A 57,671-nucleotide genomic window follows, 5' to 3' on the forward strand; every position below is an offset into this window, starting at 1 on the left:
TTGGTGGTTTTAACTTAATCTCTAACGGTAAATATTTAGAATATATTGATGAAACAGGCTCTGTTGCTGAGTTGATCAGACAGCCAGCAAACCGTTACTTAGCTACAGTTGATGCCTTAACAAATAGCAAAGCAACCACAGCCTTTGCTTTAGACCCAACTGGAGGCTCAATTTTAAGCCTGCTTGTACAAGCACCCGATACCCGTGAGCGTGTCGACCAAGGTGGTGTTGTAGGTTATATCATTTTAGGTATTGGCGCTGTAGGTTTACTTATTGCTTTAGTACGCTTTATCAACTTAGTGTCTGTTGGCTCGAAAGTTAACCGCCAACTTAAATCTGATGAAGCTTCAAGTGATAATCCGCTTGGCCGTGTTATGCAGGTTAAAGATGAAAATCCAAACCTTGATACTGAAACTTTAGAGCTTAAATTATCTGAAGCAATTTTACGTGAGTTACCTAAGTTATCTAGCATGCTAACGCTGATTAAAATTATCTCAGTAGTGGCACCACTCATTGGTTTATTAGGGACGGTAACCGGTATGATCAATACCTTCCAAGCGATTACCTTATTCGGTACTGGCGACCCTAAATTAATGGCGGGTGGTATTTCACAAGCACTTGTTACCACAGTACTTGGCTTAGTTGTCGCTATACCAATGGTATTCCTATTCGCTTATTTAAACAGTCGTAGCAAAAACATCATTAATGTTTTACAGCAAGAAAGCACAGGTATTATCGCACAACGCTCTGAAAATGCTGAATTAGCAGGGCAAGGAGCGTAATCCGTGATTGCCTTAACAGAAATGTTCAACGCCATTGTTGAGTTTATGGACACTGGCGGGCAGGTATTAACAGTAATTGGTGTCGTTATCTTCATTATGTGGTTGATGATATTTGAACGCTTTGTATTTATTTCGATTAGTTATAAAAGCGTTCGAGATCATTTACTTCACACATGGAAAAGTAGAGCAGAGCACACTTCTTGGAACAGCGAGCAAATTAGAAATAAACTAATTTCTCGCGGCGCCACTAAGCTCAACCGTAATATTACCTTGATACAGTCTTTGGTCGTGCTTTGTCCGTTATTAGGTTTATTAGGCACAGTGACGGGCATGATAGAAGTATTCGATGTCATGGCAATCTCAGGTAGTGGTAATGCCCGATCTATGGCCTCTGGTGTGTCAAGAGCAACTATCCCAACCATGGCCGGTATGGTGGGATCATTATCTGGTGTTTTTACTGTTGCTTGGATTAAACGTAACGCCAAAAAAGAAACAGAATTGTTAGCTGATGCGTTAATGGCGAAACACTAAAGCAAAACACTCAGCAGAGCACACAACTAATAATGTCATCGTTAGCGATAGTGTTCACGATGACTGTTTAACAACATAGTAGGAAAAATCATGCGTCACTTAAATAAAATGCTACAAGCGCAGGAAGAAAAAGAAGATATTGATATGACCCCCATGCTTGATGTGGTTTTCATCCTTTTAATTTTCTTTATTGTTACCGCTTCATTTGTCAAAGAGGCTGGTATTGATGTTAACCGCCCAGAAGCTGCTACCGCGGTGAAAAAAGAACGTGCAAATATTTTAGTTGCCATCAGCGACAAAGGCGATATTTGGATTAACAAACGAAAAGTTGATATTCGTAGTGTTCAAGCCAATATTGAGCGCTTAAAAGCTGAAAACCCTCAAGGTACCGTTGTCATACAAGCTGATAAAAAAGCGACGACAGATACCTTGATTAAAGTGATGGACTCAGCACGTGCTGCGGGTGTTTTTGATGTGTCTATTGCTGCGCAAGAAGCATAGTAAGAGTTGGAGGAAATAGCGTGGCTACAGTAATAGTTCGTAGTGGTGCTCGATATGTAATAGCGGGCGCATTGGCATTAAGTATGACTTTTGTGTTGTTTTGGGGCATGCAAAAACTAATTGCTGGTGGTAATGATGTCATGTCTGAGCCGGTAAAAGGTAATGTGCTTGATTTTATCCGTTTAAAGAAAGAAGAAACGGTGGTGAAAAAAGATCGACAAGTGCAAAAACCCGCTAAGCCTAAAGAGCCTCCACCACAAATGACAGCACCACCAATGCAGCAAAGCAACCCAAATGCTAATGCCGCTAAAAGTAGTTTTGCAGCCGATATTCAAGCAGATACTAGTCTTTCTGGCGGCTTAAGCCTGGACAGTAGTGACGGTGATTATTTACCTATCGTTAAAGTGGCTGCAGTGTATCCCCGCCGAGCTCAGTCTCGAGGGATAGAAGGTTTTGTAGTGGTGGAATTTACCGTCACGAAAACGGGCGCGGTAACTAACCCAGCAGTGGTTCATGCAGAGCCAGCAGGTGTGTTTGATAGAGCCGCTCTTGATGCCGTTGTAAAGTTTAAATATAAGCCTCGAGTCGTTGATGGTGTCGCCATGGCGGTAGGCGGTGTACAAAATAAAATTAGCTTTGAAATTGATGGCTAAGTAATTGATAGCCGGTTATTAGCTATCAATCATTTAATAATAATTAAGGAGACAATCATGAAACTCACTTCTTCTTTGGTATTCGCGACAGTGATAAGTGCGATAGCTTTGTTATCTTCACAAACCGTTGTGGCGCAAGATGATAATTCAAAAGCGCATAAGAGTTATAAATCAAGTAAAAAAGTACCCGCTATGCGTAATCGTGTTTATACGCAATTAGCAAGAGCACAAGGTTTGGCTGATGAAGGCAAAAAAGTGGAAGGTTTTGCGGCATTAGACGATGTTAAAGACCGTTTAGACAGCTTGAATGCATACGAGCAAGCAATGCTCTTTAACTTTTATGGCTTTATGTATTATGCCGATGACAATGTTGAGCAAGCCATTGCAAGTTTCACTAAAGTGATCAGTGATGAGGCTTCAATCCCCGATAGTTTAGTGATTTCAACGCGTTATTCTCTTGCACAGCTGTCTATGCAACAACAAGACTTCACTGGTGCGTTAGCGCATTTAATGGCTTGGAAAAAAGTTAATCCTAAACCGCTTAGTGCCAATCAAGAAATGTTATTTGCTCAAGTTTATTATCAAGATAAACAATTTATTGATAGCTTAATACATATTGAAAATGCGATTCAACAGGTCACTTCACAGAACAAGTTACCTAAAGAAAACTGGCTCATTTTAAAACGTGCTACTCATTATGAATTAGCCCAACCAGAAAAAGTCACCCAGGTAATGGAACAACTCGTTCGCTTGTATGACAAACCTCAATACTGGCTACAATTGGCTGGTATGTATGGCGAAATTGGCGAAGAAGAAAAGCAAGTTGCCGTGATGGAAGCTGCCTTTCAAGCGGGTTATGTGACTAAATCTAGCGATATTATTACCCTAGTGCAGTTATATCAATTTCATGGCGCACCTTATAAAGCAGCCAAATTACTCAGTGAAGCCATTGACGATGGGACGGTTATCGCCAAAGAGAAGAACTTAGAGATCTTATCTCGTGCTTATATGAATGCCAAAGAGCCGAAAAAAGCGATTGTAGTATTGACCAAACTTACTGAGTTATCTGAAAGTGGTCAAAATGAAGCTTTATTAGCACAAATCTATTTAAATGATGAGAAGTGGCAGTTGGCGATTGAATTTGCTGACAAAGCTATTGAAAAAAGTGTTGCTGATGAAGACACTAGTTACCTTGGCAACATGTATTTAGCCAAGGGGATGGCAAACTTTAATTTGCATCATTTTGACCAGTCTCTACTTGCCTTTACCAAGGCGCAGCAGTTGCCAAAAATTAAGAAGACTGCACAACAATGGCTAAAATATGTTGAAAGAGAGCAAGATGCTTATCAAAGGCAACAACAAATGCGCTTAGCAATGCTGACAGCCCAGCCGGTAAATTAGTCAATCCGTTTGGTATCATTTAGCCAAAAGAAACTTTCTTGTTGATAACCGATAGAGAGTTTCTCCAACAAACGCTTAACTCATCTGACCTGTAAGTGTCTATATTATATAAGATATTTGACTTTGCAAATAATGAAATAAGATGTGTATAATTCACCTTTAATGTAAATAAGTTGTAACTTCTGTAAGGGATTTTAATAACCTGTTAACGATTATTATTCTCTTATTAATATTTTTCAAGCTTTTGCTAGGTGATTTTTATAGAGCCTATTCTTGTCGTCGGTTATTGATAATGAAAAAGCAAATGTTTTTGGTATTACTTTTGTTAGGACTTTCTAATTAATTTCAATTAATTACTTTACCTATATGGATAGCATTGCAGTATTAGCTCGGAAAACGGACTAATACTTATCATGGATGATGAAAAGCAATCTTTTATTTCATTACCTATCAAGAAGTCGTTATGCTTAAACAGTTAAAAATCGCTCACAAAATTTATTTATTAGGTGCTATTCAGTTATCGTTAATGCATATTATGGGGGGAATAGCAATTTCCCAAATGTCTAAAATAGGCATTGAACTTATCGATATAGCAGAAAAGGATATTCCACTTACCAACAATATTACCGAATTAACTAGTTATCAGTTAGAGCAAAGTATATTAATTGAACGCGCGTTATATAATGTTGCCTTAATGAAGCAAGGTATTGCAGGAAGCGATGAAAAATTTATTATACTAAAGCAAGATATTGAAAAGTTATCCCACACTATTACTAAGCAGTTAAGTGAAATCGATACTTTTATTTTGGAGTCTATAAATTCGTTACATTCAGAGGAGGCTAAAAAAGAATTTAAACACCTCTCTGCTACAGTAAAAACAATCAATTCTCATATATTAACGTTTGAAGCTGAACTTACACACTTTTTAGATTTTATCGAGACGGCAGCACTTATTGATATTGCGGTAAAGTCAAAAAATCTTGAACATCAAGAAGATGAAATAAAACATGAAGTGGTTGAATTATTAAAAGAGGTTCAACGTTTTACTCTTCAAGCTTCATTACAGGCCGAAAAAGATGAACAAGAGGGCATTTTCTGGATTATCCTTGCTTTCATTATTGCAATAATTATTGGGCTGGTGCTCCCTTTCGTTATAGGTCGAGCAATCGCTAATCCCATCGTTGAACTAGCCGATAGGCTAAATGAAGTTGCCAACGGTGACGGAGACTTAAATGTTTCATTAAGTGAAAAATCAATAGATGAAACAGGTGATGTTGCTCGAGCTTTTAATCAATTTTTAGTCATGTTGAGAGCTTTGATTGGTAATACTGCGACACAAACTAGAGTGTTAGATGAATCATCGAAAGTAGCGTTAACTAATATGACCCTTACTGTTGAAAATGTTGATAAACAGCGTATTGAAACAGAGTTAGTTGCTAGTGCTGTTAACCAAATGAGCGCTACTACTCAAGTTGTCGCTAGTAATGCTGCTAGTTCATCTGAGGCAACAGAAGTGGTTAAAAATATGATGTTAAATAGTAATCGTGATGCGCTAGAAAGCCAGGCAATTATTGAGCAGCTTTCAGAAGAGGTGACTGAAACATCAAGGGTGATTCAAAACTTAGTCAATGAAACTAATAATATAGGCACTGTACTTGAAGCTATTCAAGGCATAGCTTCGCAAACAAATTTATTGGCACTAAATGCTGCTATAGAAGCGGCTAGAGCGGGTGAACAAGGAAGAGGGTTTGCGGTAGTAGCCGACGAGGTACGAACACTTGCACAACGAACACAAACCTCTACTATTGATATTCAAGAGTTATTAGAAAGATTAAAAGAAGAAGCGAATAATGCGGTATTAAGCATGAATAAAGGTACAGAAAGTGCCAATGAATGTATCGATAAAAGTAAACACGCAAGCCATACCCTTAAAGAAGCTACTGAATCGGTAATGGTCATTTCCGACTTAAATACGCAGATTGTGCAAGCGACTAATGAGCAAACTTGTGTTGTAGAAGAAATAAATCAAAACTTGTCTAATATAAGTCAAATGGCTGACAGTAATTATCAGGGAGCAAAAGAAACCTCTGATGCAAACTATACTATCGCTAATGAAGTGGAGCTGCTGCAAGATAACCTGAAAAAGTTTAAAATGTAACAATAGTTCAATCGCTTTTTATAAAACGCCTACGGGCGTTTTTTTATGCATCATTTTTGATAAGATAGGGAAAAATACCAATACATTTAATGGAGGTTAACTTGGCGTTAACGAACAACTTTTCAATGATGGCTTTGTATAATTCACGTATTAATCAGCAATTATTAGCGTGTTGTCATGCATTACCTGCAGAAGGTTTAGTGCGGGATACGCAATCATTTTTTCCTAATATTATTTCGTATTGGAACCATATACTTTTTGGTGATCTGATTATGCTAGGACGACTCGCCCGTAATGGAGTCTCTTCATTAACGCCAACGGACTTGGATAACTTACCAACACCAGTATCCACAACGGATATATATTTTACCGACTTTACTGAACTAAGTGAGGCAAGGGCACAAGTAGATGCTTTGCTGATAAAATATTGTCAAAACTTAACAGAAAGTGCTTGTGAGCAGGTGATCCATTATCAAAATACTGAAGGTGCAAACATCAGTATTAAAGTCGCTGATATGACGCAGCATCTATTTAATCACCAAACACATCATCGTGGTCAATTAACCTGCATTTTAAGTCAAATGGCTGTTGATTATGGTTGTATGGATTTACCCATGATTGTTAGTGAAGGAAGCCAGTGAGATGGATCGAGTAGATAAAATGAAGTGTCGCTTAGATAAGGTTGTTATTGTTACTGGCGGTGGTCGGGGAATTGGCGCAGCCACTGCAATACTATTAGCCGAGCAAGGTTATCGTGTTTGTGTTAACTATTTGAATCGACATGATGAAGCAGCACAAGTGGTTGACAAAATTACTAGTGCAGGCGGACAAGCATTTGCTTTTGCCGCTAATGTCGCTGAAGAAGCAGAAGTAATCAAACTATTTGAAGCGACAGAGCATCATTTTGGTACTGTCACCCATTTAGTTAATAATGCCGGCATTTTATTTACCCAATCAAGGCTAAGCGAAATTAGTTTAGAGCGTTTTAATCAAGTGCTCACCACGAATGTTAGTAGCTGCTTTTTATGTTGTAAAGAGGCAATAAAGCGAATGAACTCTGGTGGTGCTATTGTCAATGTCTCTTCGGGGGCATCGAGATCTGGCTCACCCAATGAGTATATTGATTATGCTGCATCAAAAGGTGCTATCGATACATTAACCATAGGGCTTTCAAAAGAAGTGGCTAAACAAAATATTCGTGTTAATTGCGTGCGACCAGGTTTGATTTATACCGACATGCATGCCGATGGCGGTGAGCCAGCAAGGGTAGATAGATTAAGTAGTATTATTCCTTTACAGCGTGGTGGTAGTCCAAATGAAGTGGCTAATGCCATCGCTTGGCTTTTATCGAGTGAAGCGTCCTTTGTTACAGGCACTTTTGTTGATGTAACAGGTGGGCTCTAACATTAACACTTCAAAATAGGGTCTAAACAGACACTTTTAATGATTTACTTATAAAATATTTTACTTAAGCCATGATGAAAACGCGGCAAATGTTTCATCATGGACAATTTTACTGTATAACGGCGATATGAAAATTCCAAAACGAATACAACCATTGGTTGATGATGGTTTAGTTGATGAAGTGCTTAGTCAACTAATGAGCGGCAAAGAAGCGACGGTATACACTGTTCGATGTGGTGATGAAGTTCGCTGCGCTAAAGTGTATAAAGAAGCGAGTAAACGCAGCTTTAAAAAAGCAGCTCAATACCAAGAAGGCAGAAAAAGCCGTAATAGCCGCCGCGCTAGAGCAATGGAAAAGGGCTCTAAGTATGGTCGAAGTCAGCAAGAAGAGGCTTGGCAAAATGCGGAAGTAGACGCGTTATATACACTGGCAGAAGTGGGTGTACGTGTACCTCAACCTTTTGGCTGTTTCGATGGCGTATTATTGATGGAGTTAGTCACTGATGATGCGGGTGATGTTGCACCGCGCTTAAATGATGTAGTGATGTCAAAAGAGCAAGCTATTGAAGATCATCAATTAGTGATGATTTATGTGATGCGCATGTTATGTGCGGGCGTTGTTCATGGTGATTTATCTGAATTTAATGTATTGGTTGATGACTACGGCCCAGTAATTATTGACCTACCTCAAGCGGTAGATGCTTCGGCGAATAATAATGCTAAAGCTATGTTAATTCGCGATGTTGAAAACATGACTAATTATTATGGGCAATTTGCCCCTGAATTATTATTAAGTAAGTATGCTCATGAAATGTGGGCACTCTATGAAAGCGGTGAGCTAACGTTAAAAACAAAACTAACGGGGCAGTTTGCTGAAAATAATCAGTCAGCTAATGTGGATACCGTAATAGAAGAAATCAAAGCAGCTTTTGCTGAGGAGCAGGAGCGATTACAACGTATTGCAGAAGCTAATGCGGTTGATGAGTAGGTAATAAAACGCAAAACTATTGGTGTTTATACATGAAATGGTGCTCTTGGTTTAATACTATGAGCACCATTTTTTTTGTTTAGCTATTTCATGAGCGTTGCTGTTAAGAAGTTGCCATGAATGTATATCTTTTAGCGATATTTAACTTAGCTGCTAAGTTCGGATTTTGAGATACCACCATACCAAAGGTATTAAAATAATGATCTCAATCCCGACATATATCCATTGTTTAACCACTGAGCCGTCTAACATTATCCCGATTAATCGTGCAATCAGTAAACCAAAAATTAACGAAGCGCTGGTGGCTGCCAACGTAATTATCCATGGTTGTAATTGATGGTGAAAAATAAGTAAAGATCCGAAGCCTATCAGTAAGCCCCACCAAATTCTGCGCTCGACTGCTTCAAATGTATCTTCAGGGATCGGCTTATTACTTATTAGTTCAGGGTTTGCCGTTAATATAATGCCAATAATGATTAATGCTATAGCAATACATCTTAATATTAAGCTAGATTCTATCAAAATTTATATCCTTATTTTTATCGAACAATCAAGGCTTTAATCTCAGCCATTGCTTGTTTGGTGGCAAGGTACCCCAGTTCAATGGCTTGGGCTTTTTCATCAAAGGCTGCTGTGCTAGTTGGCTCATTATTAATGGTAATAACGACATCTGCACTATTCAGCTCTTCTTTTGATAGCCGGCAACTTTGCATCCTAAAAGCAGCGAGCGTTACTTTGCCAATGCCTAGCTCAGGTTTAGCTTGGTTGTGGCAATAGATATCGACGGCAATGACTTTTTTCGCGCCTAATTTTCTAGCGGTATAAACAGGTACAACACTGAATATTCCCCCATCAACAAGAATATCCCCCTGACTTTCTACGGGGACAAATGCGCCAGGAATGGTCGATGAGGTTTGAACGGCATGACCGGGATTTCCCGAACGGATCATAACCGTTTTTTGAGTTGTTAAGTTAGTCGCGGTGACGGCTACCGGTATTGGGAATTGCAATAGGTCATCATATTCAACTTGGCTATTCACCCATGATGACAACTTTTTACCGTTGATGATTCCTGCTGAAGAAAATACATAATCGGCTATGTCAGATATACCGACACTATTTATTGCCGACTCCATTTCTTTGTAGTGCATTCCTGAAGCATATAAAACAGCAGCAATTGAGCCTGCGGATGTGCCACTGACGACATCAAGTTTGATGCCTTCTTCTTCTAACGCCTTGATGACACCTAAATGCATAAAACCACGAACCCCACCACCACCAAAGGCAATACCAAGCCCGTACTCTCCATTTTTCACAGGCTTTGACACATTTAAATCGTTATAGATATTAGCGGTTGAACAGCCGATTAAAAACAAAGTGCTAAGTGTGATGACTAACTTTTTAAACATAATTTTTCCTAAATAAATACATTTACAGCGACCAATCAAAAATGACCGTTCCAAATTGCTCTGGAAGTTTATTTGCATGCCGTTATCTGCTGTAGTAGTGTTGTGGTAAATGTATTATAAGTATCATTTTTATGTGTAAATAGGCGTAATAATCTTAAATATTTGCCTATTTGTATCTGTAGTGGTTTTTAAGGCTGGCGTATGATTAAAAATAAGATAAAACAAATTATTGAAAGTCGTATCAGTGAAGATGGCATCATTGAAACGGGTATAAAGGGAGTAAACCTATTTAGGGTTACTACCTCTATTCCTTGTGCTCCTGCTGTCTATGAGCCGACTATTGTTATCATAGTAAGTGGCAAGAAGGAGGCTATTCTTAATGGCAGTCGCCATATTTACGATAATAGCCAGTATTTATGCTGCACCATGTCAATGCCTGTTGAAGCGGGAACGCCGGAAGCTTCTTTAGATGATCCTTTACTTGGTGTGTATATTTCTCTTGATACAAAAGTAATGACCGAGTTAGCCATAGAAATGGAAAGCGCAAGAGGTGCAATAAAACGCCCTAAAAGTAGCTCATTACCGCAAGGGATTTCTTTATGTCATTGGGATGACACATTTAGTGATGCTTTATTACGATTACTTCAATTAGAAGAAAACACCACTGATATGTCAATTCTTGGACAAAGTCGGTTGCGTGAGTTGTATTACTCGGTTTTAAAAGGCGAGGCAGGTATTTCTGCAAGACGAGCCTTTGGTGTCGGGAACGAAATCGCTCGCTCTATTGAGTACCTTTCTTCCAAACTTAAGGAAAGTGTTACTATCGAGGACTTAGCTTCTGAAGTCGGCATGAGTCGCGCCGTTTTTCATCGTAAATTCAAACAAGCTACTATGATGTCACCTATTCAGTTTATTAAATCGATGCGTTTGAATAATGCTGCAATGAAAATTTCTGCAGGCATGAATGTAAGTAAGGCTGCCATGGATGTAGGTTATGTCAGTTCATCTCAATTTAGCCGTGAATTTAAGCGGATGTATGGTCAGTCGCCTAAGCAATGGAGTCAACCTAAAGAGTTAATTGACAGTGCTGCGTTATAGCTCCTTTGTGCAAATGCCTTTAAAGAGTTAGTGAAGATAATCAGAGCCTTTTATTAACCGTTATTTCTTAATGTTGACTAAGCCTTCGTCGAGCAACTTTATCGCATTTTTAGTATCTTTTGACTTGCTAAAGGCTACATAGATATCGCTTTTATGGTTAATTTTTCCTTTTTTTATATGGCTAAGATTTAGCCCCATTTTATCTAATTTACTTTTAGCAACTTCATCAAACATTATGGCGACATCGACCCTTTTTTTTATTAAAAGCTGAATAAGCTGTGTTTGGTTGCTTACTCTAACTTCATTAAATCGATTTTTATTCTTTTCGTAGTTATCGCCATATTCGTAACCAATGATCACACCTACGGATGTCGATTCAGGTATTTCATTAACCGAGTTGAAGTTCATTGTTGAATCATTGTGATAATAAAATGAAGCAGTGGCCTGTAAGATAGGTGTTTTACCAAAATCAAATATTTCAATTGTGCTTTGTTGCTTGGTGACATTAAAGGCACCGTCAACTTGTCCAAGTTTAGTCATCTTTAATGCTCTGGCGTAGGGCACGGCAATAAATTCAACTTCAACATTGACTGAGTTATACGCAGCTTGAATAATTTCTTTGGAAATCCCGTTACCGTTTTCATCCGAAAAGGGAGGCCAGCTAGTTTCAGCTGCAAGTGTTATTGACTCCATAGCAGCAGAGTTTTGACCTAAAGTAAAAATAGTAATGATAAATAAGGTTCGAAGAAACATCACAAATTTTAAGTCTTTCTAAGGTATGGGTATCATGTATTATACGAGAAAAACCTTACATTGTTAAAATTTGAAAAAGGAAGCCAACTCCTTTAATACATGCCTATAAGTACTTCTCTATTGGCAATAATTGTAAAAGCCTTGATGTTATTCGCTCTGTCAAATCGGTTTCGGGCTCTTTATCCCAGTTTTCCTCACCTGAATACCAGTGCACTTTTCCATCCGTTAAGTCCAATCGCCAGCTATTTTCTTCGCTCATCGCTTGCTTTATCTCATGTTTAAGTTGAGTAGCTACACTTTGGTTTTCAATAATCAGTAATGATTCGGTATTGAGGTAAGTTGAGCGTAAATTAAAATTAAATGAGCCGATAACCGCGATATTCTCATCAAAAACGACAGACTTAGCATGAAGGCCATAAGGGGCTATGGGCGCGCATTTTTTTGCGTTTTTTGTCGAGTCTTTACATAGGCTTGTATCAGGTTTTAACTCGAACAACTGTATGCCTTCTTTGAGCATATCTTTACGTCGACCCGCATACCCTGAATGATTGGTCACTAAATCATTTGAAGCCATAGAGTTGGTTAAAGCACTTATCTTTACGCCATTGTTGGTTAAAGTATTTAATGACTTTAATTGGCGATCATCAAAGATTAAGTAAGCTGACTCAATGACCATTTCGTGTGTCGATTGCTGTGCTAATTCCGTTAACAATTTGGCGGTAGCTTTAGGAACATCGGTGTTGCTGGCGTCATCAGGTACCGCTTGATCAGAAATAAAGCGAGCTTGAACCCATGTCATTTCAGGTAATAGCGCTTTTAAGAAAGTGTTCGCTTGTTTATTACCCGCGGGTAGTGGAGGGTAATGCTGATATATAGGTGCTTCTAGGTTTTCTAATATCGAAATATCAGGTGAAACGTTTTCGGTTAGTAAATTAACAGGGTAAGACCAGCGACTGCTCCAATATTGAGTAAAGCTTGTCTGGATATCTGAAACGACTGAGCCCATTACTAGTACATCACGGTCACGAAAATTTATTTCATCCGAAAGATCAAAATACTCATCACCTATATTACGACCTCCAACAATAGCCAAAGTGCCGTCAACGGTAAATGATTTGTTATGCATACGACGGTTAAGCCTAGAGAAGTCACTGAGCACATTAACCCATTTAATAAACCCGTGGCGACTTGGAATAGGGTTAAATATACGGATTTCAATTTTAGGGTGAAGATCAAGGGCTGCTAATAGGCTTTCACGTTCATTTAAGTTGATATCATCTAACATGACACGAACTTGAACGCCTCGGTTTGCTGCTGCTAATAAACGGCTTGCTAAGTAACTGCCCGAAGAGTCAGAGTTCCAAATATAGTATTGAATATCTATACTTTGCTCTGCTGATTCGATAAGTGCCAGTCGCTGAGACAAAGCATCCCAGCCAGTATTTTGTATTAAGACAGCGCTTGTTGCATCTTTTGGCTCATAACTCGCTGTTAACTGGGTCAAGCTAGTGAGTCTTTGTGATGGTGATGGTTCAATAGGATGCATCATTTCCTCTGGAAGTGATGCGCAGCCAGTGATTGTGGCAATTAAAAGTAAAATTGAAATGTAATGTTTAAACACAGGCACGGGTTATATTTCCTTGTTAACACTAACTAAGCCAAGACGTAATGTTTTATGGGCTAAACTGTTAATTTTTTCGAACAGATTTTTTTGAAGGTTTAGATAACTCAAAATCAAACTCATCAGGAAAAAGTACCAAACCCTCTTCTGCTTGATTGGGAAAAACTACGATAGCTAAGTCATCATCTGCTAAGCCGTTGGTCCAACTGTTTTGCCATTTGCTTAGCGAAATTGCTTCAGCTTTACAGTCTTGCCAGTCGTCAGTAATCCATTCTTGTGCAAATTCTTTGTTGGGCCATACCGGCACGCAATCTTCGTCTTCGGTGTTTAACATCATACAGCCGTGTTCATCCACTAAAACCCAAATCTGCTGAGATTCGAGGACAGTATCTACAAAATACTTAAAACGTTTTTGCTCGTTATACTGCTCAATGGTGTTTATTAAATCAGGCGTTAAGGTCATCACAAAAGTTACTCTTGGGGGAAAGCGTTATAGTACAAAGTTATCCGCAGCGGAACAAATGATATTTGCGAGCAACTGACCTAAGGTTTGTTGGATAAACTGAGTAAACTATTGGTTTGATCAATATGAAAATCAAACAGTCGTAAAAAGTTCATACCTAATAATCCATCATTATTTGAGGTCATGTATGGGTTTACTGCAAACTTAAAGTTATCTACGCGATAACCGTGTAATTCAAAATGTTCCACTTGATAAATGCTGCTAGATATTTCACCTCCAGCGGTCATTAATACAATATCGCTTATATAGCTCAGCTGGCGAGTTGACGCTAAATTATCAAAAAATTCTTGTGATAAAACCGAAATACTAGCCCCGGTATCTATCAGCAAGTTAACTTTGTCGTGGTTGTTAATTACCCCTTCAACAACAAAGTGAACTCCTTGACGTACAAGTGGGATCATAGCGGGTTGTTGCAAGGCCATTTCGATAAGTTTTACTAGCTCATGGGCTTTAACTTGATAGTTTGGCTCAATAAGTAAAGAGTCAACACTTTCTCTCGCTAATTGGTACTCACCTTGATGAAATTGTGCTTGAGCTAATGCCCATAAAGCTTCACTACTTTGTGGCGTGATAACAAGCACTTCACTAGAGAAGTTAGCTAACTCAAACCATAATTCATTTTGTAAAAGGCGAGAGATTTCTTGGCGTACTAGCTGGTTAGCATACTCATTACTTTGTTTTTGTAAGTTAAAGTCTTGCGTATGGTATTGAAGTTCGAAGGCACTTTTTATCGCCATGAGTATTTGTTGTTTGGCTATGTGTAGCTCAACAAAAAGAAATAGAAAATCAAGATCGTCAGGGGAGTAGGCCAAGTAGGCATCTAAAGACTCTGCTACAATTTGATACTGCTTAGTGTTCAATAATTGTTGGCTATCATTAAGCCAATAGCTTTTAACCGTGCTTAATTGGTTGGTGCCTTCTTGGGGGAGTTCATAAAGTAAATTAGCCGCTTCAAAAAACTGTTTAGCTTGGATGTTTTTTTTAATTTCATCAACGACATTCGTCTGTTGATTGTTATTAAAGTTAGAATGTTTTGTCGCTTTTTCAGTGCTGCGAGAGCTATCAAAAGAGTCATTCTTCAACGTTTTAGTTGTAGATAGTGTTGTTGGCACCTCTTCTTGTAGGTACCCCATCGCTTCCTCAACTAAATTGAAGGCTTTTATTTGAACGAAGAAGTAAATATTTAAACATAGTGAAGCTATAAATATTGAAACAAATAATAATCGCAACATAATAAGCATTAACAAGGGGAGTTAAGCTAGTGTCGCCAAAATTTGTCGAAAAAGCTATTGTTTATAGTTAAATTGTTTTTGCTGTTTATAATAATGAAATTTGTAATAAGCCAGTATTTTACTAGTTAACTATTGAGATATTTAATGATAAAGTTTTATTTGTCCTTACCACTACTAGATAAAATAAACATGAAATTACTTCCATCAAAAGTTATTACCGCTTGTGCACTTATGTTAGTCACTAATATTGCTGCAGCAGAGCCAGCCAAATCAGAAAAACACGCAAAAGGTGCTAATAAAGTACGTCATGCCGTTTTTACAATGCTTGGCGCTAATATGGGGCCATTAGGTGGTATGGCAAAAGGTAAAATTCCACTTAATGCCAAAGTAGTCGAGAAGAACGCCATTAGAATTAACCAACTGTCTTATATGATTGCTGACTATACACGAACAGATACTAGCGGTTATAAGGTTAAATCAGATGCGTTAAAAGACGTTTGGACTAAACGTGAGGCTTTTGAAAAAAGAATTGATGATTTAACGAAAGCTTCGGCAAAACTGATTGAAGTTTCTACCTCTGGCGATGAAGGCGCAATCAAAGCGGCAATTGGCGGCGTAGGTAAAACGTGTGGCGGTTGTCACGATGACTTTAAAAAAGATTAAGCAATTTCTTAATCTTAAGTCAGTTTAAGTTACGATAAGGTCTGTATTATCTCTAGATAACGTCAGACCTTATTTTTTAGATTTCTATTAATAATAAAACTCTTCTTCTACAGGTATGTTCAATACCAAGAGCCAATACAAAAACACAATAATCATCAATATTATGACCAGTGCTAATAAAAGCTTCGATGATTTTATATCACTAGTTGTTTCATCAATATTTGCTTTGTAGCCGGTAATCATAGGCAATATCAAATTTATTTTTCGAGCAAATAAATAATAAAATACCGCAATTATATGGACAGCCGAAACCAAAATAATGCCATCAAAAGCGTAATGATGAATTTGAGCGAGATATTTTTGTGCTGAGTTACTGACACTGTCGTAATATGGGCCTGTGGTAAAAACATCATCATTCATAAATAAACCGCTGACGGCTTGCGATAAAAGCAAGGTTAGCATCACTACCACCATCAAGCCGCCAAGAGGATTATGGCCAGTAGTACTGTAACTTTTATTACTTTTAACCTTTTCAAGGTAGTTTTTTATCGATTGCATGCTAGGAATGAATTGTGAAAACTTGGCATGTGTTGTCCCAAATATACCCCATAGCAGGCGAAATATTATCAAGCCTAAAATAAAGTAACCAATTTTAAGATGGTAATCTATTAAGCCTTTTTCGCCATCTGAGGTATACCATGCCGCAAATATTGATATCACCAGCAACCAATGAAATAACCTGACGGGCAGATCCCAAATGAGTCGTTTTTTTGTCATTATTTTTTCGTTCGTGTTGTGCTTTCCTGTCAAAAAGAGGAAAGCCAGTTTATATAATTTAGTTACTATATTATATAAATTAACGCATGGGTTAATAAACAGCTAAAGCTTGTTTAAGGCACATATTAATTTGCCGATTTTGTTTTATAAAGGCACTTTTATATGAAGTATTGGAGAGGTTGGCGTTTATAGGATTATAAACGCCTCATTTATTAGCGAAAGTTTAACGATCTATTTGTTCTTTAATTTGTTCCATGCTGGCATGACGAACATCTTTACCCTCTACTAAATAGACTATGTATTCGCATAAATTAGTGGTGTGATCGCCAATACGCTCTAATGCACGGGCACACCAAGTTACTCGTAAAGCGTTTTTAATTTCTCTAGGGTTCTCCATCATTTTAGTGACGAGAAGGCGAGAGATATTGTCAAACTCTTCATCAATAATATTATCATTTTTAATAATGTTTAACGCGCTTTCTACATCCATTTCAGCGTATGCTTTTAAAGCACAACTTAACGTTTCGCTGACATGTTTACCTAAGTGTCTAAGCTCAACTAAAGGGCGAGAGCCTTCTTCTTCGGCAAAGTTACCTTTAGCAAGTTTAATGGCATTTTTGCCAAACTTAACCGCTTCATCACCCATACGCTCAAGATCGGTAATGCTTTTAATGACACTGACCAATAAACGAAGGTCACTAGCGGCAGGTTGACGTCTGGCTAATATTTGCGTGCAATACTCATCAATTTCTAACTCCATAGTATTGACTTTTTGGTCACGCTCAATCACTTTTGACGCTAAGGTTGAGTCAGCATTTAGCACTGAATTTAAACCGTCGTTAACTTGTTGCTCTACTAACGCACCCATATCCATCACTAGGTTTCGTACTTGTTCAAGCTCTTCATTAAAACGACGTGAAATATGCTTGTCTAAATGTAATTTTGTGGTGAAACCAGATTGGGTTTCTGTCTCTTTTGATGTAGTCATGTGATTCTCCATTTAACCAAAGCGGCCAGTGATATAGTTCTCAGTTAACTTGTGACTTGGTCGAGTAAAAATATCTTCTGTTTTACCCATTTCGACCAATTTACCCATATGAAAATAAGCAGTGTGCTGTGAAACACGTGCCGCTTGTTGCATTGAGTGGGTCACAATAGCAATAGTGTATTTTTCCTTTAATTCATCTATTAGCTCTTCAATAATCGCTGTAGCAATTGGGTCAAGTGCTGATGCTGGCTCATCCATTAGGATCACCTCAGGACTTACCGCAATGGTTCTAGCAATACATAAACGTTGTTGTTGTCCGCCTGACAAACCAGTGCCGGGATCTTTTAGTCGGTCTTTAACTTCGTTAAATAATCCCGCTTTTTGCAAACTTGTTTCAACAATTTCATCTAATTCTGCTTTAGAGTTGGTTAAGCCGTGAATACGAGGGCCGTAAGCAACATTGTCATAGATAGATTTAGGAAAAGGGTTTGGCTTTTGGAATACCATACCGACACGGGCTCTTAGTAGCACAGGATCAAGATCTTTAGCATAAATATCTTCATCATCGAGTAGAAGTTGACCTGTAATACGACAAATGTCGATAGTGTCATTCATACGATTTAAACAACGTAAGAAGGTTGATTTACCACAGCCTGACGGGCCAATTAGCGCGGTTACTTGGTTTTTTGCCAAATCTAGGCTGACATCGTGAATGGCTTGTTTTTCACCATAATAAACATTGGCGCCTCTGATCTTCATCTTGGCATTATCAGCATAGATATTGCCAACAGTTTCTGTCAGCTCTATGTCAGCTAACTGGTCTTGGTTAATTTCTGTATTATTCATGATTTCGTCTCAAACCTATTTCTTTTCAAACTTAGAGCGCAACACGGTTGCTGTTACATTAATAACTAACAATAGTGTTAATAGCACTAATATAGCGGCGGATGTTTTGGCTAAGAAAGCTCTTTCTGGACTATCTGCCCATAAGTATATCTGTACGGGTAATACGGTTGCTGAATCTACGATGCTGGTAGGAACATCAACAATAAATGCTACCATGCCGATCATTAGTAATGGCGCTGTTTCACCTAACGCTTGTGCAATTCCTATAATAGCACCGGTAATAATACCTGGCATCGCTTGTGGCAGTACATGCGAGAAGGTGACTTGCATTTTTGATGCACCTAAACCCAATGCGGCTTCTCTAATTGAAGGTGGTACCGCTTTAATGGCTGCACGACTGGCAATAATAATTGTGGGTAAAGTCATTAACGTTAAAACAATACCACCAACTAATGGCGCAGAGCGAGGGAGACCAAACAGGTTAATAATTACCGCCAGACCCAGCAAACCAAACACAATAGAAGGTACAGCAGCTAAATTATTGATGTTAATTTCTATTAAATCAGTAATTTTATTCTTAGGTGCGAACTCTTCTAAGTATAAAGCGCCGGCGACACCCAGTGGAAAAGACAGCATTAAGGTAACAAACATAGTAAGCAAGGTGCCCATTAATGCGCCTTTAATACCGGCTAGTTCAGGCTCTCTTGAGTCACTGGAAGTGAAGAAGCTCACATTGAAACGACTTTCTATACGCTCTTCATTGTTAAGCTTAGCTAACCATTTAGCTTGTTGCTCATTGATACGCAAGCCAGCTTCTCCAGAGGCAAAGTCTTCTTTTAGATAACTATCAACATCATCATCAAGCCTAACCCATATAGTGACGGTTTCATTAAAGTCTTCAGGTGATGATATAAGCTCATCTTTTATCGTGAACTCAGCATTGGTAGAGAATAACTTAAAGATTGCTCGTTTCTCTTTTCTTGATAACTTGGTGGTTTCTTCATCCATAAACATCGGATAAATAGAGTTTCTAAGCACTTTACGGTAATCAGCCGTTTTTAACTGCTCAGTTAATTCATAACCACTTAACTCATCAGCTACGTTTAACCAATTACTTTTATAATTTACATCAAGTTTTACCCAATGTTGATGAAAGGCGGGTAAGGCTTTGTTAGTGATATCACTAATCAAAGTTACCACAAGTAAAAAACCAAACAGTACCGCAAATAAACCTATGCTCTTAAAACGCCTTTCTTTTCTATGACGCTTTTTAAGGCTTAAAGCAACCTTCTCTGTGGTGGATAATGCTCTAGAAAGCTCGTTATTAGCAGGCACAATATTCTCCATTTCGCTGTTTTCTTTTGAATTAGTCATACTGCTCTCGATATTTCTGTACGACTTTCAACGCTAAAATATTTAAGCCGAGTGTGGTAATAAATAACATTAGCCCTAATGCAAATGCTGCTAGTGTTTTCGGGCTATCGAATTCTTGATCACCGGTTAGCAAGGTAACTATTTGCACGGTCACTGTGGTGACTGAATCCAATGGATTAGCGGTTAAGTTGGCTGCCATACCAGCGGCCATTACCACTATCATGGTTTCACCAATTGCACGGGAAATAGCAAGTAAAATTGCACCGACAATACCGGGTAGGGCAGCTGGAATAAGCACTTTTATCACAGTTTCACTCTTGGTTGCTCCCATGCCAAACGACGCTTCTTTCAATGCTTTAGGCACAGCGCTGATTGCATCTTCAGATAAAGAAGAAACAAAAGGAATAATCATGGTGCCCATAACTAAGCCTGCTGCTAATGCACTTTCTGAAGCGACACTTAAACCAAAGTATTCACCAACACTTCTAATAACAGGCGCTACGGTTAATGCTGCAAAAAATCCGTAAACAACCGTTGGGATACCCGCAAGTACTTCAAGCATAGGCTTAGCAAAACTACGTAACTTTGCACTGGCATATTGGGATAAATAAATAGCGATCATTAAACCAACAGGCACAGCTAGCATCATAGCGATGAATGTAATTAGCATAGTACCGGCAAATAAAGGTACCGCACCAAAAGCGCCTGAGCCACCGACTTGATCTTCACGCATCGCTGTTTGTGGACTCCACTGAGTACCAAACATAAACTCTACTGGCGAAACGCTTTTAAAGAATTGTATTGATTCAAATAATACCGAAACGACAATACCTACAGTAGTAAGTATGGCAATAGCAGATGAAGCAATTAAAATACCACGAATAATGGTTTCTGATTTTTGTCTGGCGGCATAGGTTAAGCTAAATTTTCTTACTAAAACGATAACACTGACCACGGCTATGATAAGCACTAATGCTGTTCTTAACCAACTCGCTTGTTCATTAAGATTTTGTAGCTGTATGGCGGCTTGATACTGACTTTGTACCGCAATTTCACTTGAATCTTTTATGGATTGTATTAAAACGCTAGCTGATTCAGATGATGCTAAAGAGCGGATATTATTTAGGTAAAGACCTAAATCAATTTTTGAAAGGGATTGGATATTTTCAGGCAATGTACTAGTAAGTAATTGCTCAATCACAACCTGCTCTGCACTGTTAAATATTAATAATGCAATTAATGCCGGTAAACCACAGACCATAGCCGTTAACAAGCCAAACTGCTCAGGTAAACAAGTTAAATCCTTTTTATGCTCAGCGCCACCAACAACGTTTAAAGAACGTTGAATACCAAACCAGTAACTAAATAAAGTTAGACCCAGTAGCACTAAAAAAAGTAAAGATGAATTCATATTATAAAACCAAATATTACAAGATTATTTAAAACTTTCTAAACGAATAAACGCGCAGCGCTAATAACTTGTTAAAGCTACTAACGATGCGCGACAATTTTTAATGTATTCGCTCTTAATTTAATGCAAGAGGAGTTAACGATAAGACGTTTTTACGAACTGTAGCCAGCTTGTCTTCACCTAAAGGAATTAGGCCTCGGTCTGTTAAGTAACCTTCTTCACCCATAGCGGCTTCTGAGGTGTATTCTTTTAAGAATTCTAAGATGCCAGGTACTTTGCCAACGTGAGCGTTTTTCACGTAAAAGTAAAGTGGGCGTGATACTGGGTAAGACCCATCAGCAATAGCGTCGAATGAAGGAGCTTGGCCATCAATGATAGAGCCTTGTAACATATCGCTGTTTTGATCTAGGAAACTAAAACCAAAAATACCAAATGCTTTCGGGTTAGCCGTTAGCTTTTGTACGATTAAGTTATCGTTTTCACCTGCTTCAATATAAGCATGGTCTTCACGAACACTGTGACAAACTTCTTTGTAGTGTGATTTGTTTTTCTTTTTCATGGCTTTAATCCATGGGAAAGTTTTACAACCACCTTCAAGTACTAATTCAGCAAAGGCATCGCGGGTACCTGATGTTGGTGGTGGACCTAACACTTCAATTTTATTAGCTGGAAGAGTAGGGTTAATGTCGCTCCATAATTTATAAGGGTTAGCCACTAATGTTTCACTACTGTCTTTAGCTGGAACTTCTTTAGCAAGCGCTAAAAACAACTCTTTACGAGTTACTTTCATTGCCTTGGCAGCATTTGAGTTAGCTACTACGATACCGTCATAACCTAATAAAACTTCAGTAATGCTGGTAACACCATTTTTAGCACACATATCAAATTCACTTTTTTTCATACGACGTGAAGCATTTGATAAGTCAGGCGTGTCAATAGCATTGCTAGCACAGAATAACTTCATGCCGCCGCCAGTACCTGTTGATTCAATTTTTGGTGTTTTAAAGTTAGTGCTTTTGCCAAAACGTTCAGCGACTACAGTTGAAAATGGATAAACCGTTGAAGAGCCAACAGCAGTAATCATGTCACGGCTATTAGCGTTAGCAACGTTACTCATTAATGCACTTGTTGCGAGTGATAAGCCGATTACTGTTGTTAATGTGTTTTTCAATACATTGTTCATATTATTTCTCACTTGTTAAGTTTTGAGAGTTATAAAAATTAATTTATGAAGTTTTAAAAGTTGCGTGCAGTTTAAAAATTTAATGTGACAGTTACATGAACGAAATATTACAGTTGTGTGACAGTGTTATTTTCATTTAATAAATCTTTAAAAAGATGCTGTACTCTGTGAAAATTATGTGTAAAAATATTCTTACAAATCGCGTAATTAAAACTTTACGATTTTGTGTTTTTATTTTTGGTTGAGCTGTATCCCTTTAAAAGTGCACTTTGATCTTTTCAATATCTTCTGCAAATCTTATTTTTATCCCGCGCATTAATGTTTTTGTTATACAGAATAAATAATTAGGAATAAGCCATGACCACCGCAACAGCTGAAAATGCAACTCATACCAGTACATTAAATGATATTCATGTTAATGAAGAACATGTGCTAATGACCCCAGAACAACTTAAAGAAGAGTTGCCGTTAAAAGAGCCAGGTCGCGAGTTTGTTAAATCGTCACGTAAAATTATTGCTGACATAATTCACAAGCGTGATCCTCGTTTATTAGTCATTAGTGGACCATGTTCAGTTCATGACGTGGAAGCTGCTAAAGAATACGCGAGAGCCTTAAAAAAACTTCATGACAAACATCAAGACTCTCTTTATGTGGTCATGCGTGTCTATTTTGAAAAGCCACGTACAACGGTTGGTTGGAAGGGCATGATTAATGATCCACATATGGATGGTTCATTTGACGTTGAAGCAGGCCTTAGAAAAGCACGTGAATTACTGATTTATTTAACAGAGCTAGGTTTACCTCTAGCAACAGAAGCGCTCGACCCTATTAGCCCACAATATTTAGCTGAATTATTTAGCTGGTCGGCAATCGGTGCGCGTACGACAGAATCACAAACCCATAGAGAAATGGCTAGTGGTTTGTCTATGCCGATAGGTTTTAAAAATGGTACAAATGGTAGCTTAGATGTGGCCATTAATGCCTTACAATCGGCGGCTTCGTCACATCGTTTCATGGGTATTAACCGTCAAGGGCAAGTGGCTTTAATCAAAACCTCGGGTAACCCTGATGGTCATGTAATTTTACGAGGTGGTAAACAGCCTAATTATGACAGTGTAAATATCAGCGAATGTGAAGCAGTACTGGCTAAGCATAAATTAGAGCCAGGTATCGTTGTGGATTGTAGTCATGGTAATTCAAATAAAGATTACCGACGTCAGCCTCTGGTTGCGACAAATGTTTTTAATCAAATAATTGAAGGTAATAAGTCAATTATTGGTATCATGTTAGAAAGCAACATTAAGGCTGGTAATCAAAGTAGCGAATTAGCGATTGCGGATATGGAATATGGCGTTTCAGTTACCGATGCTTGTATCGATTTAGACACCACCATTACCTTATTAAGTGAAGCAGAAGATATGCTTAGTGATGCGTTGAAAAAACGAGTTGTAAGATAAATTCGACTTAAGTCTTTAAAGAGAAAAATGAGAAAATATGAGTAATTTTGACGAAAGCCTTAAAGCTTTACGTGATGAAATAGATGATATTGATAGCCAGTTAGTGGCTTTACTAGCGAAGCGCTTGTCGGTAACAACGAAAGTCGGCGCGCTCAAAAGTGCTGAAGGTCGTCCTATTTTTGCACCTGAACGTGAAGCTTGTTTAATTGAAAAGCGCAGAAATCAAGCTGAAGAAGCAGGGTTAAGCGGCGATTTGATTGAAGATATTCTACGTCGATTAATGCGTGACTCATATGTCAGCCAAGATGCCAGTGGCTATCAATGTATCAACCCTGATTGTAAAAAGGTCGTTGTAGTTGGCGGTAAAGGGCAGCTTGGTAGTATCTTTGTGGACTTATTCCAACGCTCTCACTATCAAGTAGCTATTATTGAACAAGAAGATTGGCCAAATAGTGATGCCATATTGGCTGAAGCAAGTTTGGTGATAGTTGCTGTACCTATTCGATTAACGGCGATGGTTATTCATCACCTAAACAATTTACCAGAAGATTGTATTTTGGCTGACTTTACCAGTGTTAAAGAGCAGCCTTTATATGAAATGATGAAGGTACATTCAGGACCTGTGGTAGGTTTACACCCTATGTTTGGTCCAGATGTCACGGGATTAATTAAACAAACTATTATTGTTTGTGATGGCCGTGAGCAAACACAGTATCAATGGCTACTCGAGCAATTTAGAGTGTGGGGTGCTAAAACGTTTCAAGTGACAGCTCACGAGCATGATCAAGCTATGTCTATGGTGCAAGTGATGCGACATTTCTCCACCATTGCTTATGGCTACCATCTAATGGCTGAAGGGGCGGATATTGAAAACTTAGTCAATATGAGCTCGCCCATTTATCGGTTAGAGTTGATCATGGTAGGGCGCTTATTTGCACAAGATCCAATTTTATATTCAGATATCATCTTTTCTAATCCTGATAATATCACCATGATGAAACGCTTTGCTTATCGATTCTTAGAATTGTTAGAAGATGTAGAGCTAGGTGATAAAGAAGCATTTGTCACTATGTTTGAGCAAGTTTCTACATGGTTTGGTGATTATGCCAATGACTTCTTAGCTGAAAGTAAATCAATGCTATTAAAGGCTAATGAGTTGAAAAAACATTAACCTTATTTTGGTTAATGTTTAGATTAAAAACGATAAGCTAAGCCAATTGAAATTTGGCTGTCTAGCCAGATGGCATCGTCAAAGTGGGCATAACAAGTGTCACTTTGACAAAACAAATTCTCATCGTCTTGAATTAACGTTGCATATATTCTCAGCTCAGTGATCAAGGCTAGGCTGTCAGAAAACTCATAACGAGTCCCAACAGATGCGGTAATCGACGGATAAATATCATTATCAAAGTCACTATCAAAGTAGGTGGCACCAACACCTATTCCAACAGACGTTGTATAGCTTCTGTCTCTGAATAACGCAACGCCATTAAAGTGTGCATAAAGCGTATCAAATGAATGCGTAGACTGAGCTATGTTATCGGTGAAATCTCGAGAAACATAATTAATAAGTACCTGACCTTGCCCATTTGGGGAGTCTTGCCAAGAAAAAGCGAGACCAAAATTTGGCTCGTCAGTTGTAGGTAATGTAGCAGTATTGTCACCGCTATCTAATTTGGGACTGAAGGTATAGCCTACAAGTGGCATTATTTCCAAACCAGTTGCCATAGTTAAGGTGGGTAATGTTAAAAAGCCAAACGCTATACATCCATATGTATAACGCTGAAGAAGCTTCAATGGGGGCATGATTGAATGTTCCTTAGTAGTTAATTTTTAGTATTGTTATATCTTTAGCTTACTCTGCTTTAAGTGAAATACAAGTAACAAACAAGCAAGTTTATTATTGGATATTTTGTGTTGGCAAAGCTAGCAATGTGAGTAATAACTCACCGCCTAGTTGATTAGCAATTAGGCCTTGCTCATCACCAAGCGGAGATAGCTGAAGGTTATTAAATGTTTTTGTCTGCTTTACGCCATTTTCAATATTGCTCAACTCAAGGGTATTGATATTTATCGCTTGTATTTTTAATTGATTTTGTGGTTTACCTCGCTTCTTACCCCCTTGTTTATGTTCAATAATGGGACCTGCTTGAGGGTGACTTTTGGCATAGGCTAGCGCATCTAATTCAGGATGTTCTTGTGCATAACGTTGAGCACTTATTTCAGGGTAGAGCTTAGGATAGTCTTGAGCAAGTTGCTCTTTTATTTGTGCCGTTATTACTTGAATGTTGCTTTGCTTGTTTGCCTTTATTTCGCCTGAAAGTATTTCAGAATTGATGATTAATTTATTGATTGATAACTGTTTGATGTTGGTGACAAAAACGTTGTTTTTATTTACTGTTGGCGCATTCTTAAAAGGGGAGGTACTGATTGTTGATTGGGCTGGGTCTATTAACGCTAATTCTACTTTCACCTCATCAATTGTCATTAGGTATTTTTCACTATAACCTGCCATGTTTTCTAATGTGATGTCAGTAAAGGTACCTACACCTTCATTCGCTGAAAAATCGACTAACGCGAGCGCTGTTGGTTGCTTGGTGTAATATTGTCCTTGTAATTGAATTTGGCTTTTTAAAAATTCATTGAGTGAGCCATTGGCTAAATACCAGAGCATGGTGCTAAAAAAAACTAATAAGGTGAAGGCAAGTATGGCTAATTTATTCAAAGTACTATCTCTTGATGACGGATTGACTTAACAAGCGAATTTAGCTGTTAACAATTAAAAGTCGAATTGTAGGTAAATGGTGTTGTAATTACTACCACCTTTTATCCGCCCAAACTGAGAGGCAGATTCAAAAATAGCAGATCTATGATGAATACTGTAACCGAGCCATGTTTCGTTCAGGGCGTTGACCCTAAATATATCCCCTAGATTAATATCAATACTGAAATCTAAAGCATTCATCAACTCACTTGGGCGGTAACCTTTTCGCTCCATCTCATCACGTTCAATATAAGTAACATCAGAGACGTAGGATAATCCTTCAGCTAATCCTAAACGCCAACGAACGGGCCAATCAATAGTATAAAAAGCTTTTATCGCTAGCACATACTCTTGTTCTGAGTCTTGCACTTCAGAGTCCCAATGCCAAACAAAGCCTGTGGTTAAATAGATATCTAATGGCAGAGAAAAAAGCTCATCAGTTAAAGGTAAGCCATAATAAAGAGAAGTTAATTGGTTGTTATATTCGTCTTTTACGGTATCACCAGCTAAGATGTCGCCAATGTTAGAAGGGGTTGCCCAGCCGTGAGCAATACGTAAATAACCATGGTTGGTCAGACTTGATTTTGCAGGTTTGGTGATATCATTGAAAAAGGCAAAACCTAAATAAATTTCTGATTCCCAACGTTTATCAGTCGCATCTGCTTGGTAAGCATTATCATCAAGTACCGTCGCACCAAATGAGCCTAATAAATAAAAGTTACTGGTTACATGATAGCGACTTTCTAGCTTGGCGTTTAATTGAATACCTGCGCCAATCCGTTGCTGATTAATTTCTTCTAAAGAATAATATCGGCTGTTAAAGCTCGCGCTTTTATATCGAGCGCTCACCTTAGGCATAAACTCCCAACTATTATGTTGAAAATACCAAGACTGGCTAATATTAGCATACGGATTTCCTTCTAGATCACTAAATAATTCTATATCTAAAAAGGTGTTTTTATCAGATGTTTTTCGCCATTGGATACCTAAATCTATAGTATCCCCCTGTACTTGGTTTTGAAATTCTGCGGGGATATCGAAAAAGCGCATTCTTGCTATGGCATTAAATTGCCAGCTATCTTGTTCATATATATGTGCTCCACCTTCGATACCGCGGATAAAAAAAGTATCACCTTGGTAAAACATCATGGGCACAAAACTAGTTACTTTGTCAGCTTCTGTATCAAAAGGAATAGTCGCAGTACGCATTAATGCCCCTATGCCCCATGATTTTTCTTGAAAGTTTTTCTCTTGGGCAACCACATTAGCAGACAATAAAGAACTGGTGATCATTATGAATAAAATTATATGGAAGCGCATGATATCCTTAAATAAATTACACTCTTCATGAATGGTACATTTTCTAGGTAGACATTATAGCCTAATGGCGGTTATCTTATACTTAACAAAACTTAAATGGAAATTGATCTTATGAAGAAGTCGTTAATATTGAGTACTTTTATTACCTTACTATGCTCTTCAAATATTGTTATAGCCGATGTACTTAAATTAAAAGATGGTCAGACATTAACAGGCACTTTAGTATCACGAGATGCTAACGGGGTCGTCTTTGAAATAGCAGGGCAACAATTAACGTTTAAAAGTGAAAACGTTGCCGGAATATCTTTTGGTGATGTTGAACCAAGCCAAGCGGCTATAAAGACACCTCAACCTGAGCCATCAGTGGCAACAGAGCCTACAAGCGAAAGTAGTAAAGCTGCTGCGGTTGCTCCTGTTGGTACTCGAGTTGTGGTGAGTACAAATACTTCCATTAACAGTAAACAGCATGCGCAAGGTCATAAATTTACCGCACGCCTTGAGGCTGATATGGTTGTCGAAGGTGTGGTTATCGCACCAAGAGGAGCCACTTTATACGGTGTCGTTAGCGCAGCAAAAAAATCAGGCCGATTGGTGGGGAAAGCTGAAATGCAATTAGCGTTTACGGATATGATGCTAGAGAGTCAAATGTATCCTATCTCAACATCAGCAGTGAGTGCTGTTACTGAAGGCACCGGAAAAAATACTGTTGGCACTACGGCTAGAACGGCGGCAATTGGCGGTTTGATCAATGGCTCGAAGGGAGCTAAAGATGGTGCGAAAGTTGGTATTGGCTTGTCAGTGTTAAGTAGTGGCAACTCAATAAATATACCTGCTGGTACCTTGTTAGAGTTTCAATTAACAGCGCCTTTTTCTGCTAAATAGCTCTGTAATTTAGTAGTAACAAAAAAGCCACTACCTGACACGTAATAAGTGCTCAGTAATGGCTTTTTAGTTTGTGAATTCCTATTCGCTTAAATTAAATCTCGCTGCTAGGTACACTTGTTGGGCTAATATGCTCTATAGGGTAGCAACCTAGCACCTTTATAAAGTTTGTGTGCTCGGTTATTTCATTAATAGCTTCTTGTAAGGCAAAGCTCTTTAAGTTTGCTTCAACATCAATGTAAAACATCTCTTCCCACGGACGACCTTGAATAGGGCGAGATTCAAGTTTACACATATTAATGCCTTTTTCTTTTAGTACCAGTAAGCATTCAACTAAGGCACCTGCTTTTTGGCCTGTGGCAAGGATAATAGCTGTTTTAGCTGGTATTTGCTCTGCAACATCAACAGCTTTTCTGGCTACTAAAATAAAGCGAGAGTGGTTTTCGTTTTGATTAGCGATGGACTTTTCCAGTGCTTGTAGTTGATAAAGTTGTCCACCTTCTTCACTACCAATCACGGCGATGGTTTCATCTTGTAATTCAGAAACTTGCACCATTGCATCGGCAGTACTATCACAATACTCAATGCGAATATTATTTTGTTTATCCAAAAAGTTACTGCATTGAGCAAAAGGTTGACCATGAGCATAAATCGTTTTGATTTTATCTAAACTGGTGTTTACTGCGGTCAGTAAACAATGTTCTATAGGTTGCGTTATCTCACCTACGATGGATAAATTAGTGTGCTGTAATAAATCATAAACCTGATTGATACTACCTGAGCTGGTATTTTCAATAGGTAACATGCCATAGTCGACTTGGCCCGATTCAACTTGCTGTAAAATATCGCTGAAGTTTTGGCAACCTGATTCAATAATGCGCTCGGCACGTCTTGAAAAGTAACGATGACTTGCTAAATAACTGTATGAGCCTTTGTCACCTAAAAAAGCAACACTCACGGCTGGTGTTTGAATATCTGGATTCGCTAAGCTTTGTAAATAAGCTTGTTGATTTAATACCGAGTCTTCAATAATCGTTTGAAAAACACTGGTGACATAATGAGCGTCAAGGCCTAATTCTTTGCCTTGTTTTATTAAACGTATTAGTAACTCTTGTTCACGTTGTTGATCACGAATAGGGCGAACTTGTTGTACTTTACTTTTAGCAACATTAAGGGTGAGTGCACGACGCTTGGCAAACAGACCTAACAGCTCTTTGTCCAAAGTTGTTATTTCTTTGCGTATCTCATTTAAATCTAATTTATCGCTCACTTTTATGTCCTGTATTACTGTTTTTTTGCTCAAAAAAAACCTTCCAGAGGGAAGGCTTTTCAATTTAATTCTTCACTAAAGCGCTTACTCTATCGAGCTTGACCAAATTATGTCAACACTTTATTTAGACCATTTTATGCCAACAATGTTAATTAAGGGATACATTGGAAAATAATAGTAAAACTACAGGTAATGCCGACCGCCCAAACTAAACTCCTAAGTTTATCAAAGTTTAATAAATACAACATGTTATAAGCTACTCTGGCGCAAACATGTACGATAGCTAGTAGTATGATATTTTCATCGGTATTTTGTGTGGCAATTGCTAATAATACCGCTGGAGCAAAAACAATCAATGACTCAAAAGCATTTTGATGGGCAGCGACAGCTCTAGCGCCAAAGCCGGTGAGTTGACTTTGTTGTTCGCGTGGATGGTTATTGTTGTAGCCGCCTAGTTTATTCATAGCATAGGCAACAGGCCCTTTTGCTATAAAGGGTAAAAGGGCAGCGATAAATAAACACCAGATTAGTATTTCCATTAATTTTCCTTGTTATAATTTTAGATAGATTTTTTAGTTTGAGCACACTTATATAAGCGCGCTAATTCAATATTAATAACTGAGTAATGTTAAGGTATATTTTGTTGCACCAGGTAAAAATGGTGAAGGCTTGCCTTGCTCCCAGTCGCTATGCCCTTTTTGATAATATGGACTCCAAGGATGACTTGCTTGACTGGTGGGCATATGAAATATTGCCGTTTCTTCATGTCCAGGTGAAACCACCATACGCTCAGAGGCACCAAAGGCTTTGCCTTGTACTTTAGGCATGTAACTATCACCTGATAAAGGGGTGGCTGGCATATCTAGCCATTTACCGATGAAAGGCACACCTTTACTGAGAGGATGTCTAATTGCCGTGGTATTATGTTGTCCCCAAGTTGCTTCATTAAGCGCTTGTTGTTCACCTTCGTTATTAACTTTCATTTCATCAATAGTGGTTTGTAAAGCTTGATTAAATACGGCTGACCAAGAAGGTAAGGGGCGCATCATAAAGTTGTCAGGTTGTTGATTAACGAGTTGCCATAGAGGCGTTTCTATTTGGTGACGAATACTGCGAAATTTATATCCCTCATCTAACTGATTTAGGCTTGTGTTTAATTCACTAAAGATAAGATCGCGAACATTAAACCGAAAGTTTCTCACTAATCGATAACTCACTGAGTCAACACTGGCTGTTAATTGCTCAGGTGCTGATAATAATGTTTTTACTTCAATAAAGTCGCTATGGTTCGCTATGGCTTGCTCAGTCAATACTTGTTTAAGTAAAAAGTTTTGCCAGCGCGTTAAAAACAATGCTTTATCATCGAGCCCTATGGCTAATAACGCTATTTCATCAAACTGCTCTAGAGCAAATAAATCATCGCGTATTTGCTTAGATCTAGCACCTAAAGCATAACCACCATTGCCGAGCTTGTTATACATTTCACCGCCAACAACTCGCGAATTTGCCGTCCATAATCTATCAGTCGTTGGATTAAGCACTTTAGGGTATTGCTCAGGGGATAAGTAACCTTGCCAACCGGCACTGCCTTCGTGCCAAGGTAAAGGTGTTTCACCAGTATTACCTATTTTATTCGGAATTGGCCCCATGATAGTCCAGCCGATATTTCCGGCTTTATCTCCAACCATCATATTTTGTGAAGGAATACCGCTACGGGCAGCAATATGAAATGCTTGCTCAACAGTTTCGGCTAGTTCTAATTCAGTCCCAGTTAGGTTTACTGCTTGTTTATCGTGCGCTACCCAGCGATAAGCCAGTAATTCACCAAGGTGATTTTCACCAATAACAGGCCCCCAAATCGTTTCTTTAATGGTTATTTCAACAGGTTGTTCATCTTTTACAGCAATTATTTGTGTATGGTAAGTGAACGCGACTTCACCTTCAGGAGTTTGGTATTTACTCCCATCTTCATTAGTGGCTAAAACAATAACATCGCTGTAATCACCATAACTATTGGTAAATCCCCAAGCGATGCTGCCATTACTTCCAATAACCATATTGGGTGTACCGGGTAAGGTTGCCCCTGTTATTTCCACTTGTTGGCTATCTTGTGAATACTCAAACCGAGCACGAAACCAAGTATTAGGCACACGAATATTCAAGTGCATATCATTGGCGACCATAGCACTGCCTGTGGTGCTTAAGTTACCTGATATAGCCCAGTTATTTGAACCTGGGAAATAATCATTTTGATCATTGTTTTTGCTTAACAGGTTGTCTTTTTTAGTGTTATTTATGCTGTTATTAAAAGCGGAATTGTTAGCTGCAGGCCATGCGTCAGTAGGCATAGGAGCAGGCGCGTATTGACTATTATCAATGGCAGCATCCCAAATACTTCCTTTGGGATCTAGAAAAGCAAAAACATCTGCCTGTAGAACCGCCTTCATTAAACCAAGAGAGCGCTCACGTTGACCATCATGATATTGCAAATCTATATACATGCTATAAATAGCTAAGATGGAGTCTTCTTCACGCCATTGTACCGGTGCTTGTTGTAGTAATAAGTATTCAAAAGGTGCTGAAGCTAGGTAAAGTAAGCCTTGATTAACACCTCGGGTATAAGCGGTAAGTAATTCTGATTGTTCTTTAGATAATGAATTGACTATATCTCTGGCTCTATCTCTGAACCGATGTCTTCTTATTGATTCATCATAATTCAACGCTCTAACGCCGAACAAACTCGATAACTCACCCGCAGAATTACGTCTTAATAAATCCATTTGAAAGAAGCGCTCTTGAGCATGCACAAACCCGGTGGTTACGGCAATATCAAGACGGTTTTTGGCTTTTATCGTAACAATGCCTTGTTCATCACGCTCAAGAATAGCGGTATCTTTTAAGCCAAAGACGGTTTTTTTTCCATCGAGAATAGGTAAAGCACTATCAACTTTGCTGTATAACCAGGTAGCCCCTGAAGCTATAACTAAGGAACTAACCAATAAAATAGCGATCAATATTCTTTTTATCATCTTGTTTACAAAGTTGAAATAATCTTGTTAGTAGAGTAACCGATTAATATGAAAGTGAAAAAGATTTTGTTGTAATAATTGTAAATAACCTTAATTCACTTTAGCCATTAAAGAATATAAAAGGGTAATGAAATCTAGAATTAATGACTCTATTTTTGTCTATAAGCTCCCCGCTTAAAAGTTAACCGTTTGTTTTCACTTGATAAAGAAAATTGCTCAGATTTATTTAGATTTTAAGGTTAACGAGATGTTATAATGAATACTGGTTACGTTTATTCAGCTCTTCGGTTATTGAGGTTTCAAAGTGACAGATTCAATGTCAAAACATGTAAAAATTGGAGAATGGATTTTCGAAGTAAAAATGGTAAGGGCATTAAAAGTTGATGAGTATGGTAAGCCTTACTCAGCTATCGCTAATTGTAATATTAATGGTGATGCTATGTATGTTGATGGCTTATTAACTAAAGAGCAGCAAACATTCACTAAAGAAGATTTCGATGCTTTTACTCAATTTAGTCAACTGATGGATTTGAAAAAATTCTCTTATCACAGATATCAAAATGGTAAATCAATAACCAAGGATGTTGCTGTTGAGCCTAACTCAATTGACGAGCCTGCTGTTATTGATAGCGCTATTCGTTTGGTTAAGTAATTAGTTTACTGAAAAATAGATATTATTTTACTGTCTTGTGGATTCATTCGTCCCTTGTTAATGTACGCCAATAAGATCATTTGACTGTTATTAATTCAGGAACTAAGCATGCTAACCTCTGCTTCAGAAAAAGTTACCTTGATGCTAATGGCAGCGGGCAGTTCGTCTCGTCTTGGGCAACCTAAACAACTCGTTGAAATCTCCTTTAGTGACAAAGCACCACAAAGCTTATTACATCAACAAATTGCTTTGTTAGCTAATATTAGCTTGCCTATTCAGACTCAAGCCTATTGTGTTGTAGGTTTTCAAGCACAGGTTATGAAAAAACACATAGCTAATTCCCCATTGTCATCAAAGGTGACCTTAGTTGACAGTAATCGATGGCAAGAGGGATTATCAAACTCGATTGCTGCCGGAGTCATGTCCCTTGATAAAGATATCAGTGCAGTGGTTATCTTGTTAGTTGATCAATGGCAGTTATCCTCGACGGATATAATAGACTTGATTCAGCAGTGGCAAAAATCTCCTGACTGTATCTGTGTCGCTAACCGGGGTAAATCAATTGGCCCGCCAGTTATTTTCCCGCGCCATTATTTCAATGAGCTAACTTCTTTAACAGGGGACGATGGGGCAAAAAGTGTCATCAGAAATAATATAGGCAAGGTTAAAAAAATCCACATGCCTCATGCCTTCATTGACTTAGATACACCTGAACAATTAGCTGCTTTGAGAAAGGCGCAGTAAGATAACCTTGATACTTTGTCTGCTGTGGATTTATTGATAGAATAACTTAATCCACTAAATATAGATTAAAGCAACATGGCATCACTTCAAGATCAACTCCTTAAAGCAGGTTTAACGACCAAACAAAAAACTCGTCAAGCTAATGCTGATAAACGCAAAAAAAACAAACAAAAACGTAGCGGCGTTCAACATGGCGCAACGATGCAAGAACAAATAAAAGATGACTTAATTAAAGCAAAGACAGAAAAACAAGCTAAAGATGATGCGTTAAACGAACAGAAAAAACAGCAACTTGCTGATAAAGAACAAGGCTTACGTATTAAACAAATTTTAACTCACCATCAAGTGAAAAATGTTGAAGGTGATAATGAGTACAATTATACCTTTGCGAATAAAATTAAAAAGTTATCTTTAGATAACAGCACCCATAAAGCATTAGTCAACGGTCGATTATCTCTTTGTGGTTTAGATGAAAATACCTATATTGTTACCCGTGAAACAGCTGATAAACTTGCTCAATTAGACGCAAGTGTAGTGCTAGTGCAAAATGATAAAGTTCTTGATGAACAAATAGATGAAGATGACCCTTACGCTGACTATCAAATTCCTGATGATCTTATGTGGTAACTAATAAAAAAATAATCACTTAGTAAAAATATCTTGCCACTATTATTAATATGAATATTAATAATAACGAGGCAATAATATTACTTTTGTAACCTCTTGTGTAATAATACAAGTAGAGCAACCAATATTGAGAGGGTAATATGGCCCACGAGGATAGAAGTAATATGTCGAAAAATACTGAGTTGAATGCTGAAAACGCTGCTAATGAGCAAAAGTCTACTTTGCAAGAATTAGCTGATGCTAATAATGAAATTGCTGAATTGAAGCTACAGATAGCATGGTTAGAACGTTCTTACGAGTAAATACATTTTAGACAATCTCAAATAAATACCCTTTAGAAGGCTAGTGTGATTTTTACGCTAGCCTTCTTTTTTATGTAAAATATAGTAGGTAATTATGTATGTTTGCTTGTTATGTTTTATCGGTTAGATCATTTCGTTAATCCAACACTTGCATTACTGTGTGTTCGTGGTATTTTCTCAGCTAATTTCAACTATTAGTAATCTAAGGAGCCCACTATGCCAAAGGCAAGTGATATTAAAAAGAATGCCGCGATAGAGCACAATGGCAAAGTGTTGATTGTTCGAGATATAACTCGATCTGTACCGCAGGGCCGAGCAGGTGGTAGTTTATATCGTATGCGTTTGTATGATGTAGTCACTGGCGGTAAAGTTGATGAGACTTTTAAAGCAGAAGATATGCTCAACTTCGCTGATCTCAGTCGCCGCCCATCTATGTTTTCATATATTGATGGGGATGAATATGTGTTTATGGATAATGAAGATTACACGCCATACAACCTGAATAAAGAGAGTATTAGTGAAGAATTATTATTCATTAATGAAGAAACACAAGGCTTATCAGTCATTATTGTTGATGACTCACCAGTAGCTGTTGATCTTCCAGCCAGTGTTGAATTAGTGATCACGGAAACTGATCCATCAATTAAAGGCGCCTCGGCAAGTGCACGAACTAAGCCTGCTACCTTGTCTACGGGTCTAATTGTACAAGTACCTGAGCATATTTCTACTGGTGATAAAATTAAAGTGAACACTAGTGAACATAAGTTTATGGGTCGTGCTGACACTAAATAACTTATCGCTAAATTAAAACAAAATTAAGGTGTAAGAATGACAGATAACTCTACATACCCCATTGGTATAAAAGGAAAACAATGGGGTGTTGATGAAAAGCAACAGTGGCTTGCGACCCAAAAGATAAAACGCAGCTATCATGATGAAGTTATTAGCAAGATAGACTCACTTGCACCTTATTTTGACGTTATTCAGTATGGCGCTTTACCCATCAATGAACCTAGGTATCCGTTGTACGTTTTAAAAAGCAAAAACTGGCAACCAACGAGAAAAACAGTGTTGGTTACTGGTGGTGTGCATGGTTATGAAACCAGTGGCATTCATGGTGCGTTACGTTTTTTAGAGAATGAACTCAATGATGAAGGTAAAACTTACTCACAGTCATTTAATTTATTAGTCGCTCCTTGTATTAGTCCATGGGGTTATGAAACTATCAACCGCTGGAATGCTCAAGCAGTTGATCCAAACCGCTCATTTTATGCCAATAGCCCAGCACCTGAGTCAGAGCAGTTATTGATATTTATTCAGTCACTTGAATCTCCTATTAGTGTGCATGTTGATTTACATGAAACAACTGATACCGACAACAGTGTTTTTAGGCCGGCTTTGGCTGCTCGAGATGCTATCGAGCAAAAAGTGTGGAATATCCCAGACGGATTTTACCTAGTGGCAGACACGCTTAATCCCCAAGAAGATTTTCAACGCGCTATTATAAGTGGTGTTGAAAAAATAACGCACATTGCACCTGCGGATGATAGCGGCAAACTTATTGGTGTTGATCTTGAGCAATTTGGCGTCATTAACTATGAAGCAAAAGCTTTAGGGCTTTGTATGGGACTAACTGATGCTCCTTTCGTTACCACAACAGAGGTTTACCCAAATAGCCCTAAAGTAGATGATGAAAACTGCATACTCGCGCAAGTTGCAGCAATATCATCAGCCCTTGATTACGTCATCAATAAAAATTAACCCAAAGAGAGCTTACAGATAAGATGGAATTTTTCACTAATATTGATCATATTAAAGCCGCATTAAAAAATGCCAATAACCGTACAATATTGTCCTTATTTGATGAAGGAGAGCGGGCAAGTGATTTTAGCTTGAAGGCTGCCGGACTGTTTTTAGACTATTCAAAGCAAAATATTAGCCAAGCAGAGCTAACTAAATTGTTTGATTGGGCACGTGATGCCAAATTAACCGATAAAATGAAAAGTATGTTCGCTGGTAATAAAATTAACTGCACAGAAAAACGTGCTGTTCTACATAGCTTGTTAAGAGCGCCAGATGAAGAAAAACAACACGTATTAGGTCAACAAGAAGCAGAGCAGGTTATAGCCACTGAGCAACAAATGCGCAACATTGTTAATGATATACATCAGGGCAAGTTAACTAGTGCAACAGGGAATAAATTCACCGATGTAATTGCTATAGGAATTGGTGGCTCATATTATGGAATTAAAGTAGGACTAAGCGCTTTACAACCTTATCAAAGTACCGGCTTACGCATCCATGTTTTAGCGAATGTTGATGGCGCAGCCGTCACTGAAAAAATAGCAAATTTAAATGCGGCTACCACGCTGGTAGTTGTTATTTCTAAAACCTTTACCACTCAGGAAACCTTACTTAATGCTAGCGCCATTAAAAATTGGATGCTTAAAGCCTTAGGTGATAAGCAAGTCATCGAGAAACAATGGTTTGCTGTCAGTAGTAATGTTAAAGAAGCACAAGCGTTTGGATTGAAACCAGCACATGTATTACCTATGTGGGATTGGGTTGGCGGTCGTTTCTCTTTATGGTCAGCGGTTGGGTTACCTTTAGCTTTAGCCATTGGCAATGAGCACTTTCAGCAATTAAAGGAAGGTGCATACCAGATGGACCAGCACTTTAAAACCGCTGAATTTGAAAACAATATGCCAGTTATAATGGCGCTAATAGGTATGTGGAATCGCAACGGTTTAAATTATCAAAGTTTAGCTGTACTACCTTATGATCATGCATTAAGAGCACTGCCAGGTTACTTACAACAAACAGACATGGAAAGTAATGGAAAATCGGTATCTATCCAAGGGGATAAATTATCTTGGGCAACCGCGCCTGTAGTGTTTGGTCAAGAAGGCACTAATGGTCAACATGCCTTTATGCAATTAATGCATCAAAGTGATGAGATTATCCCAACTGATTTTATTGTCGCATTACAAAGCAGTAGTGAACTCCACGCACATCATAAAGTGTTAATTGCCAATTGCTTTGCGCAAAGTGAAGCTTTAATGCAAGGTAAAAATTTATCTCAAGCTAAAGCCGAATTAGTAAATCAGGGTCTAGCTGAGGATGAAGTTCAGCAACTTTCAAACCATAAAACCATGAAAGGGAACACGCCCAGCAATACCTTGTTGATGGAATCATTATCACCAAATTCACTCGGGGCTCTATTAGCTTTATATGAGCATAAAATATTTGTTCAGGGTGTGCTTTGGCAACTCAATTCGTATGATCAATGGGGAGTTGAATTAGGAAAGCAACTAGGTAAACAAGTATTAACCTTAATGGATGACGCAAATAGTGAGCATCAAATGTCACCGTCAAGCGTTAATTTGATTCGAACATTTGTTCAAAAACATTCGTTTACATAATTAACAGCTAATCACAGAAAATAACTGTTCACTACTAGTTTAATAAGCTAAAATACGCGCCTTGAAAAGCTTTCAATTTCGAAAGTTATCGTGTGAAAAATTGAATTTTGTAGAGTTATTTTATGGATATATTGGTTGTTGATGATAATAAAAGTGTCCGTGATACTATTAGTAAAATTTTAGTTGCGCGCGGCTATAAAGTTGATAGCGCGGTGAATGGGCTTGATGGCTTTGAAAAAGCCCAACAAGGGAATTATCAGTTACTAATTATTGATCATTTAATGCCATTGATGAATGGTATTTTACTCAGTAAAAATATCAAGCAAACAGAACAATACGCTAACAAGCCTATTTTGTTTATCACCACGCAGCCTAAAGAAAGCTTGCAAAGCGTACCTGAGTTTTCTCTATTTGAAAAAGTGCTTACCAAGCCAATTAACGACAACGAACTTGCCTCGATAGTGTCATTATTATTGTCAGATTTGATGGTATCGAGTGATACGTCATCAATTGCTTTATAAAAACTCTTTCGACACTATAATTTGTCAATGAATTGCTTTATTCTTTAGCTCAACAATATTGTTAACCTTGCATAAAGAATAAAAAAATGACCGAACAACAATTGGCACAATTACAAGCTGCCATTAAAACTGTCCCAAATTATCCCATTCAGGGGATCCTTTTCCGTGACGTTACCAGTTTATTAGAAGATGGTGATGCTTTCGCACTAACAATAAGCTTATTAGCAAGCAAATATGAAGATCAAGGTTTTACCAAAGTTGTCGGAACTGAAGCTCGTGGTTTTATTTTTGGTGCTCCATTAGCTTTAGCATTAGGTATTGGTTTTGTGCCAGTTCGTAAGCCGGGTAAATTACCTCGTTCAACTTTTGCACAAGCATATCAATTAGAATATGGCGAAGATATTTTAGAAATACATCGCGATGCTTTAACAGCAGATGATAAAGTACTGATCATTGATGATCTACTGGCAACGGGTGGTACTATTGAAGCAACAACCAAGTTAATTAGACGTATTGGCGCTCAGGTCAACGATGCTGGTTTTGTCATTTCTCTGCCAGATCTCGGTGGTGAAAAACGTCTCCAAAAAATGGAATTAAAACCGTTTTCTCTCGTTGAATATGACGGTGAATAACTTCACCACTTTAAACCTGAACAGTGAAGCGTAAAAACAGTTAATCAACAAGAAGATAAGAGTATGAGCTATCAAGTATTAGCGAGAAAATGGCGACCTAAAAAGTTTGAAGAGCTAATGGGGCAAGAGCACGTTGTAACGGTATTAGTTAATGCGCTTACTCAACAACGATTGCATCATGCTTACTTATTTACTGGCACTCGTGGTGTTGGTAAAACAACAATTGCTAGAGTTTTCGCTAAAAGTTTAAACTGTGAAACGGGTATTACAGCAACGCCCTGTGGGCAATGTGACACCTGTTTAGAGATTGACCAAGGTCGTTTTGTCGATTTACTTGAAATTGATGCTGCCTCAAAAACTAAAGTTGATGATACTCGAGAAATACTTGATAACGTTCAGTATGCGCCGACCCGTGGTCGTTATAAAGTATACTTGATTGATGAAGTACACATGCTTTCCCGTAATAGTTTTAATGCCTTATTAAAAACATTGGAAGAGCCACCAGAGCATGTAAAATTTATTTTAGCGACCACAGATCCTCAAAAATTACCCGTCACGGTATTATCCCGTTGCCTACAGTTTCATTTAAAAGCGCTAACGGTTAAACAAATAGAAACTAAATTAGAAGAAATACTCGCTCAAGAACAATTTTCTCATGAAGCAGGTACACTGACTTTACTCGCCAAAGCTGCTCGCGGAAGTATGCGTGATTCTTTAAGTTTAACGGATCAAGCCATTGCACAAGGGCAGGGGAGCATATCGCTTACTGACATTGTGCAAATGCTAGGTAGCATAGATCAAAATTGGATATATAAAATTGTCATTGCACTGTTAAAGCAAGATGGTGAAAGTTTAATGGCTTTGACTGCTGACATCGCCAGTTTTGCACCAAGTTATAGTCGATTGTTCGCTGAATTGATTCAGCTATTTCACCAAATCGCTATTTTACAAATGGTTGATCAACATTTCGATTTATCAATAGAACATGCAAAATTATTGAAAAAATTTAGTCAAGCGATGTCGCCTGAAGATGTACAATTATATTATCAAATTTGTATTAATGGTCGTAAAGACTTGCCATACGCGGCAGATGAACAGGCCGCCTTTGATATGACTTTACTACGCTTGTTTGCTTTCAAACCAATGAAAAACTCTGATGCGACGGCCAATAAGCAAGCTCAGACTATTGATAATACGCTTGAGAATAGTATTGATTTTGATGACATAAGTTTAACTGAACATAAGCCAACCGAGCTCGCTATTGCCAAAGATACGACTTCAGATCAGGAAAGTGTTGAGCTTAACGTAGAAGACAATCAAGTTGAGCCGGCTATTGTTGACTCCATTATTGTAGAGCCAGAAATAGTTGCCACAGAGCATGTAGAACCACAAATTGTAGAGCCAAGCACTGTAGAGCCAAGCACTGTAGAGCCAAGCTCTCATGAAACAAACACTATTGAAGCAAGCGTTACGGAAGCGGAGTTATCTGATAAGCCAATAACACTTGAAGACTCACCTTTACAAGAAGAGCAACTTGCACAAGAAATGCAGCATATAGAACAACAGGCCAGTCAGCTTCATGAGCCTGTTAATTCTATTTCAGAAGAAGCTCCTACCATAAGTAATATGCCAGTAATGGAGCAAACTGTTGAACCAGCCGCAGTAGAAGATCCAGTAGCTAAGGTGGAAAATAAAGAAGAAATTCCTTTTGACAGCCCAATAAATCAGGCATTAGCTGGCCGTAATATGTTACGCAGTAGAAAAAAGCAATTGGAGCAGCAAGCAAAAAAGCCCGGTGACGCCATAGAGCGTCAAGCTAACGCTCAGTCAACAGATAACAGTAGTGCAAAGAAAGAAGTACCAACTCAAGAGAAGGTCGAACTACCTGCACCAGAGCAGCCATATCAAGCAGAGAATATTGATCCGGCGACGATTAAAAAGGCTAACCAAGTGGATCAGTGGGCACATATGATTGATTCTATGGAGCTTACCGCGCGTTTACGACAGTTAGCAATTCATGCCACTATTGATGAGAGCTCGACAGAGCAGCATTTAATATTGTCTTTAGATCGGGCAACAAGGCATTTATATACGGATACCGCGCAACAGCAATTACAACAAACTATCAGTCAATATTTGTCACAAGATATTAACGTGACCATCAACTTAGTTGAGGAAACCGTTGCCGATCCATACCAAATACAGTCACATATTAATGACAAACGTTATGATTACGCTAAAGAAGTTTTAGCAAATGATGATGTTGTACAAGCGTTGCAGCAAAACTTTCAAGCAAATCTTGATGAAGAAACGGTCTGCGCTATTTAATTGATTTACTATTTTGTTAGCTAAGCAATTTGCTATAATGCTGACAATGCTTTTATAAAATATTTATTTTTTGGAGAAGAGTTATGATGAAAGGTGGCATGGGCAATTTAATGAAGCAAGCCCAACAAATGCAAGCAAAAATGCAAAAAGCTCAAGAAGAACTTGCCAATATGGAAGTTGTTGGTGAAGCGGGCGCAGGCATGGTAAAAGTAACTATGACTGGTAGTCACAGCGTACGTAAAGTTGAGCTTGATGATAGCTTAATGGAAGACGATAAAGATATGATTGAAGACTTGCTCGCTGCTGCAGTAAATGATGCAGTACGCCGTGTTGAAGAGCAAAATAAAGATAAAATGGGTGCATTAACCGGTGGTATGCAATTACCTCCAGGCATGAAAATGCCGTTTTAGTTTTCGCTTTCATGAAAAGGCACCTATAAGGTGCCTTTTTTTATGGGATATTTTAAAAATAAATCTTAATTCACGATTCTTTCACTACTCGTTTATATCAGTATTCAGCCTTAGGTAATTCATACTTTTCCTTGATATGTAAGCGCTCTTTAGCAGTTTCACTAAATGCTTTTTGGTATGTTTGTATGACTACATCTGAAGTATTGATATTAAAAGCGATGTAATTGCCTATTTTATTAATTTGCCATACTTGTTCGTAGTCATTGATATCAACGTTGAGCTGTTTAGCTAAGTGAGAAAATCCATGAATAGAAGTAGCAATCATATCCACACGATCTGACTGCATCATTAAAAAGGCTTGTTTTAATTGCGACACGGCCGCCATATTGGATGATGGAAAACCCACTTGATGAAGAGATATCTCAGAAACATCACCAGCTACGGTAGCAACCTTGTAATAAAAAACTTGCCCTAAACTAGAAAACTCAAACTTTTTTGACTTTTTGGCAATTAAAATGAGTGTAGAATTAAAAACTGGGCCTACCCATTTAAATAATTTACTGCGAGGTTGGGTTTTAGATACAGTAAATAGTGCTGTGTTCTTTCTTTCTAAAGTAAATCGGTAACCACGAGACCAGGGTACTATTAATATTTCTTGCTCTGGAATATTTAAATGCTTCCATATTGCTTTTATAGTATCCACGGAAATACCTTGCAACTCACCGTCTATTAAATAGTTAGATGGTGGGTAGTTTTCGGTATAAAAAGTGATATTTTCAAGTGGAGCTGAAGGCTGAAATGCTTTTAGCTGAGGGCTCACGAGAAGTAACACTATTGTTAATGTAAAAAAATATATTTTCATTAGTAAAGCAATCTAAATTTTGTGTTAAATAACAGTAAAAAATTAATTGTCTTAGTTAAGTTTAGCTTAGTTATCTCAAGGTATTAAAAATAGTTGTTATTTCATACGACGAAGTTGCAATGTGCTTATCTAATTCAACCTTAGAGTTAACTATTTCATCTAAGAAATTCCCTTTATTTCTATATTTGCTTGTTCAATGCGCGATTCTTTAAAAAGCTTGAGGTATAATCGGCTGTAATAATGTGAATAATTATTCCGTATTTTTTCATATACGGTTATTTCGAAAACTTTAAAGGTAGTACTACGTATGTTTACAAAATTAAAGCAACTACCAGCAGATCCAATTTTGGGCTTGTCGGTAAAATTTAAAGCTGATACTAATCCTAATAAAATTGATTTGGGTGCAGGTATTTATAAAGATGCAGTAGGCAACACTCCTGTATTAGCTTGTGTTAAAACAGCTGAAAGTTTTCGTGTTGACGGCGAAACAAGTAAAGCTTATTTAGGCTCTGCCGGCTCAGCTTTATTCAATGAGAAAATGACGGCGCTTATTTTAGGTGATCATAAAGTAATTTCTCAAAATCGTGTCCGTACAGTATCAACACCAGGTGGCACAGGTGCCTTGCGAGTAGCTGGTGAATTCATTAAAAAATGTACACCAGGTGCGACTATTTGGGTGAGTAACCCTACTTGGGCTAACCATCAAGGTGTTTTTGAAGCGGCAGGATTAACAGTTAAAACTTATCCTTATTATGATTATGAGAATAACTGTTTAGATTTTGAAGGCATGTTAGCTGCACTTAAACAAATCCCGAAAGAAGATGCGGTTTTATTGCATGCTTGTTGTCATAACCCAAGTGGAATGGACTTAAGCAAAGAGCAATGGCAAGAAGTTGCACAAGTATCTAACAGTGTTGGTTTTATTCCTGTTGTGGATATGGCTTACCAAGGTTTTGGTGAAGATTTAGATACAGATGCCTACGGTTTACGTTTAATGGCTGATACCGTAGAACAAATGATCATCTGTAGTTCATGTTCGAAAAACTTTGGTTTATATCGTGAACGTATCGGCGCTTGTTCTATTATTGGTAAAGACTCAGTTTCTACAGATATTATTAGCTCTGTATTATTATCGGTAGTACGAGTAGTTTACTCTATGCCACCAGCACACGGCGCGGCGATTGTTGAAACGATTTTATCTTCTCAAGAGTTAACAACACAGTGGCATGGTGAATTAGCTGAAATGCGTGATCGCATTAATGGTATGCGTCAATTACTAGTTGATAAACTAGCGGAAAATGGCGTAACTCGTGACTTTAGTTTTATCACTAGACAAAACGGCATGTTCTCATTTTTAGGTATCGATAAAGCGCAAGTACAACGCTTACAAGATGAATTTGGTATTTATATTGTTGGCTCTAGTCGAATTAGCTTGGCGGGTATCTCACCTGATAACGTAGATTATCTAACTAAATCTATTGCCAAAGTGCTTTAAGTTTTTAACGGGTAACAGTTAATAAAAAAGCCGATAGTTATTAGTAACTATCGGCTTTTTAATGTCTTATACATTAATAACTTATAAAAGTTTAGTTGCGTTATACAATTTTCTCAGCAGTAACTATTACGCCATCGGTATCGGCATATAAATAATCGCCATGATTAATGGTAATGCCACCAAAAGATAAGCTCAGCTCTCTCGCTCCTGATGTTACCGGGATAGACTTTCTAGAGCAGGTACCTAGGGCATATAAAGCCACAGGAATATCTGTTATTTGAAAAGTATCTCGAATATACCCGTTAATTACGATGCCACTATAATTATTTTTATGAGCAAATTTCATTAGGTTTTCACCCACTACGGCAAAATATTCTTGCTCAACATCCACCACAACCACTTTACCTGTTCCATCTTCATCACGAAGTAAGCTGATAAGATCTGAGTTATTTCTATCTAACTTAATGGTAACTACTTGTCCTTGGCACTTGCTAGCGCCACCAAAATTTGAATAACCCGGCCCTAAAACGGATACCTGTTCGCTATGTTCGTCACAGATATCTGCGGTAAAAAATGTCATAAATCAGTCCTGTTCTTTTTTTATATACGGTATAAGGCAGTATTCTAGCATTAAAGGAGTGTTTTAATATAAATTTTGATATTATGTATTCACTAAAAATGAATAAATATGTATATACAAGTGCTAGGCAAATAAATATGAAGGTAGTAACAGGTGTGGTTGGTAATGATATTCATGTGGTCGCCAACCGATTAATAGAGCTGTCCCTTAACGCTAGAGGTTATGAGGTGTTTAACTTAGGGGTTAACACCTATTTAGAAGAGTTTTTTGATGCAGTAGTTGAGACTGGCGCAGAAGTATTATTGATTTCATCGTTAAATGGTGAAGCCGAAGGCTGGGGTCGTGAAGTTAAGTTACTAAAAGCTAAATATAAAAACTTAGATGATCTTATCATGATGATAGGTGGCAACTTGGTCGTGGGTACAGGTAATGCTGAAGATATTGTGCCTAAGTATAAAAATTATGGCTTCGATATTGTTTGTCATCAAGTGGACTTAAACACTGGCTTAGATATGTTGGAAGATTTGTTAGTCGAAAGAAATATGAAAGAAAAAGAGAGTATTAAATAATGAGTTTGCTGCAGGAAGAAAGAGAAATCATTCTTAGCAATGAGTATGTCGAGTCCTTTGATTTTGCCGAAGTGGCAGAGTTTGTGAAAAATGCCAGTAAAGATCTATTTATCTCGCACCATTTTAAAAAGAGAAACAAAATGTTGGTGCAACCACGCGGCGGTTTTCCAACGTATAAAAAGCAATTTGCCTTATATGAATTTTTTGTCGATGCTAACGTTGATGTACTGCCGTTAACCATAGATTCAAATACTCGCCTAAATGACTATGCTACTTCAAAGAAGATGCTGCGTTTAAGTGAAGAGAATGATGTTGATATGCTAAACGGTTACCCGTTAGTAAATCACGGCTACAGAACGACACGTCAAATGATCACTCATTTTAATAAGCCGGTGAGTCTAAGACACGGTACTCCTGATGCAAGGTTATTAATTGAAACTGCCATAGCCTCAGGTATTTTTGAAATTGAAGGTGGACCCATTACCTACCTTTTACCTTACTCAAAAAACTTCCCACTTGATAAAGCCTTTTTATACTGGAAGTATGTTGAGCGTGTTTGTGCTAATTATTCTAAATTAAATGAGCCAATTAATAGAGAATCGTTTGGTCCGTTAACGGCTACTTTAGTACCTCCAGCTATTACCATTGTTATTCAGCTACTTGAAATGTTGTTATCCCTTGAAGAAGGGGTGAAGTCATTTTCGGTATCATTTGCTCAACAAGGCTCGATGAATCAAGACATTGTCACTGGCGCAGTGATTAAAAAGCTTGCCAAATATTATGCCGAGCAAATTAATTGTGGCGATGCCGTTATTCACTTGGTTTATCACCAGTGGATGGGCGCATTCCCAATGAATAAAGACTATGCCGAGCAGCTCATTAATATGTCTACCGTTATTGCTTCTATGGTAGGCGCAGATAAAATCATCACCAAAACTCGCGAAGAAGCTTCTGGTATTCCAACCAAAGAAGCGAACGCTAAAACGGTAGCTAATACCCAGTATACTTTAGGGATTTTAAACGGCTTACCTAATGTGGTTGATGAAGAAGAAGAAGAGATGTTAACGCTGCAGGTGAAAGCTATTATGGAAGCTGTGTTTAACGATCCTGCTGACACCTTATGGCGTAAAGTCTTTAACTCTATTAAAAATGGCATCATTGATGTGCCATTTTCACCGCATATTATTAATCACAATAAGTTGATCACGATTAGAGATGCGAAGAAAAATATCAGGATAATAAAGCGGGGTAACGTGCCGATTCCAGATCGTTGTTACGCTTATGATAAAGCGCAGTGCGATTTAACGAAAGACACCACCAGTATTGTTAACGATATTATTCACGATATAGGAATTATGCAATGAGCGCCAAAGATGTAGAAAACAATCACGGTAAATTGCTTATTGATGTGGGCAGTACCTACTTTAAATTAAGTACCGCGGACAAATTAGAGCAGCATTTTCGTGACTTTAATAAAGATATTTTAGATGATCTAATGCACAAGTGCGGTAATACCATTAAAGGTTTTGAAAAAGAAGATGTTCATATTTGTTCATCTGCCAATGGCGGGTTAACCACCTTGATTACCGGCATTACCAATACTTTTTCTTTAAAGTATGCCACTAACATCGCGTTTAATTCTGGCATTAATATTATTGATACTGTGCTTTATCAAAACATTGAAGAGTACTCAATTCCTAGCGATTTAATCGACGTTGTTATTATTGTGGGCGGCATTAATTCAAATGGTGATGTTTTTTCTGACAATCTATATAACTATTTAGCTAAATTACAGTATTCGAATATTGTATTTGTTGGTAATGAGCTTGACGCACCAAAAGTACAAGAGAAGATCAGTAATATTGAAATATTGCCAAATATTATCGATAACCGTCTACATATTGTTGAAGATAACTTAAGAGAGTATTTAACTAATCTGTATCAGAAGGATATCGAAGGTAAGGAAGATGTTAAAAACTTATACGACATTACTTCAAATCAAATATTTTCAACGCCTTATATCGTTAATAAAACTTTGCCAATGATTGATAGCAAGTTCTCTGTGGTGAATCCATTTATCTTGTTAGATATTGGCGGTGCGACGACGGATATTCATTACTCGAAAGATTTGGTTGACGATAACTTAGTCACAGAGAATGAATATGATCGCTTAGTGTTTAAAAAGCTTGGGGTATATAAATCGAAGCAGTCATTAATTTTTGCTGCCAAAAACAATGAATTTGTTTATGAGCTATTAATGCACTTGAAAGTCACCGAAAATATTTTTGAAGAGCAAAGTGAAAAAGCCACTAAAATACTAATGCAATTGGCGATATTTTTAGTGTTATGTAAAATGTCACATTATCGAGAAGCTTATATAAATCTTAAATTACTTTCTATCAATTCTATTGTCTTAACTGGCGGTATTACTAAGGTATTAACGACACAAGAAATTGAAGATATTATTTCGTTTTTCTACAAAAAAATCCTTAATTCAGCACATAACCCTACCACTGTGCTTGATAGTAATTATGATATTTGGACACTTGAGGCCGCTAGCCTGTAAAGTGCGAGGAAAAATTTATGTCAATAAACTGTATTAGAACACTACTTGAAGGTGCGGTAACTGCCCATAGTGATAAAACGGCTGTTATATATAATGAAAAAAGCATTAGCTATGCTGAGTTATTTGCCAAAGTAAACCAAGTGGCGTTTTACTTAAATGAATTAGATTTACCCAAAGACTCGAGAGTTGGAATCTATTCCACTAAAGGTATAGAGCAAGTTATTGCGGTACTAGCCATTTTATCAACTGATTATATTTTAGTACCTTTAACGACGTTGTTGAAGCCTGAGCAAGTTGAATACATTATCAACGATTGTGATATTCAATGTATTATTACTGATAAAGTAAAACTCGAAAGTATTGAAGAGATTAACTTTGACGGTCATGTTATTTCGTATGAAACAGCCGGTAAAGATATCCCTTCGTTTGAAGAAATTTTCAAATACTATAACAAGCCATACTCATGTGATATCAGTGGCCATAGTAATGCCGTTATTACCTATTCTTTTGGTGTTTCAGGTACGCCAAAAGGTATCGTCATCTCACACAGAAATTTAATTGATTCTGCGCGTGTTGTGTCACAATATTTGAACTTGGCACATGACGATATTATCTCAGGTGTACTGATATTTAATCTTGATTACGGCTTAAATCAAATCTTTTGTACCCTATATAAAAAAGCGACTTTAGCCTTGCACCGCTTTATTTTACCTGAAGATTATTTCAACCATATCATTAATGATAAAGTAACCGTACTGCCGTTAATGCCGGTTAATATTTCACAGTTATTTGATGGTGTTGACAGGATCCCTAGCGCCGAACTTTTCGACAGCGTTAAAACTATTACCTCATCGGGCGGTAATGTTACCGCTAAAATGGTGAAAGATTGTAAAAACACTTTTACCCAAGCAGACTTTTACTCTATGCACGGTTTAACAGAAGCATTTCGCTCCACATACCTAGATCCTGCACAAGCACAAATTAGACCGGACTCTATTGGTAAAGCCATTCCTGATGTTGAACTTTATGTTATCAATGAAGATGGCAAAGAATGTGGTGTACGTGAAGTAGGTGAGTTGATACACCGTGGTGGTTATATTTATCGCGGCTTTTGGAATGCCCCAGAGCAAAATGCCCAGCGCTTTAAATCGGTGCAAATTTTAAAAGATGTTATCAATTTAGAAGGGCAGTTGGCAGATGAAATTGTTGTCGCCACAGGTGATTATGTTTATAAAGATGAGGAAGGTTATCTGTACTTTGTTTCAAGACAAGATGACATGATAAAAACTCGCGGCTTTAGAGTATCCCCTTATGAAGTGGAGTCGGTAGTCGCGAAGAACATCCCTCAAATTGAGCAGTGCGCAGTGTTTGGGATTGATAACGACATCATCGAAGAAGAAATAGTTATGGTTTATTCATCGTTAAATGAAATTACCGAAAACGAAATTTTGTTTGAGCTGAAAAAACACTTAGCTTCTTATATGATCCCAAGTAGAGTCGTATACAAACGCTCTTTACCACTTGTGCAAAGTGATAAAAACTTGGTGAATAAAGATGAGCTTAAACGCGAACTTTCTGGCAACTAATTAGTAAAATTGCTTAAGAATAAATCCAAAGCCCAGCAGTAATGCTGGGCTTTTTCGTTCCTATGGTTTGAATAAACACATTTTGTGTCAAAGAAATTTACAATCGACTGTTTTCTTGTTTAGTACAAAATCCCATCACTTTGAAAATGTTAATATTTTATTTTGTGGTATGTTTTTTGTACGAATTCGAGGGCTTGAAAGTGGACATTAATTTTATAACTTAATGAAGTTTAAAGAGAAGGATCTAAAGGAGATTTATGAAATATTTACAAAAATTAATTTTACCCCTAGTTTTTATACTGTTCTCAAATTTTGCCAGTGCAACTATTATCTATAATATTGAAGTCAGAGGTACTATTGCTGGAGAGCCTGAAACAACAGGGTCTTTTGTTGATAGCATAGGTAGTGATTTTGCGTTTTTTTCTAATTTTCACCTAGATGTTAATTCAGCTGTTGGCTCAAGAGTTAATTGGGAAGGTTATCAAGTATGGGAATTAAATGACCCATACACTTATAGTGTTGGATGTATCAGAGATGGAAGAACTCCTCACTGTGTTGGCTCTCAAAGTGTTGAAATAGAATTTCAAGATTCTCGTTCTGAGCAATGGGCGAGTGATCCTAATTTTGACTTCTTAGGGCTTACAGAAGACGATGTTTCTTATGATATTATTGGGATTGGAATGCCACAAGGGGACTCAACTAACGCGCTAGAATATTATATGTTTTTAGTGTTTGAAGACGGTTTGTTTGATGGTTATGAAATTGGAAATCTACCCAAAACTATTGATATGGATAAATTAGAATTTGCAGCGGCAGAATATTATCAAGACTCTGCACCACTCAAAGAAGAAGGTTTTGCAAGGCTAAACATTTCCGAGATCATACTAACACAGGTTGCAGAAGTTCCTGAGCCTTCTACGCATGTTATATTGGCATTGGGTCTATTAGGACTAGTATTTCGAAAAACAAAGAATTACAGATAGTTTAATCTCAAATTAATACACCAACTGTTGGGGTTGGTGTTTTTCGTTACGGTTATTACCTTTCTAAATCACCTTACCACTTAAAGCTAAATTGAATTACATTAGCTAAAGTTGTCTGCCATCAAGTTCATTTTTAAGGGATTAACCTAAAAATAAGCGAATGAATGTCATAAAAGAAATATCTGCTAAAACTGATTTTATGTTATCTAAGTAGAGGCATCGTTGCTCGGTTTCTTATCTGTGAATTATTAGATGATATGCGTATAATGATTCGATAGTGTTAATCATACCTAACATAGCCGAGAAATCATTAATCAACATGAAATTTAGTCCCTTAGTACAAGAGCTTATCGACTCATTAAAATGCTTACCTGGTGTCGGAGCAAAGTCAGCTCAGCGCATGGCATTTCATCTACTTGAGCGAAACCGTCGTGGCGGCAGTAAGCTTGCAACAACGCTATGCTCAGCCATGACAGAGATTGGGCATTGCCAATCTTGTCGTAATTTTACCGAAGAAGCATTATGTGAAATTTGCCAAAGTCCTAAGCGAAAAATTGCCACAACCTTGTGTGTCGTTGAAAGCCCAGGTGATGTAATCGCTATTGAACAAACGGGCGAGTTCTCTGGAAGGTACTTTGTATTGATGGGACATTTGTCACCCATCGATGGCATTGGTCCTGATGATTTAGGTTTAGATATACTAGAGAAGCAATTTGCCAGTGGCCAATTTTTAGAAGTGATTTTAGCGACTAATCCTACGGTGGAAGGAGAAGCAACCGCGCACTTTATCGCCGAGTTAGCACAACAATATAAAGTGAATATCTCGCGTATTGCTCATGGTGTCCCTGTAGGTGGCGAATTAGAATATGTCGATGGTAATACCTTGTCGCATGCTTTAGCTGGCCGAAAAGATTATTTTTAGTGACTATCAAACGCTCAAATTAACAAGCTGATTTGAGCGTGTCACGCTAATTAAAATGAGTAAATAAGTACTCAAATGTGTATTTTCGAAAACTCCCCCCTTGAAAAAAAATAAACAATCCTCAAATAAGGTTACAGCGATTTATCCTGATTTAACCCGCTATAAAATGTTGGGTTATTTTTCAAATTAATTACGAAATAAAGAAATAGTTAGAGGTTAACCTTAAATGACAGTCGAAAATACACCACAAAAACACGAATTTGCATCAGACAATGCAAAAATACTTCAACTAATGATCCACTCTCTTTATTCTAATAAAGAGATTTTCTTACGTGAACTAGTATCGAACGCAGCCGATGCCTCGGATAAATTACGTTTTAAAGCGCTATCAAATGCTGATTTATATGAAGGTGATGGTGAGTTACGTGTACGTGTTAGCTGTGATAAAGAAAACAATACCTTAACTATTTCAGATAACGGCATTGGCATGAGCCAAGATGAAGTTATCGAGCACTTAGGTACTATTGCTAAATCTGGTACGGCGGAGTTTTTCTCAAAGCTTTCAGGTGACCAAGCGGCAGATTCACAATTAATCGGTCAATTCGGTGTTGGTTTTTATTCTGCATTTATCGTTGCTGATAAAGTTACCGTACGTACTCGTCGTGCTGGTGATAATGCTAACGAAGGTGTTGAGTGGGTAAGTGCTGGCGAAGGTGACTTTACTACTGCGACTATCGAAAAAGCGAATCGTGGTACTGATATTATTTTACATCTTAAAGAAGATGAAAGTGAATTTGCTGATGATTGGCGCTTAAAGTCTATAGTGACTAAATATTCTGATCACATTTCTGTTTCTGTTGAAATGCTAACGCCTGAAGTGGCAGCTGTTGAAGCTGTTGATGAAGTAAAAGATGATGAAGGCAATGTAACCACACCAGCTGTTGAAGCGCGTGATGCGGTTCCTGCTTTATGGGAGCCGGTTAACAAAGCAACGGCTTTATGGACACGTGAGAAAGCAGAAGTTTCTGACGATGAATATAAAGAATTCTATAAGCATGTATCACATGATTACGGCGACCCATTATTATGGGAGCATAACAAAGTAGAAGGTAAGACAGAATACACTTCACTTTTATATCTACCATCAAAAGCACCATTTGATATGTATAACCGTGAAAAACAACACGGCTTAAAGCTTTACGTTCAACGTGTATTTATTATGGATGATGCAGAGCAATTCATGCCAACTTACCTAAGGTTTGTTAAAGGCTTGCTAGACTCAAATGACTTACCATTAAACGTTTCTCGTGAAATTTTACAAGACAACAAAGTCACCCAAGCTATCCGTAAAGGCTGTACTAAGCGTGTATTAAAAATGTTGGAAAAGCTTGGCAAAAAAGATGCTGAGCAATACCAAGGTTTTTGGGATGAGTTTGGTCAAGTATTAAAAGAAGGCCCTGCTGAAGACGCCGCTAATAAAGAGCAAGTTGCTGGTTTGTTACGTTTTGCTTCAACCAATGAAGATAACGCTATTCAAAGTGTATCTTTAGCGTCATACATTGAACGCATGAAAGAAGGCCAAGACAAAATTTACTATGTGGTTGCAGATAGCTTCGAAGCGGCTAAAAATAGCCCGCATTTAGAAGTATTCCGTAAGAAAGGCATTGAAGTATTATTAATGTCTGACCGTATTGATGAGTGGTTAGTAAGTCACTTAAATGAGTTTGATGGTAAGCAATTACAATCAGTAACTCGTGGCGGTTTAGATCTTGGTGATATGGATGATGCTGAAACTAAAGAAGCGCAAGAAAAGCTAGAGAAAGAATACGATAGCGTTGTTGTTCGAATTAAAGAAGCGCTTAAAGATAAAGTGAAAGACGTTAAATTGTCACAGCGTTTAACTGATTCTCCTGCTTGTATAGTTGCTGATGAGAATGATATGAGTAGCCAAATGGCTAAACTGATGGCTTCTGTAGGTCAAGAAGTACCAGAGTCACTACCAATCTTTGAAATTAACGGTGAGCATGACTTAGTTAAACATGTTGCGGATGAGCAAGATGATGACAAGTTCGGCCAATGGGTTGAAGTATTGTTTGAGCAAGCGATGTTAGCTGAGCGTGGTAGCTTAAAAGATCCTGCTAGCTTTGTATCTCGTTTAAACAAACTAATGCTTAGCTTAACTAAGTAGTATTGTTTGGTAAGCATTAATGCTCACCTAGAAGGTTATTTCTACTGAGGTAACAGGGCTTAGGTGAGTTTTAGCCTTACAATTAACAAAAAATAGCGGTCAAGGTTTTAAAAGAGCATTAAATGTTAAGACTTTAGTCGAAAAAAGGGGCAATTCACTATAAATGAATGCTCCTTTTTTGTATGCTATGCTTGTTTGCTTATAGGCATGCTTGTATAGTGTCTGCCGCGACAATTATATTACCAAAGAATTATTACATTAGTGTGATCAAAAGTGTTATGGCTCCATAATATGAAGCTTATTTTAATGTAATTATTCTTATTATTTTAAAAACCATCATTTAAAGGTTAGTTTATATGCGTATTGTACTTCTTGGTGCTCCTGGTGCGGGCAAAGGCACACAAGCACAGTTCTTAATGGCTAAATTCGGTATTCCACAAATTTCAACGGGCGATATGTTGCGCGCGGCTATTAAAGCAGGCACTGAATTAGGTAAACAAGCGAAAGCGGTTATGGATGCAGGTCAGTTGGTATCCGATGAGCTAATCATAGGTTTGGTGAAAGAGCGTATTAAAGAAGATGATTGCCAAGCAGGCTTCTTACTGGATGGCTTTCCTCGTACCATTCCTCAAGCGGATGCTATGAAAGAAAACGGTGTTAACGTTGATCACGTACTCGAATTTGATGTACCTGATGAAGTAATTGTTGAACGTATGGCTGGCCGTCGTGTTCATTCTGGCTCAGGTCGTGTTTATCACTTAGTGTATAACCCACCAAAAGTTGAAGGTAAAGATGACGTAACAGGTGATGATTTGTCGATTCGTCCTGACGATGAAGAAGCAACAGTGCGTAAGCGTTTAGCTATTTACCACGAGCAAACTAAGCCGTTAGTTGACTTCTACCAAGCAGAAGCTAAATCAGGTAACTGTCAGTACTTAACTGTTGATGGCACACAAGCCGTTGAAGCGGTTAATGCTTTATTATCGAAACAATTATCTTAATGTAAATTATCTTTACATAGGTAAATAAAACTCGCTTCGGCGAGTTTTTTGTTTTAGTCTGTCTGAAAAAATAATAGTGGAAAAATAAATGAATATAACAATTACAGCACTTTATGCGAGTTTATTGGCCTTGGTCTTTATTTACCTTTCTTTTAAAGTGATTGGCTTGCGCCGTAGTTTAAAGGTAGGTGTTGGTGATGGTGGTGAAAAGCTATTAACAAAAGCTATTAGGGTGCACGGCAACTTTTCTGAGTACATTCCTTTAGCACTACTCTTATTAGCGTGTTTTGAGTTTAATGGTGCTAACCCTCTTTGGGTTCACCTATTAGGAGCTACATTACTATTGGGAAGATTTTTACATGCCGCAGGTTTAAGTAATTCAATTGGTGCTACTCCACCAAGAGTTATCGGCATGATCTTAACTTTTCTTGTGCTGCTAATTTTGTCAGTTGCCAATATTAGCTCATTTATAATGAGCTAACTGACGTATTAGGGCTTTATAATTTTTACCATCGCAACATGGGGAATATTGTCTTCAAGGTACATTTCAGATACCTGTTCAAAGCCATGTTGTTGGTAAAAGTTAATGAGGTGTTCTTGGGCTGAAATTTTAATGTTTTGCTCAGGAAAATATTGTTGGCAAGCACTTAATGCTTCAGTCATTAATTCATGCCCTAAACCAGTTCCTCTTGCTTGTTCAGCTATTGCTACGCGGCCAATGCTAATAAAGTCATCATAACTTTGACCTTGAGGAAGTATGCGCAAATACGAGGTTAATTGACCCGCTTGATAACCTAATAAATGCAGAGTCTCTACGTGCCTATCAAGCTGATTTTGTTCACCATCAAGATCAGGGTAATAACAGGTTTGCTCTACCACAAAAACATCAACTCGAAGCTTTAATGCATCATAAAGCTCATCGAGTGAAAGCTCTGTAAAGTGTTTTAGTTGCCAATTTGTTGTGTTCGTCATGTCATTCTTAAACCGCTAATCGTCGTAAGTAGCCATGATATTTACGTTCATTCAAATAGTCACGCATTTCTTGTTTATAACTATTGATACATAGATTCGGAAATTCTTTGTGTATCAGCTCTGAAAGCTGTTTGGGCTCTAAAAAAAGAATATATCCTAAGGGAAGGTGACTTGGAGTAAAGCTACAATGATAGACGGTTGTGCGGATCTGTTTGCCACTATAATAAAGCTGTTTACCATAACGTTTTTGCAAACAAGGCAACAACTTATTACCATACTTTTTAATGGCGGCATGTTTAAACATAGCTAATCCTTAGCAGGGGCCTTTTTGAAGGAGCCATATTATAGCGTATTTTAACTGCCGTTCAATGCTTACGTTTTTATTACTACGGTATGGCTTATATCTATAAACAACTGTGCATATAGATATAAACCGAATTCAGCTTAGTTAACCTGAACTCGGTTTAAGAGATATTTAACTTATTGAAATAGTGTGAAAATTATTTTCAATAAACCTCTAGCTTGATAGTTTTACTTAATTCAAGGTAAATTTCGCGTCAATAGCGAGTCTATTGCAAGACAATTTAACGCAGAAGTCAGTAAAAGTAATTGCTAGAGAAACATGTGTTAAGCCGAGCTCAGGTTAGTTAGCTTTTAATGATAGCTTGTAACTATAGTGTTTCTCTGTAAGTAAAAACTCAGAATGAACGCTTGGGCTCCAAGAATCATCACCGCCAATGCCCATGTGTTGATGGTCTATATGCACATGAAAATATTTATCTGTTTTAAGTTCATGGGTATGCAAGGCTTTAGCTAATTTTTGTTGGCTATATTGACTGACTGAAAAGTGGAAGTTGCCATTAATAATCAGTTGGTTGATTTCGAGTGAGTTACAGTCACACCGTAGACCATTTTCTGAAGGAAAAATATAGTCGGTATGCAGTGCTTTAGCATCTTGTTGATAATAGCCAATCGTTGATGACGCTTTTCTATCTGGATAATTTTCATGTGGACCTCGGCCAAACCATGATACTGGGGTACTTTTTACATTGGTTTCATCTTGGCTGATGAAGCTTAACCCTATACGTGGTAGTGGTGGTACTGTGTCATTAATGTCAACGTCTACTGATACCGAAAATCCACCGGTAATATCTACCGTATATAGCCAGCGACTTTTCACCTGTATAACATCTTGATACAGGTAGTGAAAGATAACCGTAACTTGAATGTCATCACCTACGGATAAAGCATCGCAATAAACACATGAACGTTGCCAGTGCTCAATACCGG

58 protein-coding genes (2 of these 58 only partly in view) are annotated in these 57,671 nt (G+C 37.8%); 35 read left to right on the forward strand and 23 right to left on the reverse strand.

What is annotated here, in order from left to right; all coding sequences use genetic code 11:
- The 9 genes from AC27IF_RS09275 to AC27IF_RS09315 form a co-directional block, all read left to right on the forward strand.
- A protein-coding gene (locus AC27IF_RS09275) for a MotA/TolQ/ExbB proton channel family protein (protein WP_487053868.1) crosses the window boundary here: on the forward strand, positions 1 to 782 show its 3' portion. Its footprint begins 637 nt before the window's first position; 782 of the gene's 1,419 nt are visible here — the last part of the coding sequence; the start codon falls outside the window, past its left edge; it ends in the stop codon at positions 780 to 782.
- Between the two features lie 3 nt (positions 783 to 785).
- Positions 786 to 1,313 (forward strand): MotA/TolQ/ExbB proton channel family protein, encoded by a 528-nt coding sequence (locus AC27IF_RS09280; protein ID WP_487053869.1) that lies wholly within the window; start codon positions 786 to 788, stop codon positions 1,311 to 1,313.
- Positions 1,314 to 1,403: 90 nt separating this feature from the next.
- Complete coding sequence (locus AC27IF_RS09285; RefSeq protein WP_487053870.1) at positions 1,404 to 1,814, forward strand: ExbD/TolR family protein; 411 nt, start codon at positions 1,404 to 1,406, stop codon at positions 1,812 to 1,814.
- Between the two features lie 83 nt (positions 1,815 to 1,897).
- Positions 1,898 to 2,467, forward strand: coding sequence for an energy transducer TonB (locus AC27IF_RS09290; protein ID WP_487054019.1), 570 nt, complete (start codon positions 1,898 to 1,900; stop codon positions 2,465 to 2,467).
- Positions 2,468 to 2,524: 57 nt separating this feature from the next.
- Positions 2,525 to 3,868, forward strand: coding sequence for a tetratricopeptide repeat protein (locus AC27IF_RS09295; RefSeq protein WP_487053871.1), 1,344 nt, complete (start codon positions 2,525 to 2,527; stop codon positions 3,866 to 3,868).
- Between the two features lie 463 nt (positions 3,869 to 4,331).
- Positions 4,332 to 6,026: a methyl-accepting chemotaxis protein gene (locus tag AC27IF_RS09300; protein WP_487053873.1), complete on the forward strand. Its 1,695-nt coding sequence runs from the start codon at positions 4,332 to 4,334 to the stop codon at positions 6,024 to 6,026.
- Positions 6,027 to 6,127: 101 nt separating this feature from the next.
- On the forward strand, positions 6,128 to 6,667 hold the full coding sequence (locus tag AC27IF_RS09305) for a DinB family protein (RefSeq protein WP_487053874.1): 540 nt from the start codon (positions 6,128 to 6,130) through the stop codon (positions 6,665 to 6,667).
- A gap of 1 nt (position 6,668) precedes the next feature.
- Entirely contained in the window at positions 6,669 to 7,430 is a 762-nt protein-coding gene (locus AC27IF_RS09310; protein ID WP_487053875.1) for a glucose 1-dehydrogenase, read from the forward strand.
- 127 nt (positions 7,431 to 7,557) lie between these two features.
- Positions 7,558 to 8,418 (forward strand): PA4780 family RIO1-like protein kinase, encoded by an 861-nt coding sequence (locus AC27IF_RS09315; protein WP_487053876.1) that lies wholly within the window; start codon positions 7,558 to 7,560, stop codon positions 8,416 to 8,418.
- 153 nt (positions 8,419 to 8,571) lie between these two features.
- Here AC27IF_RS09315 and AC27IF_RS09320 read toward each other — a convergent pair whose 3' ends face one another.
- Positions 8,572 to 8,940: a hypothetical protein gene (locus AC27IF_RS09320; RefSeq protein WP_487053878.1), complete on the reverse strand. Its 369-nt coding sequence runs from the start codon at positions 8,938 to 8,940 to the stop codon at positions 8,572 to 8,574.
- Positions 8,941 to 8,957: 17 nt separating this feature from the next.
- Positions 8,958 to 9,827: a patatin-like phospholipase family protein gene (locus AC27IF_RS09325; RefSeq protein ID WP_487053880.1), complete on the reverse strand. Its 870-nt coding sequence runs from the start codon at positions 9,825 to 9,827 to the stop codon at positions 8,958 to 8,960.
- A 201-nt stretch (positions 9,828 to 10,028) separates the two neighbouring features.
- On the opposite strand from AC27IF_RS09325, the gene AC27IF_RS09330 reads away from it, so the two are divergent.
- On the forward strand, positions 10,029 to 10,925 hold the full coding sequence (locus tag AC27IF_RS09330) for an AraC family transcriptional regulator (protein ID WP_487053882.1): 897 nt from the start codon (positions 10,029 to 10,031) through the stop codon (positions 10,923 to 10,925).
- A gap of 60 nt (positions 10,926 to 10,985) precedes the next feature.
- Here AC27IF_RS09330 and AC27IF_RS09335 read toward each other — a convergent pair whose 3' ends face one another.
- The 4 genes from AC27IF_RS09335 to AC27IF_RS09350 form a co-directional block, all read right to left on the reverse strand.
- Positions 10,986 to 11,678: a substrate-binding periplasmic protein gene (locus AC27IF_RS09335; protein WP_487054020.1), complete on the reverse strand. Its 693-nt coding sequence runs from the start codon at positions 11,676 to 11,678 to the stop codon at positions 10,986 to 10,988.
- Between the two features lie 103 nt (positions 11,679 to 11,781).
- Positions 11,782 to 13,305, reverse strand: coding sequence for a phospholipase D family protein (locus AC27IF_RS09340; RefSeq protein ID WP_487053884.1), 1,524 nt, complete (start codon positions 13,303 to 13,305; stop codon positions 11,782 to 11,784).
- 61 nt (positions 13,306 to 13,366) lie between these two features.
- Positions 13,367 to 13,762, reverse strand: coding sequence for a DUF2750 domain-containing protein (locus AC27IF_RS09345; protein WP_487054022.1), 396 nt, complete (start codon positions 13,760 to 13,762; stop codon positions 13,367 to 13,369).
- Between the two features lie 80 nt (positions 13,763 to 13,842).
- Entirely contained in the window at positions 13,843 to 14,955 is a 1,113-nt protein-coding gene (locus AC27IF_RS09350; RefSeq protein ID WP_487053886.1) for an aspartyl protease family protein, read from the reverse strand.
- Positions 14,956 to 15,198: 243 nt separating this feature from the next.
- Between AC27IF_RS09350 and AC27IF_RS09355 the strand changes: the two genes are divergently transcribed.
- The gene (locus AC27IF_RS09355; RefSeq protein ID WP_487053887.1) at positions 15,199 to 15,717 is read left to right on the forward strand and encodes a c-type cytochrome; all 519 of its coding nucleotides are present in this window, start codon (positions 15,199 to 15,201) and stop codon (positions 15,715 to 15,717) included.
- An 87-nt stretch (positions 15,718 to 15,804) separates the two neighbouring features.
- On the opposite strand, the gene AC27IF_RS09360 is transcribed toward AC27IF_RS09355, so the two are convergent.
- The 6 genes from AC27IF_RS09360 to AC27IF_RS09385 form a co-directional block, all read right to left on the reverse strand.
- Positions 15,805 to 16,494 carry a cytochrome b/b6 domain-containing protein gene (locus AC27IF_RS09360; RefSeq protein ID WP_487053888.1) on the reverse strand — a complete coding sequence of 230 codons (690 nt, stop codon included), beginning with the start codon at positions 16,492 to 16,494 and terminating at the stop codon, positions 15,805 to 15,807.
- A 223-nt stretch (positions 16,495 to 16,717) separates the two neighbouring features.
- Positions 16,718 to 17,482 carry a phosphate signaling complex protein PhoU gene (phoU, locus tag AC27IF_RS09365; protein ID WP_487053889.1) on the reverse strand — a complete coding sequence of 255 codons (765 nt, stop codon included), beginning with the start codon at positions 17,480 to 17,482 and terminating at the stop codon, positions 16,718 to 16,720.
- Positions 17,483 to 17,494: 12 nt separating this feature from the next.
- Positions 17,495 to 18,328 (reverse strand): phosphate ABC transporter ATP-binding protein PstB, encoded by an 834-nt coding sequence (gene pstB / locus AC27IF_RS09370; protein ID WP_487053891.1) that lies wholly within the window; start codon positions 18,326 to 18,328, stop codon positions 17,495 to 17,497.
- A 15-nt stretch (positions 18,329 to 18,343) separates the two neighbouring features.
- Entirely contained in the window at positions 18,344 to 19,702 is a 1,359-nt protein-coding gene (pstA, locus tag AC27IF_RS09375; RefSeq protein ID WP_487053893.1) for a phosphate ABC transporter permease PstA, read from the reverse strand.
- Positions 19,695 to 21,113, reverse strand: a complete 1,419-nt coding sequence (pstC, locus tag AC27IF_RS09380) for a phosphate ABC transporter permease subunit PstC (protein WP_487053895.1) — start codon at positions 21,111 to 21,113, stop codon at positions 19,695 to 19,697. The genes pstA and pstC overlap by 8 nt, the downstream gene beginning before the upstream one ends.
- 115 nt (positions 21,114 to 21,228) lie before the next feature.
- Positions 21,229 to 22,296 carry a PstS family phosphate ABC transporter substrate-binding protein gene (locus AC27IF_RS09385; RefSeq protein WP_487053897.1) on the reverse strand — a complete coding sequence of 356 codons (1,068 nt, stop codon included), beginning with the start codon at positions 22,294 to 22,296 and terminating at the stop codon, positions 21,229 to 21,231.
- A gap of 357 nt (positions 22,297 to 22,653) precedes the next feature.
- Here AC27IF_RS09385 and AC27IF_RS09390 point away from each other — a divergent pair, with 357 nt between their 5' ends.
- Positions 22,654 to 23,754 carry a 3-deoxy-7-phosphoheptulonate synthase gene (locus tag AC27IF_RS09390; RefSeq protein WP_487053899.1) on the forward strand — a complete coding sequence of 367 codons (1,101 nt, stop codon included), beginning with the start codon at positions 22,654 to 22,656 and terminating at the stop codon, positions 23,752 to 23,754.
- Between the two features lie 37 nt (positions 23,755 to 23,791).
- Complete coding sequence (gene tyrA, locus AC27IF_RS09395; protein ID WP_487053901.1) at positions 23,792 to 24,925, forward strand: bifunctional chorismate mutase/prephenate dehydrogenase; 1,134 nt, start codon at positions 23,792 to 23,794, stop codon at positions 24,923 to 24,925.
- 23 nt (positions 24,926 to 24,948) lie between these two features.
- On the opposite strand, the gene AC27IF_RS09400 is transcribed toward tyrA, so the two are convergent.
- The 3 genes from AC27IF_RS09400 to AC27IF_RS09410 form a co-directional block, all read right to left on the reverse strand.
- Positions 24,949 to 25,560, reverse strand: coding sequence for a hypothetical protein (locus tag AC27IF_RS09400; protein ID WP_487053902.1), 612 nt, complete (start codon positions 25,558 to 25,560; stop codon positions 24,949 to 24,951).
- Positions 25,561 to 25,654: 94 nt separating this feature from the next.
- Positions 25,655 to 26,479 carry a hypothetical protein gene (locus tag AC27IF_RS09405; RefSeq protein ID WP_487053904.1) on the reverse strand — a complete coding sequence of 275 codons (825 nt, stop codon included), beginning with the start codon at positions 26,477 to 26,479 and terminating at the stop codon, positions 25,655 to 25,657.
- Positions 26,480 to 26,533: 54 nt separating this feature from the next.
- Positions 26,534 to 27,838 carry a MipA/OmpV family protein gene (locus AC27IF_RS09410; protein WP_487053905.1) on the reverse strand — a complete coding sequence of 435 codons (1,305 nt, stop codon included), beginning with the start codon at positions 27,836 to 27,838 and terminating at the stop codon, positions 26,534 to 26,536.
- Positions 27,839 to 27,949: 111 nt separating this feature from the next.
- Between AC27IF_RS09410 and AC27IF_RS09415 the strand changes: the two genes are divergently transcribed.
- Positions 27,950 to 28,720 carry a hypothetical protein gene (locus AC27IF_RS09415; RefSeq protein WP_487053906.1) on the forward strand — a complete coding sequence of 257 codons (771 nt, stop codon included), beginning with the start codon at positions 27,950 to 27,952 and terminating at the stop codon, positions 28,718 to 28,720.
- Positions 28,721 to 28,814: 94 nt separating this feature from the next.
- Here the strand turns inward: AC27IF_RS09415 and pheA are convergent, their stop codons facing one another.
- From pheA to AC27IF_RS09430, 3 genes are all read right to left on the reverse strand, one after another.
- Entirely contained in the window at positions 28,815 to 29,990 is a 1,176-nt protein-coding gene (gene pheA / locus AC27IF_RS09420) for a prephenate dehydratase (RefSeq protein WP_487053908.1), read from the reverse strand.
- Between the two features lie 152 nt (positions 29,991 to 30,142).
- Positions 30,143 to 30,529 carry an MAPEG family protein gene (locus tag AC27IF_RS09425; protein ID WP_487053909.1) on the reverse strand — a complete coding sequence of 129 codons (387 nt, stop codon included), beginning with the start codon at positions 30,527 to 30,529 and terminating at the stop codon, positions 30,143 to 30,145.
- A 72-nt stretch (positions 30,530 to 30,601) separates the two neighbouring features.
- A complete protein-coding gene (locus tag AC27IF_RS09430) occupies positions 30,602 to 33,019 on the reverse strand; it encodes a penicillin acylase family protein (RefSeq protein ID WP_487053911.1) in 2,418 nt (805 codons plus the stop codon).
- A gap of 304 nt (positions 33,020 to 33,323) precedes the next feature.
- Between AC27IF_RS09430 and AC27IF_RS09435 the strand changes: the two genes are divergently transcribed.
- From AC27IF_RS09435 to AC27IF_RS09485, 11 genes are all read left to right on the forward strand, one after another.
- Complete coding sequence (locus tag AC27IF_RS09435; RefSeq protein ID WP_487053913.1) at positions 33,324 to 33,671, forward strand: hypothetical protein; 348 nt, start codon at positions 33,324 to 33,326, stop codon at positions 33,669 to 33,671.
- A gap of 108 nt (positions 33,672 to 33,779) precedes the next feature.
- Entirely contained in the window at positions 33,780 to 34,415 is a 636-nt protein-coding gene (locus tag AC27IF_RS09440; RefSeq protein ID WP_487053914.1) for a nucleotidyltransferase family protein, read from the forward strand.
- Between the two features lie 75 nt (positions 34,416 to 34,490).
- Complete coding sequence (locus tag AC27IF_RS09445) at positions 34,491 to 35,042, forward strand: DUF2058 domain-containing protein (protein ID WP_487053916.1); 552 nt, start codon at positions 34,491 to 34,493, stop codon at positions 35,040 to 35,042.
- A 164-nt stretch (positions 35,043 to 35,206) separates the two neighbouring features.
- Positions 35,207 to 35,344, forward strand: coding sequence for a hypothetical protein (locus AC27IF_RS09450; RefSeq protein ID WP_487053917.1), 138 nt, complete (start codon positions 35,207 to 35,209; stop codon positions 35,342 to 35,344).
- Positions 35,345 to 35,560: 216 nt separating this feature from the next.
- Positions 35,561 to 36,136, forward strand: a complete 576-nt coding sequence (gene efpL, locus AC27IF_RS09455) for an elongation factor P-like protein EfpL (protein ID WP_487053919.1) — start codon at positions 35,561 to 35,563, stop codon at positions 36,134 to 36,136.
- A gap of 36 nt (positions 36,137 to 36,172) precedes the next feature.
- Positions 36,173 to 37,105, forward strand: a complete 933-nt coding sequence (locus AC27IF_RS09460; RefSeq protein WP_487053921.1) for a M14 family metallopeptidase — start codon at positions 36,173 to 36,175, stop codon at positions 37,103 to 37,105.
- Positions 37,106 to 37,128: 23 nt separating this feature from the next.
- The gene (pgi, locus tag AC27IF_RS09465; protein ID WP_487053923.1) at positions 37,129 to 38,766 is read left to right on the forward strand and encodes a glucose-6-phosphate isomerase; all 1,638 of its coding nucleotides are present in this window, start codon (positions 37,129 to 37,131) and stop codon (positions 38,764 to 38,766) included.
- Positions 38,767 to 38,888: 122 nt separating this feature from the next.
- On the forward strand, positions 38,889 to 39,287 hold the full coding sequence (locus AC27IF_RS09470; RefSeq protein ID WP_487053925.1) for a response regulator: 399 nt from the start codon (positions 38,889 to 38,891) through the stop codon (positions 39,285 to 39,287).
- Positions 39,288 to 39,373: 86 nt separating this feature from the next.
- Positions 39,374 to 39,919 (forward strand): adenine phosphoribosyltransferase, encoded by a 546-nt coding sequence (gene apt / locus AC27IF_RS09475; protein WP_487053926.1) that lies wholly within the window; start codon positions 39,374 to 39,376, stop codon positions 39,917 to 39,919.
- A 63-nt stretch (positions 39,920 to 39,982) separates the two neighbouring features.
- Positions 39,983 to 42,247: a DNA polymerase III subunit gamma/tau gene (gene dnaX, locus AC27IF_RS09480; RefSeq protein WP_487053928.1), complete on the forward strand. Its 2,265-nt coding sequence runs from the start codon at positions 39,983 to 39,985 to the stop codon at positions 42,245 to 42,247.
- An 83-nt stretch (positions 42,248 to 42,330) separates the two neighbouring features.
- A complete protein-coding gene (locus tag AC27IF_RS09485; protein WP_487053930.1) occupies positions 42,331 to 42,657 on the forward strand; it encodes a YbaB/EbfC family nucleoid-associated protein in 327 nt (108 codons plus the stop codon).
- Positions 42,658 to 42,754: 97 nt separating this feature from the next.
- On the opposite strand, the gene AC27IF_RS09490 is transcribed toward AC27IF_RS09485, so the two are convergent.
- Complete coding sequence (locus AC27IF_RS09490; protein WP_487053932.1) at positions 42,755 to 43,477, reverse strand: substrate-binding periplasmic protein; 723 nt, start codon at positions 43,475 to 43,477, stop codon at positions 42,755 to 42,757.
- Between the two features lie 349 nt (positions 43,478 to 43,826).
- Between AC27IF_RS09490 and AC27IF_RS09495 the strand changes: the two genes are divergently transcribed.
- Entirely contained in the window at positions 43,827 to 45,014 is a 1,188-nt protein-coding gene (locus AC27IF_RS09495) for an amino acid aminotransferase (protein ID WP_487053934.1), read from the forward strand.
- Positions 45,015 to 45,114: 100 nt separating this feature from the next.
- Here the strand turns inward: AC27IF_RS09495 and rraA are convergent, their stop codons facing one another.
- Positions 45,115 to 45,594 carry a ribonuclease E activity regulator RraA gene (rraA, locus tag AC27IF_RS09500; RefSeq protein ID WP_487053936.1) on the reverse strand — a complete coding sequence of 160 codons (480 nt, stop codon included), beginning with the start codon at positions 45,592 to 45,594 and terminating at the stop codon, positions 45,115 to 45,117.
- 137 nt (positions 45,595 to 45,731) lie between these two features.
- On the opposite strand from rraA, the gene glmS reads away from it, so the two are divergent.
- The 9 genes from glmS to AC27IF_RS09545 all read left to right on the forward strand — a co-directional run bounded on the left by glmS (position 45,732) and on the right by AC27IF_RS09545 (position 55,890).
- A complete protein-coding gene (gene glmS / locus AC27IF_RS09505) occupies positions 45,732 to 46,163 on the forward strand; it encodes a methylaspartate mutase subunit S (protein ID WP_487053937.1) in 432 nt (143 codons plus the stop codon).
- Positions 46,163 to 47,527 (forward strand): hypothetical protein, encoded by a 1,365-nt coding sequence (locus AC27IF_RS09510; protein ID WP_487053939.1) that lies wholly within the window; start codon positions 46,163 to 46,165, stop codon positions 47,525 to 47,527. Before glmS ends, AC27IF_RS09510 begins: the two co-directional genes overlap by 1 nt.
- Positions 47,524 to 48,729, forward strand: coding sequence for a glutamate mutase L (locus tag AC27IF_RS09515; protein ID WP_487053941.1), 1,206 nt, complete (start codon positions 47,524 to 47,526; stop codon positions 48,727 to 48,729). The genes AC27IF_RS09510 and AC27IF_RS09515 overlap by 4 nt, the downstream gene beginning before the upstream one ends.
- Positions 48,730 to 48,746: 17 nt before the next feature.
- Positions 48,747 to 50,315: an AMP-binding protein gene (locus AC27IF_RS09520; RefSeq protein WP_487053943.1), complete on the forward strand. Its 1,569-nt coding sequence runs from the start codon at positions 48,747 to 48,749 to the stop codon at positions 50,313 to 50,315.
- A gap of 257 nt (positions 50,316 to 50,572) precedes the next feature.
- The gene (locus tag AC27IF_RS09525; RefSeq protein WP_487053945.1) at positions 50,573 to 51,298 is read left to right on the forward strand and encodes a PEP-CTERM sorting domain-containing protein; all 726 of its coding nucleotides are present in this window, start codon (positions 50,573 to 50,575) and stop codon (positions 51,296 to 51,298) included.
- Between the two features lie 319 nt (positions 51,299 to 51,617).
- Complete coding sequence (gene recR, locus AC27IF_RS09530) at positions 51,618 to 52,220, forward strand: recombination mediator RecR (RefSeq protein WP_487053946.1); 603 nt, start codon at positions 51,618 to 51,620, stop codon at positions 52,218 to 52,220.
- A 226-nt stretch (positions 52,221 to 52,446) separates the two neighbouring features.
- Entirely contained in the window at positions 52,447 to 54,408 is a 1,962-nt protein-coding gene (gene htpG / locus AC27IF_RS09535) for a molecular chaperone HtpG (RefSeq protein WP_487053947.1), read from the forward strand.
- A gap of 356 nt (positions 54,409 to 54,764) precedes the next feature.
- Positions 54,765 to 55,409, forward strand: a complete 645-nt coding sequence (adk, locus tag AC27IF_RS09540; RefSeq protein ID WP_487053949.1) for an adenylate kinase — start codon at positions 54,765 to 54,767, stop codon at positions 55,407 to 55,409.
- 88 nt (positions 55,410 to 55,497) lie between these two features.
- Entirely contained in the window at positions 55,498 to 55,890 is a 393-nt protein-coding gene (locus AC27IF_RS09545; protein WP_487053950.1) for an MAPEG family protein, read from the forward strand.
- A gap of 8 nt (positions 55,891 to 55,898) precedes the next feature.
- Here the strand turns inward: AC27IF_RS09545 and AC27IF_RS09550 are convergent, their stop codons facing one another.
- From AC27IF_RS09550 to AC27IF_RS09560, 3 genes are all read right to left on the reverse strand, one after another.
- The gene (locus tag AC27IF_RS09550; RefSeq protein WP_487053952.1) at positions 55,899 to 56,381 is read right to left on the reverse strand and encodes a GNAT family N-acetyltransferase; all 483 of its coding nucleotides are present in this window, start codon (positions 56,379 to 56,381) and stop codon (positions 55,899 to 55,901) included.
- Positions 56,382 to 56,388: 7 nt separating this feature from the next.
- Positions 56,389 to 56,685 (reverse strand): DUF6559 family protein, encoded by a 297-nt coding sequence (locus tag AC27IF_RS09555; protein ID WP_487053954.1) that lies wholly within the window; start codon positions 56,683 to 56,685, stop codon positions 56,389 to 56,391.
- Between the two features lie 339 nt (positions 56,686 to 57,024).
- Positions 57,025 to 57,671, reverse strand: partial view of a beta-galactosidase gene (locus tag AC27IF_RS09560; protein ID WP_487053956.1) — the 3' end only. 2,503 nt of this gene lie beyond the right edge of the window; the window shows 647 of its 3,150 coding nt (coding positions 2,504-3,150); the start codon falls outside the window, past its right edge; it ends in the stop codon at positions 57,025 to 57,027.

This window comes from Colwellia sp. KS18-150 (genome assembly GCF_057551365.1).

Bases quoted from the DNA above. Each gene is read 5' to 3' on its own strand.
- AC27IF_RS09285 (WP_487053870.1), top strand. From the start codon at position 1,404: ATGCGTCACTTAAATAAAATGCTACAAGCGCAGGAAGAAAAAGAAGAT.
- AC27IF_RS09290 (WP_487054019.1), top strand. From the start codon at position 1,898: ATGACTTTTGTGTTGTTTTGGGGCATGCAAAAACTAATTGCTGGTGGT.
- AC27IF_RS09295 (WP_487053871.1), top strand. From the start codon at position 2,525: ATGAAACTCACTTCTTCTTTGGTATTCGCGACAGTGATAAGTGCGATA.
- AC27IF_RS09300 (WP_487053873.1), top strand. From the start codon at position 4,332: ATGCTTAAACAGTTAAAAATCGCTCACAAAATTTATTTATTAGGTGCT.
- AC27IF_RS09310 (WP_487053875.1), top strand. From the start codon at position 6,669: ATGGATCGAGTAGATAAAATGAAGTGTCGCTTAGATAAGGTTGTTATT.
- AC27IF_RS09315 (WP_487053876.1), top strand. From the start codon at position 7,558: ATGAAAATTCCAAAACGAATACAACCATTGGTTGATGATGGTTTAGTT.
- AC27IF_RS09325 (WP_487053880.1), bottom strand. From the start codon at position 9,827: ATGTTTAAAAAGTTAGTCATCACACTTAGCACTTTGTTTTTAATCGGC.
- AC27IF_RS09330 (WP_487053882.1), top strand. From the start codon at position 10,029: ATGATTAAAAATAAGATAAAACAAATTATTGAAAGTCGTATCAGTGAA.
- AC27IF_RS09335 (WP_487054020.1), bottom strand. From the start codon at position 11,678: ATGTTTCTTCGAACCTTATTTATCATTACTATTTTTACTTTAGGTCAA.
- AC27IF_RS09345 (WP_487054022.1), bottom strand. From the start codon at position 13,762: ATGACCTTAACGCCTGATTTAATAAACACCATTGAGCAGTATAACGAG.
- AC27IF_RS09350 (WP_487053886.1), bottom strand. From the start codon at position 14,955: ATGGGGTACCTACAAGAAGAGGTGCCAACAACACTATCTACAACTAAA.
- AC27IF_RS09355 (WP_487053887.1), top strand. From the start codon at position 15,199: ATGATAAAGTTTTATTTGTCCTTACCACTACTAGATAAAATAAACATG.
- AC27IF_RS09360 (WP_487053888.1), bottom strand. From the start codon at position 16,494: ATGACAAAAAAACGACTCATTTGGGATCTGCCCGTCAGGTTATTTCAT.
- phoU (WP_487053889.1), bottom strand. From the start codon at position 17,482: ATGACTACATCAAAAGAGACAGAAACCCAATCTGGTTTCACCACAAAA.
- pstB (WP_487053891.1), bottom strand. From the start codon at position 18,328: ATGAATAATACAGAAATTAACCAAGACCAGTTAGCTGACATAGAGCTG.
- pstA (WP_487053893.1), bottom strand. From the start codon at position 19,702: ATGACTAATTCAAAAGAAAACAGCGAAATGGAGAATATTGTGCCTGCT.
- pstC (WP_487053895.1), bottom strand. From the start codon at position 21,113: ATGAATTCATCTTTACTTTTTTTAGTGCTACTGGGTCTAACTTTATTT.
- AC27IF_RS09385 (WP_487053897.1), bottom strand. From the start codon at position 22,296: ATGAACAATGTATTGAAAAACACATTAACAACAGTAATCGGCTTATCA.
- AC27IF_RS09390 (WP_487053899.1), top strand. From the start codon at position 22,654: ATGACCACCGCAACAGCTGAAAATGCAACTCATACCAGTACATTAAAT.
- tyrA (WP_487053901.1), top strand. From the start codon at position 23,792: ATGAGTAATTTTGACGAAAGCCTTAAAGCTTTACGTGATGAAATAGAT.
- AC27IF_RS09400 (WP_487053902.1), bottom strand. From the start codon at position 25,560: ATGCCCCCATTGAAGCTTCTTCAGCGTTATACATATGGATGTATAGCG.
- AC27IF_RS09410 (WP_487053905.1), bottom strand. From the start codon at position 27,838: ATGCGCTTCCATATAATTTTATTCATAATGATCACCAGTTCTTTATTG.
- AC27IF_RS09415 (WP_487053906.1), top strand. From the start codon at position 27,950: ATGAAGAAGTCGTTAATATTGAGTACTTTTATTACCTTACTATGCTCT.
- AC27IF_RS09425 (WP_487053909.1), bottom strand. From the start codon at position 30,529: ATGGAAATACTAATCTGGTGTTTATTTATCGCTGCCCTTTTACCCTTT.
- AC27IF_RS09430 (WP_487053911.1), bottom strand. From the start codon at position 33,019: ATGATAAAAAGAATATTGATCGCTATTTTATTGGTTAGTTCCTTAGTT.
- AC27IF_RS09440 (WP_487053914.1), top strand. From the start codon at position 33,780: ATGCTAACCTCTGCTTCAGAAAAAGTTACCTTGATGCTAATGGCAGCG.
- AC27IF_RS09445 (WP_487053916.1), top strand. From the start codon at position 34,491: ATGGCATCACTTCAAGATCAACTCCTTAAAGCAGGTTTAACGACCAAA.
- AC27IF_RS09450 (WP_487053917.1), top strand. From the start codon at position 35,207: ATGTCGAAAAATACTGAGTTGAATGCTGAAAACGCTGCTAATGAGCAA.
- efpL (WP_487053919.1), top strand. From the start codon at position 35,561: ATGCCAAAGGCAAGTGATATTAAAAAGAATGCCGCGATAGAGCACAAT.
- AC27IF_RS09460 (WP_487053921.1), top strand. From the start codon at position 36,173: ATGACAGATAACTCTACATACCCCATTGGTATAAAAGGAAAACAATGG.
- pgi (WP_487053923.1), top strand. From the start codon at position 37,129: ATGGAATTTTTCACTAATATTGATCATATTAAAGCCGCATTAAAAAAT.
- AC27IF_RS09470 (WP_487053925.1), top strand. From the start codon at position 38,889: ATGGATATATTGGTTGTTGATGATAATAAAAGTGTCCGTGATACTATT.
- apt (WP_487053926.1), top strand. From the start codon at position 39,374: ATGACCGAACAACAATTGGCACAATTACAAGCTGCCATTAAAACTGTC.
- dnaX (WP_487053928.1), top strand. From the start codon at position 39,983: ATGAGCTATCAAGTATTAGCGAGAAAATGGCGACCTAAAAAGTTTGAA.
- AC27IF_RS09485 (WP_487053930.1), top strand. From the start codon at position 42,331: ATGATGAAAGGTGGCATGGGCAATTTAATGAAGCAAGCCCAACAAATG.
- AC27IF_RS09495 (WP_487053934.1), top strand. From the start codon at position 43,827: ATGTTTACAAAATTAAAGCAACTACCAGCAGATCCAATTTTGGGCTTG.
- rraA (WP_487053936.1), bottom strand. From the start codon at position 45,594: ATGACATTTTTTACCGCAGATATCTGTGACGAACATAGCGAACAGGTA.
- glmS (WP_487053937.1), top strand. From the start codon at position 45,732: ATGAAGGTAGTAACAGGTGTGGTTGGTAATGATATTCATGTGGTCGCC.
- AC27IF_RS09510 (WP_487053939.1), top strand. From the start codon at position 46,163: ATGAGTTTGCTGCAGGAAGAAAGAGAAATCATTCTTAGCAATGAGTAT.
- AC27IF_RS09515 (WP_487053941.1), top strand. From the start codon at position 47,524: ATGAGCGCCAAAGATGTAGAAAACAATCACGGTAAATTGCTTATTGAT.
- AC27IF_RS09520 (WP_487053943.1), top strand. From the start codon at position 48,747: ATGTCAATAAACTGTATTAGAACACTACTTGAAGGTGCGGTAACTGCC.
- AC27IF_RS09525 (WP_487053945.1), top strand. From the start codon at position 50,573: ATGAAATATTTACAAAAATTAATTTTACCCCTAGTTTTTATACTGTTC.
- recR (WP_487053946.1), top strand. From the start codon at position 51,618: ATGAAATTTAGTCCCTTAGTACAAGAGCTTATCGACTCATTAAAATGC.
- htpG (WP_487053947.1), top strand. From the start codon at position 52,447: ATGACAGTCGAAAATACACCACAAAAACACGAATTTGCATCAGACAAT.
- adk (WP_487053949.1), top strand. From the start codon at position 54,765: ATGCGTATTGTACTTCTTGGTGCTCCTGGTGCGGGCAAAGGCACACAA.
- AC27IF_RS09545 (WP_487053950.1), top strand. From the start codon at position 55,498: ATGAATATAACAATTACAGCACTTTATGCGAGTTTATTGGCCTTGGTC.
- AC27IF_RS09550 (WP_487053952.1), bottom strand. From the start codon at position 56,381: ATGACGAACACAACAAATTGGCAACTAAAACACTTTACAGAGCTTTCA.
- AC27IF_RS09555 (WP_487053954.1), bottom strand. From the start codon at position 56,685: ATGTTTAAACATGCCGCCATTAAAAAGTATGGTAATAAGTTGTTGCCT.